This window comes from Enterococcus sp. 3H8_DIV0648, assembly GCF_002140655.1.
Taxonomy (GTDB): Bacteria; Bacillota; Bacilli; order Lactobacillales; family Enterococcaceae; genus Enterococcus_A; species Enterococcus_A hulanensis.
Window position 1 is genome coordinate 2,883,498 of sequence record NZ_NGLG01000001.1, and the last position, 57,190, is coordinate 2,940,687.

Genomic DNA, 57,190 nt, shown 5'->3' on the forward strand with positions numbered 1-57,190 from the left:
AATTAGAACAAATAACTGCCCTTTGAAGATTCGTTATTTAAAGAATGTGCAATTGTGATTCTAATGTTCTTGTAATGATTTCAATATAATAGATGCTATCTCGTGTTTGCTGATATATCACGTTTTTTACGGTACAAAACACTTTTGTAACATATGTTCCAATTGCTGGAAAATGATAGTTTGTGAAAAGAAAGCGTTGACATGGTTGTTTACGGTGTTATACTAAGGGTGTCTCAAGGCATATGTCAAAGGCTTTGTCATATGTCAAAAAAGTATGGAGGGGTAATAATGACACTTTACGGGAAGCTTTTGGAACGAGAAAAAAATGGTGCGCCGATCAAAGTCGGGGTAATTGGTGCAGGTCAAATGGGATTTGGGATGATTGCTCAGATTTCGACGATTCCGGGAATGGCAGTAACAGGTATCAGCGACATCAATAAAGAGGCTGCGCAGCGTGCAGCGGATGCGTACAATGCAAGTGCAGAGAAGAAAGTGGACATTCTAGTCAGCTCAGATTTTAAAGAAATCATTCATTCGGATAAGGTAGAAGTTATTGTGGATGCGACTGGAGTGCCAGAAGTCGGCGCACAAATTTCGTTAGAAACACTGTTAGCGAAAAAACACATCGTATTGTTGAACGTGGAAGTGGATATCACGATCGGACCATTGATGAAGAAAATGTATGATTCAGCAAACTTAGTTTATACCGGTTCTGATGGCGATGAACCCGCTGCGACGACAGAGTTGTTTGAATTCGCGAAAAGTATGGGCATGGAAGTGCTGGTCGCTGGTAAAGGCAAGAACAACAAGTTAAAAGTTGGCGCAAATCCAGATACCGCACAAGCAGAAGCAGATTCTAAGAAAATGTCCAGCCACATGTTAGCAGCTTTCCAAGATGGTACGAAGACCATGGCAGAAATGAACTTATTATCAAATGCAATCGGTTTTGTTCCTGATAAAGTGGGTATGCACGGCATCAGCGGCGACGTCGATTCAGTAGTTAAGGATTTAGACCTGAAAGAAAACGGCGGTGTCTTAGATAAATATGGTGTCGTTGAATATGTGGATGGGTTAGCACCAGGAGTGTTCGTCATCGTTAAAGGACAAAACGATGGTGCACGTCATGAATTAAGCTACTTGATGAAAAAAGGCGACCGCGATCACCATATCTTATATCGTCCATATCACTTAGCAAGCTTAGAAACACCGATCACAATCGCTAAAGCAGTCTTAAATCATGATCATGCGATCGTTCCATTAGGCGCACCGATTTCTGAAACAGTTGCGGTAGCGAAGAAAGATATTAAGGCCGGAGAAAAAATCGACGGTATCGGCGGATATTGTGTTCGCGGTGTGTTAGAAACGCATGCGGATCTCGTTAAGAACAACAATGTGCCAATTGGTTTAGTCGGCGGTTCATCTGTTGCAAAACGTGATATTAAAGACGGCACTTTCTTAACGTATGATGACATTGAAATCGATGAATCAACAACGGTTTATCGTTTACGGAAGCTTCAAGATTCGACATTTGGTGAGTAGGTAAATTTTAGGCAGATGGGGGATATCCTCATCTGCTTTTGGAGAGGATGTAGCTTATGAGCGGCTTAGTTATTGTGTTGATCGTTTTAATGCTTAGTCAAAGTCTTTTAAGTCTTGTTCAGGTGAAATATTATCAAAGCTTCATCAAGAAGATCACCACTGAACAAGCAGGAACAGAGTATGAATTTTATACCGAAGTTGTTAAGGGAAAAGTACTGCGGACAATTGTTGCAGTTGTTGTCGATGCTGAGGGAAAAGTCATTCAGTGCTATATCTGCAAAGGGTTGACGATCTTTGCACGCTTTAAAGAGGAGCAGTCCTACCAAGGAGCACAATTAGTTAACTATCGGACAGCGGCAGAGGCAAAAAAGGCGCCGCAAATAGAAAAGGCACTGGCACAAATTTACACACGCAAATTGGAAGCGGTTACCTAAAAGGAGGATTTTATAATGAAATATATCGAATGGGCAGGAAAAAACTTTATTGGTATGTTTGAAGCCGGTGGCGAACAATTCATGGGCTACATGACCGGGATCGTACCATTATTGATCGTACTATTAACTTTTACTTATTCAGTCATTGCATTTATCGGTGAAGAACGTGTTGACAGAGCCATCCGCTATTGTTCAAAATATATGATTTTACGTTACTCGTTGATGCCGATCTTGGCTGTTTTGATGTTGACGAACCCGATGGCTTATACGTTTGGTAAATTTGTTCGGGAAGAAGAGAAGCCTGCTTTTTATGATGCAGCGGTATCTTTTGTCCATCCAGTAACGGGGCTGTTCCCTTATGCTAACGCAGGCGAGCTGTTTGTTTATCTTGGTATTGCAAATGGTGTGACAAAGGCCGGCTTTAGTCAGTCAAGCTTGGCAGTTCGCTATTTCTTAGTAGGGATTGTCGTGATTTTGATGCGTGGGATCGTCACGGAAAAACTGACGAAATTTATGATGGCTAGAGAAGCGAAGAAAGCGACTGCGTAAAGGAGGAATCGTAATGTACAAAACAGTATTTGTAAAACCTGGAAATAAGGGCTGGGGTGTTGGTTTGACCTTAACACCGAATGAGCAAAAAAATAAAGTTGTTTCTGTTACCGGCGGCGGTATCCATCCAGTGGCGCAGCAAATCGCTGATCTGACTGGCGGGATTGCCTGTGATGGCTTTAAGAATCAAATTCCTGAAGAAGAAACATTATGTGCGGTCATTGACTGCGGCGGAACAGCGCGAATCGGTGTTTACCCAATGAAGCGTATCCCGACAGTCGATGTATTGCCGTCTTCTCCTTCTGGTCCATTATCAAAACATATTACCGAAGATATTTTCGTTTCAGGTGTTCGGCCGGAAGATGTGGCTGTGCTGGAAGATGCGAATCTTGAGGATCGTCAAATGGCGGCTATCAATCATGGACATGCTGAAGATGCCGAATCTGCGGCGACAACGGAAAAAATAGTGACGGAAGGTCGCGAATCGGAAGAAGAATTTAGAGAAAGATATTCGAAGATCAAAGAGGAGCATAAGGAAGAACAAGCCAAAAAAGACAGCTTCCTAGTTCGTTTCTCTCGGGGAATCGGCGGCGTAATGAGTACCTTCTATCAATCAGGCCGTGACGCGTTAGATATGCTGCTGAAAAATATTATTCCATTTATGGCATTTATCAGTATGATCGTGGGAATTATCAATTATACTGGTATTGGTGACTGGTTAGCGAAGGTTCTTTCGCCGTTAGCAGGTTCTTTGCCGGGGATGATCGTATTGGCCTTGATTTGTAGTATTCCGATCTTGTCGCCAATCTTGGGACCTGGTGCCGTAATTTCGCAGGTTATCGGTGTTTTGATCGGTACGCAGATTGCGAACGGTTCGATTCCTGTCCAGTATGCATTGCCAGCGTTGTTTGCGATCAATGCTCACGTAGGTTGTGACTTTATTCCGGTTGGTTTATCACTGGGAGAAGCAAAACCGGAAACTGTGGCCATCGGAGTACCGGCGATTTTATACGGTCGGATGCTGACAGGCTTCACGGCGGTAATTTTGGCTTGGTTAGCTAGTTTCGGTATGTATTAAAAAAAGTTTGAATGGAGCGAATGGATGGATGGTAAAATCTAAAATTATTGAAATCGGCAGCATGGTGCCTGCTTTTGAAGAGGAACGCTTGATTATTTTGTTTGGTCCTTCTGCAACTGCGGAGCTGAGAGATATTTGTGTGATCCATGAATTTGAGGATCGTCCGAAAGATGCCCTGAAAGTCGGCGGAAAAGTTAAATTCGGCGATCAAGAATTCACGATCGAAGAGGTCGGCTCACAGGCAAATGCGAATTTTGAAGAATTGGGACATATTTCGATTTATTTTCGTAACGCGATCGGAGAAATTTTACCGGGAGCCATTATTGTCAGCCCGGGAGTTTTCCCAAGCTTTGAAGTCGGCGGCGTGATCGAGATTATTTAGAGCAAAAGTCGAGGATGTGCCGAATACGGGTGCATCCTTTTCTCCTTGCGCCCTCGCAGAATCAACCGTATAGTGAATGTGACCAAAAGTTGTTCAGAGGATGGGATCGAAATGGCTATAAAACATAATCGCGACATCGTAAAAGTAGCTACGATGTATTACAAAAAGAATTTGAAGCAGTCGGAGATCGCCAAACGTCTGGGCATCTCTCGTTCATTGGTTTCAAAGTATTTGAATGACGCAAAAAATGAAGGCATTGTTGATATTTTTATAAAGAGCGAAAGCGCCTATTCGATTGAATTGGAACTGGCTTTAGAAGAAACATTCGGGTTAAAAAAGGCCGCGGTACTTGATACCAGCAGTTTGCGCAAGGATGAAGTCGAACGCTTGCTGGTTCAAACAGCGATCACAGCTTTCCAAAAAGAAATCGCGAAGGCTGAAACAATCGGGCTTTCATGGGGCAAGATGCTGCGCGGGATCGTCGATGAATATCCCTATGAGAATCATGCGGATGCCACGATCATTCCTTTGATCGGCGGGCTGGGTTCTGAGATGGTGGATGTCCATTCCAATCAGTTGGCCTATGATCTGTCGAAAAAACTGCGGGCGAAATGCAAGTATCTATATGCGCCGGCATTGGTGGATAATGCCTTTATCAAAAAGAGCTTGATTGAAAACGACGGGATTCGGGATGTCTTGGAAGCGGGAAAAAATGTTGATTTTGCGTTAGTTGGAATCGCCAGCCCTTTTTCTAAAAACAATACGATGACTGAGATCGGTTACGTTGATCAGCAGGACATTGATGGATTGGAAAAATTAGGGGTGATCGGTGATGTCAATTCGAAATTCATCGATCAGGCAGGACAAGAGGTTTCCTGTGAGATCAATGAAAATGTAATCGGATTAGGCGTTGAAGAGGTTCGCAAAATCTCAAATGTAGCAGTCGCCTGCTACGAAGAAAGTAAAAAGGATGTACTGTATGTGGGAACGAAGACGAAGATTTTCACTCATATTACCGTAACCGACAGCTTAGCTGAATATTTATTGGAACAAGCAAAAACCGAGGCACACTGAGTGTCTCGGTTTTTATTTAAGTTAAGGTACATATTTTTGGATAAATTCGGTCACTTTTTTCTGATACATACTAGGATCACTGCTCAATGCTTCGGCGTGTTTGGCACCGTGAACGACATATTGTTCTTTGGGTCCTTTTGTGGCGGCGTAAACTTCAGCCAGCATCGAATAAGGGACAAAATCATCCTTATCACCGTGGATAAAAAGCATTGGACGCTTGTTTTTGTTCAACTGTTTGATAGCATCTGCTTCGCCAAAAAAGTAGCCTGCACGAATTTTTGTCACCAAGCTGGTAACAGGGATCAAAGGAAATGACGGCAGATTGAACATTTGCTTCAGCTGATAGTTCAGCTCGCCCTTCACTGAGCTGTAGCCGCAATCTTCAACAAAGGCTTTGACATTGTCTGGCAGTTTTTCACCGCTGGTCATCATGACTGTCGCGCCCCCCATACTGACACCGTGAAGAACGATTTCAGATTGAGGATCTTTTTTGACGACACGGTCGATCCATTGCAGATAGTCTTTCCGCTCATGCCAGCCGAAGCCGATATAGTCGCCTTCGCTTTTTCCATGTCCGCGAGCATCCGGCATCAAAACATTATAACCGAGGTCATGATAGATTTTCGCGTATTGCGGCATATCAGAAGCCTGCCCCATATAGCCATGAGCGATGATCGCCGTTTTATGCTGATCCTTTTCCGCAGGTAAATAATACGCTGATAATTTCAGTCCGTCGGTTGAGGTAAGCTGCCAGTCGCTGCGATTGTTTTTATCATTGAACCAATTTTCGGCGGAAATTAATTCCGTCGATTTCTTTTTGGAGCCGTCCGCCAGAAAATCCTTTTTAGCTGGAACAACGGCATAGGAATAGAAATAATTTCCCGCCGCGATTAATACAATCACTAAGACTAGGATGATCCCTAGAATAATTTTTGTTGGTCTATTCATTTTTTCCTCCTAAAACATATCATTAGCAGTATAGAAAAAAATCAAGTCTATAGCAAGTTTCCAACTGGTGTATTTACAGGACCAGCTATCCATGAGAAAATGTAGCAGAATTTGAAGCAGGATGATATCCGGCGCGAACAATCATTACCTTACTATGAAGCAGGAGAGAGCAGATGAAAAATAAAAAAATCACCATCAAGGATGTCGCGAAACAGTCTGGGGTCTCGATCGCAACAGTCTCCCAAATTTTAAACGGCAATGAGGGGAAATTTAGTCCCAAAACGGTCGAAAAGGTTTTGGCGGCCAAAGCGGATCTGAATTATGAACCCGATTATTTTGCGCGGCGAATGATCATGAAAAAAAGTAAGACGATTGGAGTGTTGATTCCGGATATCACCAATCCGTTTTTTAGTACGCTGGTTCGCGGGATCGAAGGGGTCTTGTATCGCGAGAATTTCGTGACGATGCTATGTAATGCGGATCTTGATACGAAAAAAGAGACCGATTATTTAGAAGAATTGAGTCGGCGCGGAGTTGACGGCTACATCATCGCTAGTTCGGCGATCTCGAATCAGGCCATCAATGAAACACTGCGAAAAAAGAATCTGCCCTATATCGTGTTGGACCAGAAGAAGGCAGAAGGCTTCAGCGATGCAGTCTTGACCGATGATTTTTCTGGCGGAAAAATTGCCGGCGAACATTTGAGACAATTAGGCCATCAAAAGGTCGCGGTTGTTTTACCGGAAGATGCGACGGAAAATATCAAAACACGCTTAACAGGCTTTCAAGAAATTTATCCCGATGCGCTCCTGATCAATGGGGAGCTGTCTAAAGATGGCGGACGCCAAGCAGTACAGAAAATTGTTGAAACGGATGCGACGGCGATTTTTGCGATCAATGATGAAATAGCTTTTGGGTTATATCTAGGTCTGGCTGAGGCGAAGAAAAAAATTCCGCAGGACTACAGTGTGATCGGGTACGATAATATCGATATGTGCGAATACGTTACGCCGCAGCTGACCACGATCGCGCAGCCCATCTATGAATTAGGCCAAACGACCGCACGATTATTACTGGAAAGAATCGAGCAGCCGGAGAAAGATTGGGAAGAAAAGACACTGCCGGTTCAATTAATTCAACGATTTTCAACAGCACACTTGAAATAGCTTTCAAGCTGTGCTATATTTTTGGTGTCGAATTAAAACGTTTTAATAAAACGTTTTAATCAAAAGCAAATGAATCAATTTGAAATGGAGTGGATAAAATGAATACGATTACAGTTATTGGAAGTATCAATCTTGACCGCACGATTCGCGTGAAGCAAATGCCGAAACCTGGAGAAACGATGCATACAAAAGAAATTTTTTCTGCCGGCGGAGGCAAGGGCGCCAATCAAGCCGTCGCAGCGAAACGATCTGAAGCCGCTACCAACTTCATCGGCGCTATCGGCAATGATGAAGCAGGCGAAATGATGCGTGAGCTTTTATCAGAAGAAGGCATTGAATTGTCTGGCGTGCAAACCTTAGAAAAGCAAGCAACCGGCCAAGCCTACATCATCGTGGATGATCAAGGGGAAAACAGCATCATGATCCATTCAGGTGCTAATAACGCATTTACGCCGGAGCAAGTACAAGCACATGCGGATGTGATCAAAGCCAGTGATTTTGTCGTCGCCCAATTTGAAAGCACTTTAGAAAGTACGATCGAAGCTTTTTCAATCGCCCGTGAAGCAGGTGTAAAAACGATTCTAAATCCAGCACCGGCTTTGGAACAGGTTCCTGAAGAATTATTGAAGGTCACAGATATGATTATCCCTAATGAAACCGAAACAGAAATTTTAACAGGGATCAAGGTGACGGATGAAGCAAGCCTAAAAGCAGCGGCGGATCATTTACACCAGTTAGGAATCGAAGCGGTGATCATTACGATCGGCAGCAAGGGTGCTTTTTACGACGTTCATGGACGCAATGGGATCGTTCCAGCTTTCAAGGTCAATGCAGTAGATACTACTGCCGCCGGCGATACCTTTATCGGTGCCATGAGCAGCGTCTTGGAAAAAGACTTCAGTAATTTAGAAGAAGCAATCAAATATGGCAACAAGGCCTCTTCAGTAACGGTTCAACGCTTCGGCGCACAACCATCTATTCCATACAAAAACGAATTGAACTAACGAAAGGATCTTTATCATGAAAAAAAGCAAAGTCATCAACTCAGATATTTCACGCGTGATCGCACAAATGGGTCATTTTGATCAATTAAGTATTGGCGATGCCGGCATGCCGGTCCCAATGACAACGGAAAAAATCGATTTAGCAGTAGATAACGGCATTCCTAGTTTTATGGATGTGTTAAACAATGTGTTGGAGGAACTAGCGGTTCAACGAATTTATTTAGCAGAAGAAATTAAAACCGAAAATCCTGAAATGCTGAAAAAAATTCAAGCACGCTTACCTGAAACCCCTGTGACATTTATTCCTCATAGCGAGATGAAGGCTGCCTTGCATGACAGCAAAGCGTTTATCCGGACGGGTGAAATGACCCCATACGCGAACATTTTATTGGAAAGCGGCGTCGTATTTTAAACACCGCAATGAGGAGGAAATAGCATGAACACAACAGCGATCTTGATCGGCTTAGGTCCGTTACTAGGTTGGGGGCTTTATCCAACCATTGCATCAAAAATTGGCGGACGCCCCGTTAATCAAATATTAGGCTCGACTTTAGGCACATTGATTTTTGCCTTAGTCTTTGCGATCGTCAACGGGATGGGACTTCCGACTGGAATGGATCTGATCTTCTCGATCCTTTCAGGTGTGGGCTGGGCAATTGCTCAAATCATTACCTTCCAATCCTTCACCTTGATCGGCTCATCTCGGGCGATGCCGATCACAACAGCCTTTCAATTACTGGGAGCTTCCTTGTGGGGAGTCTTTGCTTTAGGTGACTGGCCAGGTGTCAGCGCGAAATTATTAGGCGGCTTTGCCTTAGTTTTGATCATCCTAGGTGCTTGGATGACGGTTTGGACAGAAGAAAAGACACAAGAAAAAGCCAGCATTTTGAAAAAAGCCGTACTATTATTAGCAGTCGGTGAAATCGGTTATTGGGCCTACTCAGCTGCACCGCAAGCAACCAGTATCGATGGGATGCACGCCTTCTTGCCGCAAGCGATCGGCATGCTTTTAGTGGCGCTGGTCTACTCTGTGATTTTAAGTGTGAAGGACAAAGAGAAATCTGCGTTGACCGAAGCAGTTTCTTATAAACATATTTTTTCCGGCTTCTTTTTCGCCTTTGCAGCCTTGACCTATTTGATCTCTGCACAACCGAACATGAATGGATTGGCAACCGGCTTCATCCTATCCCAAACTTCCGTGGTTCTCGCAACCCTAACCGGGATCTGGTTCTTAGGACAAAAGAAAACCAAAAAAGAAATGACGATTACGATCATCGGTTTGGTGCTGATTTTAGCAGCCGCTGCGATGACGGTAATGATCTAAAGCTGTCGATTTTCGACAGCTTTTTTTCGCAGAAATGTTTTTAAAGAAATCGAAGCGGATGATTTCTATGAAAGCTATGGGGAATTCAAAAAAAGCGCTTTATAGGACATTTTGAGCTAAAATAGCATAAGAGCTTTTGTTTTAGAAAGAGTAGGAAGAAGGAGAGGTTATGAAGCTAACCATTTCATTAGACATTCTGGAGGAGGCTTTTTATTATGTGTCACCAATGAAGCCTGTGTCCACTGTGCCTTTGATCTATGCGACTTTTCTGATAGAAAAATCCCAAGTGGCATATACGATAGATAATAAGCCCAAGTTCATACGAAAAATTGAACGCTTATTTAAGGCCGCGTTTCACGAGATTATTCAAGAAAATCAAGCGTATAGCGAAATTCTTGATCAAGACCAGCTTTTGCCGCTGGAAGAACACCTAGCCCAACAAAGTCAGTTGATCGAATCTGTAAAAGCAGCGATCCAAAAATATCCAGAATTAAATTTGATTCGCTTAGAGCTTGCGGGCAGCTGGCCTGTCTTCCAAACAGAAGCTGGTCATTTAGATTTAACAGAGTAATATGAAGTATTAAGTTGAAAGGATGAGAGAAATGGACATGACTTATTTTGAAGGACAAGCTGCTTTTTTAGAGGATTATAAAAAGGTCGCAAGAGACGCAGCGATCGATCAGCAACAAGTAATCGATAAGGTGATGGAGCAACTAAACAAACCGACGCCAGATGACAAACTGTATTACATCTTGCCGGGAGAGGACACGATCAAGGGTCATTCGGTCAGATTTCCATTCCGCAAAGAATTGATCGCGCTGGATAATGAAGCGACTGTTTCTACCCAATTCTTCTATGAAGGGTCGCCGTATGAATATGAAATTGCTGAAGATGAGCAGCTGTAATAGGAAAGACTTTCAAGTTTAAGAGCTTGAAGGTCTTTTTTTGAGCTTGCTTTAAAAAAAGAAGCTGGTATGATGGATACAATATGGTTTGTTATTTTTTTAGCAAGAATGGGAGGTGATGGTCTTGCATGATTTATCAGCAGCAGGGCTGTTTCCTGCAGGCGATGAATTAAAAACTGAAAGGGAGTTAATGAATTGTTTATTCTTGAAAAGAAAGCGGAACCAGAACAACAAATCTGGGATCATATCAAACGAAATTATCAGGGGGAAAAAGTAGCAGTTGTTGGCGTGAAAAAGCAAATGCCACAAACCTTCTTACGTAATAAGCAAGTTATTTTTTACGAAAGTCTTACTGGGCGATCGTTAGTGGAGGAAGGCGAACGATTCTTAAATAAATTCGCAAAGGATTACTCGGCTTTTGTCTTTTATTTAGATTGTCCTTCAGAAGTAGGCGATCAGCTGGTTGAAGCCGGTCGTAAATTAGGTGTCAGAGTAACCGTTACAGTGGAAGAAAAGGCTGCTTAAGGAGCGGCTTATGTGGAAAGAAGTCATTCGACAGAAGACCGTTCAAAATACTATTTTACGGAGCGGCTTACGACTGCTGCATCAACAAAATTGGCGTCAAAGCAAGGACAAAAAAGCCTTGCTAGAGATTTCCGGGCAGCTGCAAAATGTCATGCAGCTGCATTTAGGGACAAAGAATCTAGTAGTAGGCATTCCTGGCTTTGGAAAAGAAGTAACGCTATTAGAAGTGGATGAACCCACGTTTGTTCCTCATTATAAAATAGAACAAGTTGTCGAATCTGCCGAAGGGCATTTTATCAAGTTAAAATTAATAAAAACCATTTAGAGAGCTGCACGAGTGTGCGGCTCTTTTTTCGTCATAACTCTCTCGAAAAAAGGAATTTCCACTTTAATGTGGAAAATAAAAAATTTATCTCTTTTAGAAAACGCTTTATAGTTGAGCTATAGAAAAAGAGGAGGGAGTTTACTTGGGAGAAGCAAAAATAGGAACAGAAATGGATTCAATGGCGATTATTTTACATGCCGGAAATGCAAAAAGTGATGCATACGAAGCGTTGCAGGCTGTAAAGCAAGGCGAATTTCAACTATTTGAAGAAAAATATCAATCAGCAAAGGCTGAAATCAAATTAGCCCATAAAGCGCATGCTGAAATGCTTCGTCGGCTTTCTGCTGAAGAACGCATGGATGAAGTTGATTTACTACTGGTTCACGCTGAAGGACATTTAACATCAACAGATATAGCGGTTGATATGATCGGTGAGTTTGGCGAGTTGTATAAATGGAAGGAGACTATGAATGGATAAGAATTTTTTATGGGGCGGAGCGACAGCTTCTTATCAATGTGAAGGTGCTTGGGACGTAGACGACAAGGCAGAATCAATGTGGGATCGTTATTTGCATGAGAATGATTTGGAAAACGGCGATATTGCCAGTGATCATTACCATCATTTTGAGGAAGACATTCGGATGATGAAAGAAGGCGGACAGAATTCGTATCGCTTTTCTCTTTCTTGGCCGCGTATCATCAAGAATAAAGAAGGCGACATCAATGAAAAGGGAATCACCTTTTATCAGCGCTTGTTAGAAACTTGTCAGCGGTACGATATTGAGCCCTTTGTCACGATTTATCACTGGGATCTTCCCCAATATTGGGAGGACGAAGGCGGCTGGCTGAATAACAAAGTGGCTTACGCCTTTGAACATTTGGCAAAGGTCTGCTACGAACATTTTGGAGATAAGGTCCGAAACTGGACGACATTTAATGAACCGAAATGGTTTATTGCCAACGGCTACTTTATTGGAAATTATCCGCCAGGCCTGCAAGATGTACAAAAGACGATGATCGGTGCCTATAATGTGATGCTGGCTAGTGCTTTGGGTGTTCGAGCATTTCGGACAGGGAACTATCAAGGTCAAGTAGGAATCGTTCACAGCTACACACCGGTAAATGGTGTTGATGATTCGATCAAAACGCGGATCGCGATGCGCTATGCGGATAATTATTGTAACAACTGGATTTTAGATACCGCAGCTTTAGGGGAGTTTCCGATCGATCTTGTAGCTAAGCTAGCGCAAGATTATGATATCAGCTTTATGAAAACCGAAGAGTTGAAGATTATCAAAGAAAATACGGTTGATTTTATCGGACTAAACTACTATGCGCGGGCGTTAGTGAAGCCTTATACCGAAGGCGAAACGCAGCTGGTATTCAATCATTCTGGAAAAAAAGGCGAGAGCAAGGTAGTTATCAAGGGCTGGTTTGAACAAGTCAAAGATCCAAACAACGAGTTTACTGCTTGGGATACAGAAATTTATCCAAAAGGTTTGCAGGACGGCTTGATTGAGGCTTGGGATCGTTATCACCTGCCGATTTATGTGACTGAAAATGGTGTCGGTGTACGTGAAGACGTGACAGTGGATCAAGTGAACGACGACTATCGGATTTCATTTATGAATGATCACATCAATGCCCTTATGAATGCAATGGATCAAGGAGCAGACATTCGCGGTTATTATGCTTGGGCTTCATTTGACTTGTATTCATGGAAAAATGGTGTAGAGAAACGCTACGGCTTAGTCGCTGTGGATTTTGAAAATGCTCAGATCAGAAAACCTAAAGCTTCATATTATTGGTTCAAGGATATCATCGAAAGCAACGGCGAAAAAATCCAGAGAAGATCGTTTGAATAATTGCCGAAATATATTTTGAAGAAGGAGAGGAAAAAAATGAAAAAAATCATGTTGGTATGCAACGCGGGAATGTCGACGGGGATGTTAGCCAAAAAAATCGAAGCAGCCTCTGATCATACATTGGAAGTAAGTGCTTATAGTGAATCAGAATATCAAGATTATCTTGAGGGTGTGGATCTAGTATTGATCGGTCCGCAAATCCGCTTCTTAAAACCTCAGATCGAAGCGGCAGTTGAGGTTCCGGTCGAGGCGATCTCGCCAATGAAATATGGCATTATGGATGGCAAAGGCGTTTATGAGGATATCAAAAAATTGATTGGAGGATAAGTAGTCATGGGATTTAGTACATTTAGCGATACGATGGATAAATACATCTCACCTTTAGCAAATAAATTAAGTCAGCAGCGTCATTTGAAAGCGACGCGCGATGCCTTTATGTCCATGCTGCCAATTACTTTGTTTGGTTCGATTCCGATCATTTTGAATGCACCGCCCGTGACGGAAGATACGAAAAATGGTTTTTTGTTAGCTTGGGCCAGCTTTGCAGAAAAAAACAGCTTGGTTTTAAATTGGATCAGCGGCGTGACCTTGAGTGCGATGGCCTTATTTATCTGTGTAGGTGTGACCTACTTCTTATGCCGTCATTATAAAGAAGACGTTTTGCGTCCGATCATGTTTGCCCTTGTCGGCTTTCTGATGCTTGTATTGACGCCATTGAAAATGGGTTGGGACGGTAAAGAAGTCGAGATCAGCTTTTTAGATGGGCGAGGGATTCTGCTGTCACTTTTTGTCGCGATCGTTACGGTGGAGGGATACCATTGGATGCGCAAGAGAAATATCGGCCGGATCAAGATGCCGGACAGTGTTCCGGCTTCGCTATCAGAAACGTTTGCTTCTTTGGTTCCAGGTTTGATTTTGATGGCCTTCTTTTCAGTGATCTTTATTATTTTCCACGCATTTGATACGACGGCGGTTCAGTTCTTATACAATATTATGGCTCCAAGCTTCAAGGCGGCCGATAGCCTGCCGTTTACGATCATCAGTGTCTTTTTGATCCATTTATTCTGGTTCTTTGGGATTCATGATGCGGCTTTGGCAGGGATTCTTGGTCCGATTCGTGATGGAAACTTATCGATCAATGCGGCTGAGAAAATGGCGGGCAATGATCTCAGTAATATTTTTACAACACCGTTTTGGACGTACTTCGTTATCATTGGCGGGTCAGGTTCAGTATTAGCATTGGCCTTTTTAATGATGCGTTCGAAATCAAAACAGTTAAACACGGTTGGTAAAATCGGATTGATTCCTTCTTTATTCGGGATTTCTGAGCCGTTGATCTTTGGAACGCCGTTGATGCTGAATCCGATTTTCTTCTTCCCATTCATTTTTACTTCGGTATTGAATGGTATTGTCACTTACTTGTGCATGTCATGGGGGATCGTTGGGAAGACTTTCGCAGTCTTTTCATGGCAGATGCCGGCACCGATCGGAGCGTTTCTTTCTACGATGGATTGGCGAGCTATCGTGTTAGTCGTGATCTTGATCGTTTTAGATGGGCTTTTGTATTATCCTTTCTTGAAGGTGTATGAGAAGAACCTTGTTCAACTGGAAAAAGAGAGCGATACAGAATCAGCCTAATGTTATAATAAGAGCGTAGAAGTTTCGCGGCTTCTATGCTTTTATTGGGATAACGATCAGTTAAAAGTCATTTATTTAGAGGAGGGATCATAGTGAATATTTCTCAAAGACAAGAAAAGATCCTAGAGAAATTGTCCCTAAATCAACAGCCTTCCACTGCCAGTCAGCTGTCAAGAGAGCTGGGAGTTTCTTCGAAGACGATTCGAAATGATATTCAGCAGCTGAATCAGCTTTCTGAACAGCCGATGATCCTTTCAAAAGCGGGGACAGGGTTCTCTCTAAACCCTGAAATAAGCCGATTTCAACAGGCCAAGATCGAAAAGCAGTCTCCTAATCTTTCATTTGAATTACTGGCAAGACTGTTAGACCAAAAAGATTGTGACTTTTACGAGCTGGCCGATGATTTCTTCATCAGTGAATCTACTTTGGATCGGATGGTCAAGGAGCTAAATGCGCTGATTAGCCAAAATGATCAGCGGCTCATGATCAAAAGAAAGCATAACCGGCTTTTTATTGAAGGTGACGAAGCAGCTAAACGCCGCGTCTTTACGTTATTTTTAAATCAAGAGATTGAAACGAACAAGCTGAGTTTAGATAATTATTCCGATTATTTTGATCAGCTTGATTTAGCAAAATTATCGAAAGTGATAGTAAACGTCCATCAAGAAGAAGGATTTATTATCAATGATTTCTCAACGATCTCGTTTATTTTGCATATCGCGGTTTTATTAGAAAGAGTGAGTAAGAAAAGCTATTTGAATCCATCGCAGGCTGTGTTAAAGAAAGGTAAAAGTAAACAGCTGACTTTAGCGATGGTTGATCGACTGGAACAGGTTTTTGGCGTTGAGATACCAGAAGAGGAGTATGCGTATATCTATCGACTTTATTCTGGTTCGGTCGTCTCTGATGAGGATTTGGCGGATAAAAAGCTGAAACGAATCATTGAAGGGGTATTGAAGAATATCGATTCGATTTTTTTCATTGATTTTACTCAGGATGAAAAAATTACTGATTATCTGATGACCCATGTTTCTGCTTTGTATAAGCGCTCCGCTCACAAGCAATATCTGGTCAATCCATTATTAGACGAAATCAAAAGTAAATTTCCTTTTGTCTATAATGTGAGCGTCTATGCTTCAGGTTTTCTCCAAGAGCAGCTGAGCATCCAATTTCCTGAAGACGAAGTCGCGTACCTTTCATTGCATTTTCTTTCTGCCTTAGAAAATATTCGAATGCATAAGAAAAAACGCATCTTGCTGGTATCTCCTTACGGTGTTGGCAATCAGCGGGTCGTTAGGAATCAATTGAATAAGATTCAGGAATTTGAAGTCGAATTGTCAGTGGCAGAATCCATCTTTGCGGTGACTGACGAAATTACAAAAGATCAGTCATTGATCTTAACAACGGAAGCCTTAGATGTGAAAACTACTGTTCCGATCTATCACTACGACTCCTTTTTGACAGACTCTGATTTAGCCAAGATTCAAAAAATCTTGATCGAAGAAAATCAGCAGCCTTCTGTGTTACCAACATTTTTAAAAGAAGAACTGTTTTTCCCTCAGCAAGAATTTACGACTAGAGAAGAAGCGATTCGCTTCCTTTGTCAGGAACTATGGGAAAAAGACTATTGCGAAAAGGATTATGTAGAAAAAGTATTGCAGCGGGAGACGTTATCCAGTACCGCCTTCGGAGATTTTTATGCGCTGCCTCATGCGATCAAACGTGAAGCGAAGAAGAACGCGGTGGCGATTTGTTCATTGTCAAAACCGCTGCAATGGAAAGAAAAGAAAGTCAAATTGGTTTTGTTGCTGGCGTTAAAGGAAGAACGGGATAATTCCTTTGAGCAGCTCTTTGAAGAACTGGTAGTGATGCTAAACGACGCTGCTCGAGTAAAAAAACTCGCAAAGCAAACAAATTTTCAAGATTTCATGCAGATCTGTCAGGCTGCTGATTAATCAAACAATCAGTCGAGCATTCAAATTTGAAACACGAAAAATAAATGATAAAAAGCGAATGAAATAAACCAACCCCTCTAACTTACTTAGAGGGGCCTTTTTTGTGAGCGTTGAGGTAATAAGAAAAGTTAAGGCTCCAGTGATAGATCGAAATCTTCCGATAAAATCAGACTTTCAATTTTTTTCCTCTTATGATTCCGATAGCTCGTTGGGGTTTCTCCTTTGTGTTCTTTAAAATATTTAGAAAAGTAATTTAAAGAAAGGCCTACAGAGTTAGAGATATATTCTACAGAATAATTTGAAGAATCTAGTAGCTGAATCCCTTTTTCTAATCGTATTTTTTGAAGAACTTGGTTTGGCGTCATGTGAATAGCATCTCTGAAAATACGGGTGATATAACTTGGACTGTAATGGAATGTACTTGATAGAACTTCTAAACTGATATTTTCAGAGTAATGATTGTTCAAGTAATTTATGATGGGCTGAATCTTTGAGGACTCATTTAGTTGATACAAAGAATCTTCAATAAAAGATAAAGATTCATACTGCACTTTTTCTTGATAGACTTCTAACAAAAAAAGTTTTAGTAGGGTATCTAGCGTAATAGCCCAAGATTCTTCCTTATTTTGAATCGAAGTAGTGGCACTTGTTTGTAATTGTTGAAGCAACAATAAAGACGAAGGCGAATTTAAATAGTAATCCTTTTTATTTTGGATGGGACTGATGATCTCATAAAACGAAGGACTGATGTTGAACTTAATATCAAGTACCGTCGAATTTTGTAAGAAGTTGTAACTGTGAAACGTATTCGGTGGAATCACAATTAAATGGTTGGTTTTTAAGATTAAACTCTGTTCGTCCAAGTGCAGCTGTTCAGATCCCGAAAGAAAAAATTGTAATTGAAAAAACTTGTGCTTATGAGTTTCTATTTTGTTGCCGAACTTGTATGATTTGCCACTAATCCACAAGATTTGAATATCTCTATCTCTCATATGAACCTCCCTTTGTTCCAGATACAGCGATTATAGTGATCATAATAGACGAATGTAATCGCTGTCAAAAATATAGACTGTAGTCAGAACAAAAGATTAATTGTTCTACGTTATAACGATACTAATTAACCAGGCCGGTTTTTTGTGGAGGAATGTAGTATGGAAGGAAGTACCGTGGCTACTATAGCACAAAAGAAAGTAAGGTGGCATATTTTACCTTATCTATTCTTAATTTATTTTGTTGCCTTTTTAGATCGTTCGAGCATCACATACGCTTCATTAGGTGGAATGGACACTGATTTAGGTTTAACAGCTACCACGTATGGCTTCATTGCTGGCATTTTCTTTATTGGCTATTTTATTTTTGGTATTCCAGGAAATATGATTCTGGAAAAGGTAGGCGCAAAAAAATGGATTTCCTTGATCCTGATATTATGGGGAACCGTTACGCTGCTTACCGGTTTTGTACAAACAGTAACAGGGTTAGTTGTTTTGCGGTTCTTGTTGGGAATATTTGAGGCAGCCTTATTTCCAGGCATGACCTTGATTGTGACCTACTGGTTTTTAAGTAAGACACGAGCAGCCGCGATCGCCTTATTTATGATCGCACCGCCGTTGGCTAATGCCTTTGGGGCGCCGGTTGCTACTACGATCATTACTCAGATCCATCAATTTCTAAATTTAGACGGGTGGCGCTGGCTATTTATCATTGTCGGATTGCCAGCAATATTGTTAGGCTTTTTTACCTATTGGTATCTAAGCGATGATCCATCTAAAGCGAAGTGGTTAACAGCAGAAGAGAAGCAATGGCTTGTTAAAGAATTAGATAAAGATCGCTTAAAGAGCTCTAAGCATGGAGAAATTTCTGCCCCGTTTAGAGAAGCATTAAAGGATAAAAAGATTTGGATTCTGACTCTTATGAATACTTTTTATGTTATGGGATTATACGGAATTACCTTTTGGCTGCCACAAATGATTAAGGGGATTTCAACAGGCAGTTCTACTATGACTATCGGCTGGTTAACTGCCGTTCCTTATTTGTTTGGTGCTGTGACGTTAATGTTAAACGCAAAATCCTCTGACAAAACGGGTGAACGGATTTATCACACTGCGGCTGGAGCTATTATCGGCGGGATCAGTCTTCTCATTTCTGCCTCAGTTTCAAATGTATATCTTTCGCTGATCTTCATTTGTATCGCGGCAATGGGACTTTATGCTTGGTCTGGTCCATATTGGGCAATTACAACAGATATTGATCCGAGAATAGCAGCCGTAGGATTAGGGATTGTTAATGCATTAGGTAATTTAGGAGGATTTATCAGTCCTTACGTTGTTGGCTGGCTTAAAGATATTACGCACTCAACAGTGTCGGGAATGTATTTCTTATCTGCTTCATTAATTGTCGCAGGATGTTTGGTCATGTTGTTAAAAACTGGAAAACAAAGTAGTAAAAAAAATGAAATATTGGAGGAAGTACAAAATGGTTAGAAAAATGGTTGTGCCGGAAATGGAATGGATCAATGAAAGAACTGAGGGCACGCAGCAAGTTGCGGTTATGGAAGAAATTGGGAAAATTGATATTAAATATGCCAAAATCCCTCATGCGAAAGAAAATGAAATTCGCGTAGATGTTAAATGGGTCGGAATTTGCGGCTCTGATTTAGAAGTATACCGAGGCGCGCGTACGCCAGAATTTTTAACCTATCCAATGCGATTAGGACATGAGGTCGCTGGGATTGTTGACGAGGTAGGAGAACATGTTGTGGGTATTCAAGTGGGCGATCACGTTTCATTGCGTTATGTCTGGGGCGCTTTTGCTGAATACATTACGTGTGATCCATTTTCAGCAGTTGTCTTGCCAAAGGAATTTCCATTGATGCATGGTTCTTTGATTGAGATCACGCCGACTATTTTAACGGGTATGGAGCAGGCTGAAATCAGCCAAGCAAAAAATGTTTTGATCATGGGGCAAGGAGTAAGCGGCTTGCAATTGACTCAATTTGCACATTTGTATAGTCCTAAAAATCTTGTAGTAACTGATTTGTATGATGAGAAATTAGAAATAGCCAAGGACTTTGGCGCCACTCATACTTATAAGATCCCAACTGCGGATACACCGACAATGGATGTTGTAGGAAATGATTTCCCAGATGGTTTTGATGTAGTAATTCCTGCGTTATTAGAAGGAGATTCAGTTATTGATGCCTTAGAATGTTGCGCTCAAAATGCAAAATTAATTATGTATGGCGGAATTGGCAAAACATCAAAAACAATGGACTTCTTCAAAATGCATCGTAAACGTGTCGATCTTTTAACCACTGAGCCTAAACGTGATGTTGATAATCATCGATTGTTCAGAGAAGGACGAGATATGGTCGTAAACGGTCTAATTAATACCGAGCGCACGGTAACCAATATTTTCCCGCTCTCTCAGATTGAAAAAGCCTTTGAACTGCGCAATCATACTCAAGCGAATGTTATCCATGTCATGATTGATTGCGATGCTAGTCATGATGATGGCAGATACGACAACTAAGAGAGGCTGAAGCTATGCATAATTTTAAAAAAGGCTGTTTTTATTGTGAGCATAATCAGGTTCAGAAAGAACGCATGATCGAGATCACGAAATTATCTGCCTCTACAGTTTATCTCAATCGCGATCAAACTCATTTTGGCAGAATTATCGTTGCTTTGAATTGGCATGTGGATGAACTTTTTGAATTGCATGGTTCTGATTTACAAGAATTTATTCAAGAAGTGTCTGACGTTGCTGAAATAATTCAATCGCTTACGCATTGCGACAAAATAAATTATGCCATTTACGGGGACACTGTGTCGCACCTTCATTTCCACTTAGTACCAAAACAAACTGCTGATAACGACTGGAATGAAGCCTTTGTAAACACACCTCAAAATGTACAATTAATTGAAGATGAGAAGGAATATAGTCTGCTCATTCAGCAAATTAGAGAGAGGTTGGCGCAAAAAAGATGAAACGCTCTATGATTAATCGCATTATTGATGAAACAATTGACTTTACAAAAGAAAGAGGTCTATCCTATCCAAATTTTGCGTACTTCACACAAGCAGATTGGAAAAATCTTACTACGCAATCAGAAGAAATAATCGATAATATGCTGGGGTGGGATGTCACCGATTTTGGAGAAGGAAAGTATTTAGAGAAGGGTCTAACGAGTTTTACCTTTCGTAATGGTAATTACAATCATCCTGACAAATATCCCAAACCCTATTGTGAAAAATTATTAATCGTGGAGGATGGTCAGGAGCTGCCTTTTCATTTTCATTGGAAAAAAATGGAAGACATCATTAACCGAGGCGGCGGAACACTGGAGATCACTTTATACAATGCTGATGAAATTGATCAGTTAGATGAAGCTTCTGCGGTTTCGTATGTTTCAGACGGTCAGCGCTTTACAGTGCCGCCGGGTACCGTAGTTCAATTGCTTCCCGGAAGCAGTATTACTTTGACACCGCGTGTATATCATCAGTGGAGAGGTATCAAAGGGACAGGGAAAATTATGCTATTTGAAGTGTCGTCCACAAATGATGATAAAACAGATAATCGTTTTCTGGAGGATATTCCTCGATTAATTTCGATTGAAGAAGATGAAGCAGCTAAATATTTTCTCTTTAGCGACTATGACACGATCAGTATAAAGGAATGATGACCGATGAGTTATGTACTTGGCCTTGATTTAGGGACCAGTTCTCTAAAGGCTTTACTAGTGAACAAAGAAGGTACGGTTATTAGCAGTGAATCAAGTCAATATGAGGTTTTTTCAGAAACAGTAGGCTTTAGTGAACAAAATCCTAGTGATTGGCTAGCAGCATGTACGACTATTTTTTCAAAACTGGCTCAAAAGGTAGATGATTTCCAGTCTGAATTGGAAGGAATTAGTTTTTCGGGTCAAATGCACAGTCTCGTATTACTAGATGAGCACTACAATGTTTTACGTCCGGCTATTTTATGGAATGATGTTCGAACGACAGAACAATGTAAAGAAATTATGGAAAGAGCTGGTTCGGAAATCCTGGACATAACCAAGAACCGAGCGCTTGAAGGTTTTACATTGCCGAAGATACTTTGGGTGATGGAGAATGAACCAGAAATATGGGCGCAAGTCGCACATATATTGTTGCCTAAGGATTATCTGCGGTGGTACTTAAATGGTCGGTTGGCTATGGATTATTCTGATGCGGCGGGAACATTGTTATTAGATGTGGGAGAACAAAAATGGTCCGAAAAGCTGCTGGATTGCTTTGAGATTTCTTTGGATAGATTACCGCCTTTAGTGAATGCCTTTGATTTTACTGGGTATTTAAGGGGAGATATCAGACAGAAATTTCATTTTGAAAAAAATGTGGCAGTATTTGCTGGGGCAGCAGATAACGCAAGCGCGGCAGTTGGTTCGGGGTTAATTTCGTCAGACACAGCTTTAGTCAGTATTGGTACGTCTGGAGTTTTCCTCACTGCGGAAACCAATTCAGCAGTTGATTATAAAGGCAAACTACATTTTTTCAATCATGCCTTCACCAATGAATTCTATTCGATGGGTGTGACACTTTCTGCAGGAGCGAGTCTAAACTGGTTCAAAAAGACATTTGCGCCGATGCAGACTTTTGAGGAGCTGCTCTATTTAGTTAAGGATGTTCCACCCGGTTCAGATGGGTTGCTATTCACACCATATATTGCTGGAGAAAGAACCCCGTATTTTGACAGCAAAGTAAGGGGCAGTTTTATGGGGATCGATAATCACCATTCATTTTCAACGTTTACGCGGGCGGTGATTGAAGGCATTACTTTTTCGCTCAAAGACTCTCAAGTATTAATGGAAACAATTGGAGATAAAAATTTTCAAAAGATTATTTCTGTCGGAGGAGGAGCACGCAGCAAGGAGTGGCTGCAAATTCAAGCGGATATATTTAATACGCCTATTGTCACTCTTGCATCAGAGGAAGGACCTTCCTTAGGCGCTGCGATGATCGCTGCTAGTGGACTTTCATGGTTTGATTCTTTAGAGCAGTGCATCAATAAATTTGTTCACTATTCTGAGACTGTGTATCCGAACGAAGGCGATGTCCAAGCTTATGAGAAAGCATACGAAAACTATAAAAAAATCTATTCGAACAATGTTGATTTGTTCACTGAATAGAATGACCTTTCTAGCATACGCATAATAATCAAACAACCGTCAAAATCCAGCATATATGGATATTGACGGTTGTTTTGAGTGGTTAAAAGATCAGGCCTGTGATAATCGCGCTCAAGAAGCTGACAAGGCTAGCACTTAATAAGATTTTCAAGCCATGCTTGGCAACTAGATTGCCCTTTTCTTCATTAAGACCTTTCATGGCACCAGAGATGATGCCAATAGAAGAGAAATTTGCAAAGGAAACTAAAAAGACAGAGATGATGGCGGTTGTCCGCGCTGAGAAGTCCCAGCTGCCTTTGGCTAATTCAGTCATCGCCACAAATTCATTCGTCACTAGCTTGGTTGCCATCAAGCTTCCGGCGTCCACGGCTTCCTTCCAAGGAATCCCCGTGATGAATGCCAGCGGCGCAAATACATAACCTAATATTTCTTGGAAGGTCAGTCCGGTGCTTTTAGCAAAAATGAAATTGATCATCGCGATCAATGCCACAAAACCGATCAGCATCGCTGCGACAGTGACGGCGACATGGAAGCCGTCTAAGATATATTCCCCCAGCATTTGGAAGAAGGTTTGCTCTTTGTCCTCTTCGATCACTAATTCGTCGTTTTCCAATTGGTAAGGATTGACGATCGATGCGATGATGAAGCCGCCGAACAAATTCAATACCAATGCAGTAATCACATACCGCGGTTGGATCAGTGCCATGTAAGAACCCACGATCGACATGGAAACAGTCGACATCGCTGAGATACTCATGGAGGTCAAGCGCTGTTCAGATAATGTCGGTAATTCCTTTTTAATAGAGATGAAGACTTCTGATTGACCTAAGATCGCTGACGCAATCCCGTTATAAGATTCCAATTTGCCCATGCCGTTGATTTTGCTGAGGGCAAGACCGACACCCTTCATGAAGAGCGGCAAAATTTTAATGTAACGCAAGATCCCGATGATCGCAGAGATGAAGACGATCGGCATCAAGACATTTAGGAAAAAGGGAAAGCTGCCTTTATTCGCAATTCCGCCAAATACAAAATCTACGCCGGAGCCGGCGAAACTCAGCAAAGCATCAAAAACACCGGCCAAGCCGCCAACGATCGTTGTTCCCACCGTAGTTCGCAGTAAAATAAAACCTAATAAAAATTGCAGCACCAGCATGATCAAAATCGGCGAATACCGAATCTTTTTACGATCACTGCTGATCAAAAAACTTAAGGCCAGAACAATCCCTAACCCAATAATACCTATCATAAAATGCAAAGAATCACTCCTAGTTAGAAAAAATAATCTGAACTAGCGTAGCTTTTTTTGCAAAAAATTGCGAAGGATAGCTATGAAAACCATGCCTCTATGAATAAATTCTAAACACGAAAACACTAACAACTTCATTTTTAGTCTCTTGCAATGATTAAAGCTTTTCCAAAAAAAATATGCTATGCTTGAAAAGAATTCAGCAGAAAAAGAGGGATCGGAATGGAAGGGGAAAACAAAAAGCGGGTCTTGCTGCCGCGCTATCAGCAAGTAGCGGTAGAGATCGCTGAGCGGATCGCCGACAAACGTTATCAAGTAGGAGAAAAAATTCATGCACGTTCGACTTTAGCCAGCAACTTCAATGTTTCTCCCGAAACGGCCCGCAAAGCGATCAATGTGTTGGTCGACCTTGGCATCATGGAGGTCCGTCATGGCAGCGGCGCATATGTCCTATCGCGAGAAAAGGCGCAGGTTTATTTTGAAAAATATCAAGATGTGCAATCCATCCAAGAAATTAAAAATGAGATTCAAGCCAGCGTGGAAAAACAGAAGCAGGAATTGGATAATGTCAGCGAGCTGTTGAATCAGCTTTTATCTCAAACCAAGCGGGTCCATAATGTTGCGCCCTTTGTTCCTTACGAATTGACGCTGACCGAAGAGGCGGAGCACTTAGAAAGCACAGTCAATGACTTAAATATTTGGCATGAGACTGGTGCGACCATCATTGCCATTCAGCAAAACAATGAGCTATTGCTGTCGCCCGGACCCTACGCCAAGATCTGTGCCGGCGATACCTTGTTTTTTGTCGGCAATGAGCTGGTCTTACAGCGGATGCAGCATTTGTTTTACCCAGATAAATAATCCCGAAAAAGGAAAGCCGCGGCTTTCCTTTTTTTTACATTAAAGTCATAAACCGAGTTCAGGTGTGAAAAAGAAGATACCATTCTTTTTTTACTGAAATAGGTTTATGACTTTATTTTTTTGAGCGGCTGCGGCAATTTTCATCAAAACCGGTTAAAGAATTGTTTTGGTCTAGTTTAACAACAGTTTAACAATTCGTAGCTGTCTATTGTTTTTTGATGGCTAGACTGTGTTTAAGAAGTAAAAGATGAGGTGTAAAAATGAGAATTCGTGGAAAACTTCTTTTTTCTAAAAAAAATGAAGATGCTAAACGAAAAAAGGAGACCTTTAGCAAAGGAGAAAAAGTTGTCTTTGTCGCCCTCTGCATTTTTATTGCCGCTCTTTTTATACTGACTGTTTACGCTGTGGCATTCACAGTGTCTAGATTAAAGTTTTTGATCTAAATCAATGGAGTGGAGGAAAAAAAGATGAAACATTTAACATTTGTAGTACCAAGTTATAACTCTCAGGACTATTTGGCCCGCTGTGTGGACACATTATTGGCAGGGGGAGAGGATGTAGAGATTATTATCGTAAATGACGGGTCCACCGATGATACTGCAGCGATTGCTGATGGCTATGCTGCGGCTCATCCGACGATCGTAAAAGTAGTGCATCAAGAAAATAAAGGACACGGAGGAGCCGTCAATGCCGGCTTGGCTCATGCCACAGGTCGGTATCTTAAGGTGGTGGATTCCGATGATTGGCTAGACATTACAGGCCTTGCTTCCGTCCTTTCCCAGATGAAGAACTGGGAAGAAAATCAACTCACAGTCGATATGATCGTCTGCAACTATGTCTATGACCATTTATATGATGAGAAGCAGCATACGGTGGATTATCGCAATGTTTTTGAGGCAAACGAGATTTGCGGATGGGAAAATATCGGACGCTTTACGCCTTCTCAATACCTGATTATGCATGCGCTGATTTTCAATACTGAAATTCTGCGAAAGAGCGGTGTAGAGCTGCCGTTGAATACTTTTTATGTGGATAATCTATTCGCTTATCAACCGCTGCCTTATGTGAAAAAAATCTGCTATTTAGACGTTGATTTGTACCATTATTTCATTGGTCGTGATGATCAGTCTATCAACGAAAGCGTCATGATGGAGCGGATCGATCAGCAAATCAAAGTGACGAAAATCGTCTCCGAATGTACCGATCTTGCCGCTGTGGAGGTTTCGAAGCTATCTACGTATATGATGAGGAATATCTCGATTATGTTGGCTATCTCTTCGATCCATTTGTTGCTGATCGGGACAGATGAAGCTTTGGCTAAACGCAAGGAATTATGGAACCACATCAAGAATATCAACCGGAAGCTATATTGGAAATTACGGCTGCAAACTGTCGGCGGACTGACTTATCTTCCTGGGAAAATCGGGGGGCTTGCGACGGTTACGGGCTACCGAGCAGCCAAAACGGTCATTAAATTTCAATAGTTGAAAAGGAGGGCTGTAAATGGCTGAAGTTTATATTGCGTTAGTGGATACACCGGGACTTTTCGCAAGCATTATTAAAAAAGTCATTGGCATTGACTATTGCCACGTTGTCCTCGCATTGGATGAAGCATTTGAACAAGCGTATAGTGTCAACCGAAGAAATCCGGCAATTCCCTATTTTGCCGGATTTGTTAGAGAAGATTCAGAAAAGATTCTACGCAAATTTCCTACAGCGTCTTACAGGATCATTCGTTTGCCTTGTTCAATTGAACAAAAGGAAAGGATTCAAAAAGAACTGGAAGCATGCTATGAAATACGCTGGAGGATTCACTACTGCCTTGTTGGGCTGCCTTTTTTAATGTTGAACCGTCCTTTTCATCAAAAGAATCATTATACGTGTTCTTCATTTTTAGCAAAGCTGCTTGATGAACAAGCAATTTCTTTATTTGATAAACATTTTTCGCTTGTAACACCGAGAGATTTCTATGAATTGACTCAGTTTGAGCAGATTTATGAGGGATCATTTTCCAAATATCTCAGTTATCAAGTTCAGCAGAAGGAGGCGAAGGGGCATGCTTGGTAAGTATAAACTCAGCATCGTTCTGCTGTTGCTACTAATCATACTGACGGTGAGTACTTTTCTTCAATCGAATGATCTTCCTGCAGTGGTTTCGGCTTTATCAGAGATGAGTCTTTTGTGGCTGACGCTTGGTATTTTGTCGGTTCTCTTGTTTGTCATTTTAGAAGGTGTGATGATTTGGCATTTATTGCGCTCTTTTCAAAAGGGGATCGGATTGTATCAATGTATCAGTTGGTCGTTCATTGGTTTTTTTGTATCAGGAATTACTCCTTCAGCGACAGGCGGACAACCGATGCAGATTTATTACATGAAGCGCGCAGGTATCAAGGTCTCTGCGAGTATGCCTGTGCTGATGATACTCGCTGTTTTGTATAAGCTGGTGATGGTAAGCATTGGAGCGGGGCTCAGTCTTTTCTGGGCAACAGGACTCGCGGCTTACTTCGGTGATTTTCTGTGGTTGTTTTACCTTGGGTTGGGACTAAATAGTTTTGTGGTTGTCTTGCTGATATTTATTATGCTCCGTCCGCTTTATGCGGAAAAGCTGATCTTAAAAATCGAGAGACTTTTGACCGCTATGCGTATTTTGAAAGAATCGCCGGAGCGGCAAACGAGATGGCTTTCTGCAATTGCAGAATATCAACAGGTTATCGGTTTTTTTCGTGAACATAAAACCACATTGCTTTCGGTTGCATTAATGACCTTTATTCAACGGTGTCTGCCTTTTCTATTGATTTGGATTATTTATCGGGGATTGGGGCTTTCAAGTGTGGGAATACTGTCCTTGATGGCTTTGCAGGCGGCCGTCACTTTGGCAATCGATCTGCTGCCGCTGCCAGGCTCTATGGGGGTAGCTGAATTTGTTTTTACAACGGTTTTTGCGGCTGTTTTTAGCGATAAGCTGCTGCCTGCTGCATTGTGCATCTCAAGAGGACTCAGTTTTTATCTGCTCATGATCGTGAGTGCGGCTATTTTCGCTGGGGTTCACTTTTCAAAAGGTAAAACCGTAAAAAAGGAATATCGTGATTTTTTAATTTAAAGAAATGACTAGAGGAGCTGATTTTAGATGATAAAAAGAAATAGACCAGATGTACTAGTAGTAGGGGCGGGTTTTGCGGGCTCTGTTTGTGCCAGAGAATTCGCCGAAAAAGGATTCAAGGTTTTAGTTTTAGAGCAGCGACAGCATATTGGCGGAAATATGTTCGATGGACCGGACAAGAATGACTTGATGATTCACTGGTATGGACCGCATATTTTTCATACGAATAATCAGACTGTTTTTAACTGGTTGGACCGCTTTACTGATTGGCGGCCTTATGAACACCGTGTTTTAGGAAGAATCAAAGGGAAAGAAGTACCGATCCCCTTCAACTTTACTTCGATAGATACGCTGTTTCCCAGTAAGACGGCTCAACGGTTGAAGAAAAGGCTTATTCAGGCCTTCCCAAACAAGGAACGGATCACTGTTTCAGAACTGACGGGTCATCAAGATGAAGAGCTGGCAGAATTAGGCGAATTTATTTTTGAAAATGTTTTTGTCCACTATACAGCAAAGCAGTGGGGAATTCCTGTCGAGCAAGTGGACTCCGCAGTAATCAATCGAGTCCCCGTTTTATTGAGTTATGATGATCGCTATTTTCAAGACGAGCTGCAGTTTATGCCTAAGAATGGTTATACGGAGCTGTTCAAGCAGATACTGAATCACGAGAATATTGTCTGTCGATTAGGAGTTTCCGCTGATGCGGCTCTTCGACTAGAAGCTGAAGGGCGTATTCTATTTGAAGGAGAAGTATTTAAAGGTCCGGTGATCTATACGGGGGCACCAGACCAGCTGTTGAATTATCACTTTGGCCGGTTAGAGTATCGTTCACTGGACCTGTCTTTTGAAACCATCAAAAAAACGCAATTTCAAAAGGCAGCAGTCGTTAATTATCCGAATGAGGAGAAATTTACACGAATCACAGAATTTAAACAATTGACCGGTCAAGTCAAGGAAGGGGTTACTGCAATTTTAAAAGAATATCCTAGTGCCTATACTGGCAAGGATAAACTTGAGCCATACTATCCGATCGAAACGGCGGCGAATCGAAAACAATACGAAGCCTATCGGAACAAGCTGATCACGTGGGAAAATCTTTATCTCTGCGGCCGATTAGCGCAATATAGATATTTTAATATGGATGAAGTGATTGAATATGCTTTGCAGCTTTCAGCAGCTATCATGAAATTAGATAGCGGATCATTCATCGCGAGTAATAGGTAAAAATCAAAAAGTACTGCAAGACTTCGTCTGAACAGTACTTTTTTGCTTGAACAAACGATAATCATTGTTCGAGCGTCCGATAAAAATTAGATGTAAAAAATGATAAAAAACTCGTGACCGAAATCAAGCAGTTTTTATGCTTTTGCAAAGGAATAGGTCTGGAAAAAAGCAAAGATCCAAGCTGAAGAGCATTTCGCTGCAGCAGGGATCTATAAAGTAATTATGGTCGAAAGCGATAACCCGCTCCCCAGACAGTTTGGATATGCTGCGGGTTGGCGGGATCTTTTTCGATTTTTTCTCGCAGTCTGCTGAGATGGACCGCCACGGTTCGGCTATCGCCGATTGCATCCAGTCCCCAAATTTTTTCGTAAAGAGCTTCTCGAGTAAAAACAATCTCAGGATTAGACATTAGAAAAAGGAGTAGCTCATATTCTCTGTTTTTAAACTCCACTTCGATGTTATCGACAAAAACGCGTCTTGTTTTGGTATTTAGTTTAAACTTCCCATAATCTAAAACTTCAGAAACGGCTGAGGTATTTTGCTGAGAGGCACGTGCATACTGAGCTAAGTTTGCTTTCACCCGAGCCACAAGCTCCATTGCTGAGAAGGGCTTTGTAATGTAATCGTCAGCACCGACACCGAGTCCCATGATCTTATCCGCATCTTCTACCTTGGCAGTTACCATTAAAATAGGAATGGAGAGTTTTTCCCGCAGCTGCTTGCATATCTCCACCCCATCCATATCAGGCAGCATTAGATCCAGTAAAATCAGATCGTAAGAATTGGAAAGGGCCTCTTCCAAGCCTAAATGACCGTTCATGACCACTTTTGTTTCATACCCATTAATTGTGAGAAAATCCTGTTCTATTTTTGCTATTGCCTTGTCATCTTCAATGATCAATACTTTATCCATTCTCGATCCCCTCCAATACTGGTAATGTGATGATGATTTTTAGTCCATTTTCTGGTCCGTTCTCCGCCTGAATCGTTCCTGAAAAGCGGTGGATAATCTTAGCTGAAATGGCTAACCCCAGACCATTTCCATTCCGTTTTCCAGTACTAGTGCGCGCCTTATTCCCGCGATAGAATATTTGAAACAACTTGTTTAAGGAATCCTCGGATACTCCGGGTCCGTTGTCCTGAAAGATAATCGTGATATGATCATTCTCCTGATAGGATTTTATCAGTAATTGGTTATCCTTTTCTGCTCCATACTTTAATGCATTTTCTGATAGGTTTGTAAAAACAGTCCGCAATTGAACAGGATCGGCTTCGACATATTTTTGGTGGGTCGTATTCTCCAATGTGACGGTCATGTTCTCTCCATAGTCTTCTGCGGCTCCTTTTGCAAAACTATCCAGAGCTAAACCGATATCGAAGATCTCTTCAGAAAAGGGAAACTCGCCAATATCCAGCTTTGAAAAGAGAAAGAGCTGTTGAACGATGTGTTCTAAGTCATCTGTTTTGGAAATGATTGTTTCCAGGTATTCTTTTTGCAGTCGTGGCGTAGCGGCAACACCCTCAACCAGTCCTTCTGCATACGTTTTTATCGATGTCAGGGGGGTGCGAAGATCATGAGAAATTCCAGCCACAAGTTCTCGCCGGTTCTCGTCGTCTTTTTTTCTGGCTTCGATTAACTCCTGCAGCTGCCTTGCCATCTCATTAAAATCATTGCAGACTTCGGCAAATTCATCCTTTCCTTCGTAGGTGATCCGATAATCTAAGTTTCCGTCCCTGATCTTATGGACACCATTGACGAGGATGTTCAAAGGATTGATGATGCTGCGAAAAACGAACCTTGTCAAGATTCCATTTGTTAATACGATCGCAAAGAGAATGAATATAGCAAATAATACGCCAGGATTGATTGTTTGGTTGATTAGATCAAAACGATTGTCTTTATCATAATCATGATCTTTGTTATAAAGATAAACGCGATACTGTCCGGCTTGAACAGTAAAAAGAGCAGTATTATCGATAGTATAATGGCCGCGGCTCTTATCTTTCTCCTGAGCCAAAGTAGTGAGAGGCGATGTGGTGAAATTGCCGTCTTGATAAAGCTCCTTATTTCCTTCATACAGAGCGATCGAAACAGCCTTGCTTTTTTGAGGAAGATCGAAGGAAGCAAGCTCACTTTTGATTTTTTCCTCGTCAGCATATTTCCATTCTGTTGATAGGCTTTTCATTTCCGCGACTGTTTGGTAGAACACATCATTGCTCCTTGAATGAAGATTGCCCTCTATGCCTGCATAGTTAAGAATGATATTGATAAAGATTGTTGATAACAACAAGCATAACAATATCGGTATGATGATCATTAAGATGTTGGAAAAAATCAGTCGTCGTCGAATGGTCACGCCCTTCACCCCCCTTTTTTAACAGTATACGAAATATGCACTGCCTATTTCACCTTTTTAACGAGATAAGCGTAAAAAGTTTTCGTCATTTTTCACGGCTTGGTCAGAATAGGGTTTAATGCTTTTGCCAGCAAGCAGCAAAACCGGACTTAAAGGACCTATTATCAGATTGCCGATTGCAATTCAGTGTGTGAAAGGATTGATCAGAAAACTTCTTTTGCCTTCCTTATTAGAGGGTAAACAAAAAGGTATAAATATGTCGCACGAAATAGTTAACAGTTGTTAAACTAGCGAAGGGAAAAGCTGGGGGACTAGCGTATGTAGCCTGTTAAAATATATCGAATGATCGATATATTTAAATTGGTGAATGAGCTTCGTGATTTACTGAAAATTTTCAGCATCTTCTTTGACAAAAGTGACCACATGGTGTTAAGGTGGTATGGTCACTTTTTTAGAGGAGGATATTTTTTTGAGTAAAGTTAAGGTAGAACATCTGACTAAAATTTTCGGCAAGAAGCACCAGCAAGCCCTTGCGATGATTCAAGAGAATCGCGACAAGAACGAAATTTTAGCACAAACAGGTGCAACTGTCGGTGTATATGATGCAAGTTTTGAAGTCAATGAAGGAGAAATTTTTGTCATTATGGGGCTTTCCGGCAGCGGAAAATCCACAATGATTCGTTTATTAAATCGCTTGATCGATCCAACTTCTGGTGAGATTTACATAGATGGAGAAGACATTGCCAAAATGGACAAAGAAGCACTGCGAGAAGTGCGTCGTCATAAGATCAATATGGTTTTTCAAAATTTTGGTTTGTTTCCTCATCGGACGATTTTAGAAAATACAGAATACGGTCTTGAAGTTCGAGGCGTGTCTAAGGCGGAACGTCAAGCTAAGGCAGAGAAGGCCTTAGAAAACTCGGGCTTATTAACATTTAAGGATCAATATCCTAGTCAATTATCCGGTGGGATGCAGCAACGGGTCGGTTTAGCGCGGGCTTTAGCCAATGATCCAGAGATTTTATTAATGGATGAAGCTTTCTCGGCCTTGGACCCATTGATTCGTCGTGAGATGCAGGATGAATTATTGGATCTGCAATCAAACGTGCAAAAAACGATCATCTTTATTACCCATGATTTGAATGAAGCCTTGCGTATCGGTGATCGAATCGCTTTGATGAAGGACGGACAGATCATGCAGATCGGTACAGGAGAAGAAATCCTAACCCATCCAGCAAACCAATATGTCAGAGACTTTGTTGAGGACGTGGATCGTTCGAAGGTCTTGACTGCCCAAAACATCATGGTACCTGCTTTGACGACGAATATCGAAGTTGATGGACCGAATGTTGCGTTGAATCGGATGCGCAAAGAAGAAGTCAGCATGCTTTTAGCTGTGGACCGCAAGCGTAAGCTGAAGGGGAGTCTTACAGCCGATAAGGCATTAGAGGCTCGCAAAAACAATTTAACACTGAAAGAAGTCATCGATAAAAATGTCCGCCGCATCCCTAAGGATATGCTGGTTACTGACATTTTCAATCTGATTTTTGATTCGCCGGCACCGCTGGCCGTAGTCGAAGGCGACCGTTTAGTCGGCGTCGTTATTCGCGGCAGTGTCTTAGAAGCGTTGGCAGATACAGAAACAGAAGAGGTGAAATTGAATGTTTAATTTTTTACAGCAAGCTTTGCCCGTCGCAGATTGGGTTGAAAGTTTTACAGAATGGTTAACAGGAACATTTGCAGGACTGTTCTCAGCGTTGCAGCATGCAGGACAATTTTTGATGGATGGGATGACGAATCTGTTAACGATGATTCCGCCCTTATTATTGATACTTATCTTAACGGTCGCCGCCTTTTTTATCTCCAATAAAAAATGGGGACTGACGAGTTTTACTCTGATCGGCTTATTATTTATTTACAATCAAGGTCTATGGATCGACTTGATGAGCACAGTTACTTTGGTGCTTTTATCTAGTCTACTGTCAATCATCATCGGGGTACCATTAGGTATCTTGATGGCGAAAAATGAGACAGCGAAAAAGATCATCACGCCGATCTTGGACTTCATGCAGACGATGCCGGGATTCGTGTACTTGATCCCAGCCGTTGCCTTCTTCGGAATCGGAATGGTTCCCGGGGTTTTCGCATCAGTGATTTTTGCTTTGCCGCCAACTGTACGTTTTACTAACCTAGGGATTCGCCAAATTCCGAAAGAATTGGTGGAGGCTTCTGATTCATTTGGTGGAACAGGGCGTCAAAAATTATTTAAATTAGAATTGCCGTTAGCAAAAAGCACGATCTTAGCAGGGATCAACCAAACAACGATGCTTGCTCTATCAATGGTCGTGATCGCGTCAATGATCGGAGCTCCCGGTTTGGGTCGCGGTGTACTGTCAGCGTTGCAGCGTGCGCAGGTTGGGAATGGCTTTGTCAATGGTTTGGCATTAGTCATTTTAGCCATCATTATTGACCGCTTCACGCAAAACATCAATAAACCAAAACAACAAGCGGCTGAAAAAATGCCGAAAACGAAAAAGAAAAAAATCGGGATTGCAGCAGGTGTCGTAGCGGCAATTGTGTTACTGGCTTCCTTTGGCTTCGGCGGATCATCTAACGAAAACAAAGGAACGATCAACCTAACTTACGTGGAATGGGATACAGAAGTTGCATCCACCCATGTAGTCGGCGAAGTCTTAAAAGAAATGGGCTACAACGTCAACATGACACCATTAGACAATGCGATCATGTGGGAATCTGTCGCAAAAGGCGAATCGGATGCAATGGTAGCTGCTTGGCTGCCAAACACTCACAAATCACAATTTGCTCAATACAAAGATCAAGTCGATGATTTGGGTGTCAATCTGAAAGGTGCTAAGGTCGGCATCGTCGTTCCAGATTATATGGACGTAAACTCGATCGCAGATTTAAGTGATCAAGCCAATAAAACGATCACGGGAATCGAGCCTGGGGCAGGAGTTGTGAACGCAGCTGAAAATACCTTGAAGGCTTATCCAAACTTAGCAGATTGGAAAGTCTCAACCTCATCATCAGGTGCTATGACCGTCGCACTTGGTCAAGCAATCAAAAAGAAACAGCCGATCGTCATTACCGGCTGGTCGCCGCATTGGATGTTTGCTAAATATGGATTGAAATATTTGGAAGATCCAAAAGGGGCAATGGGATCAGAAGAAGCGATCCATACGATGGCACGTAAAGGACTGAAGGAAGACCAACCTGAAGCCTATAAAGTATTGGATAATTTCCATTGGAACCAAAAGGATATGGAAAATGTCATGCTCGCCATCAATGAAGGAACAGATCCATCTCAAGCAGCCAAAGACTGGATCAAAGACCATCAAAAAGAAGTCGATGAGTGGAAGAAATAGTCGAAGCAGAAAATTGCTGGTCCATGGGGATCAGCAATTTTTTTGTCTAAAATTCTTGAACGCTCAACTTTCATAAATCTTTTCAAAAAAGAGTGATTCCCATTAATTACCGTTTTCATGATTAATGATGAAAAAGGGATGCCTTTTAACAAAGAAGGAAATTGACTATGATGAATATAAGAGATAGTGAGAGTGTCTAGTTAAATGATTTATGGCAACCCATTTTTCTCTTGGAAAATGATTATTTCAAAACGAGGAGGTGTGAAAATGGAAAAAAGCATGCGGCGTCGGAATCAGTTATTATCATTACTTCTTTCTGAAAGCGATTACAAAGCGACGGATTATTTTAGTGAGAAGCTGGAGGTTTCGGCAAGAACGATTTTGAATGATGTGAATTTTTTGAACAAGGAACTGGTAAAAAAAGAGATTGAGATCGTCAAGGTTCCGCGGCACGGGATTAAATTAGTTGGCATTGACGGGAAAATCAGTCAGATTGCCGATATTTCAGTGGAAAATGGCGTGGATGTTTATGACGTATTGGGCAGAAGAGAAGCGATCTTTCGTCAATTATTTCTGAACCCAGAAGGCCGATTGTTAGAAGGCTTGGAAATCGATTTTTTTATCTCTGATTCAACACTTAAAAAGGATTTGGATTATTTGCAGCGTTATCTGCGTCGTTTTGAAGTTAAGATTTGTCAAAGCAAACGCAAAGTTGCACTCAAAGGAGCAGAGGCGGATATTCAACAATCCTATCAAAATTTTCTGATGACGAAGTTTCCTGATACTTTGCTGGTCAATAATGATGAGCTGCTGATCCAATTGAGTAATTATTTTCCGGAGACACGGATTCAGCTAGTCAAAGACACGCTGGAGAAGTTTTCGGATATGTTTTATAGCGATATTTCAGATAAGTATTTTTCAGCAATTTTTCTTACATTTTTATGTTTGCTTACTCGAGCAGATAAGGGCTGTCATATGACAATCGAAGAAAAGAAGAAAAACGAATTAGAAGATTTGGCGCTTTACACTCAAACCTATGAAATCTGCGCCTTCATTTCTGCTAACAGTTCGATCGAGCTTTGGTACCCCGATATTTATCATTTATCTGAAACACTCTATGCCATGAATGTAAAACCCTATTACAAATCAGCGAAGCAGTATAGCGATTGTTATCAAGAAGCGGTAGAAGAATTGATGGCCGATTTAGGCAATTTGCTGAATATTGATTTTTCCGGTGATCAGGAATTACATGATTCGCTGATGACTCATATCGTACCGATGATCTATCGTCTGCGTCGCAATATTTTGATCAAGAATCCTTTTATGGAGGAAATCAAAAACCGCTATTTATTGTTGTATTCCATGATGTGTTACGCCACCAGCAGTATCGCACAACGTTTTTCAATCGAAATTACTGGTGATGAGATTTCTTTTCTGGTGATTTATTTTCAAGTTTCTTTGGAACGAAAGTATGGTGTGAGCTTCCGCAATATTTATGTGGTTCTTTCGCGCGGGCTGATTACTGGTGATTTGATTTATACGAAAATTCGGCGAATCATTCCTCATACGGACAAGGTGATTCAAATGACGACAAAAGATTTCGCGCAGGTGACATTAAATTCGCGGGATGTCGTTGTGACTACTGATACCAGCTTAAAGGCCAAAAATGTCGTATACATTTCTCCGATGATCAAAGACGAAGAGATCAGCCGCATTGTCCATACCTATTACAAACGCTACAACGCGACTGCAAAAGAAAAGGCGCAGGTTCAAAATCAATGGATCAATCCCGAACTTATTTTTCTGCAGCAGCATGTGGAGAATAAGGAAGAGTGCTTGAATTTCATGATCCAACAATACCAGAAGCTGGGGATTGCGAAAAAGAATTTCGGTGAATCTGTTTGGGTCCGGGAGAAGTTGGGCGATACTAGTTTTTCTGTCAGTGTTGCGATTCCCCATGCGGACCCGAGTGAAGTCAATCAAACCTCGATCGGGATCATGACATTGGATAAGAAAATAAATTGGGGCATCAACAATGTCAATGTGATTCTATTTTTCGCCATTTCGGATACGGATATCGATGCGGCCAAGAGCAAAATTACCGGCTTACTTGAGTTTATCGAGAAGGAGGAGAATGTTGAAAAGCTGATACAAGTAACAGACAAACAGACACTTTTGGATTTAGTGATGGGGGAAGGGAGTGCAATTTAGGTGGCTGATTTTTGGGATGAAATGTACTTAGACGAGCATTTGGTAGATTTGGAAATGGACGAGCCGGATAATTTTTCAGCATTGGCAGCATTAGCCGATCGTCTTGAGGAAAATCAGTGTGTTAATGGAGCATTCAGCTTGGCGATTCAAGAGCGGGAAAAAGAATTCGCGACCGGCTTGCCCCTGGAGCATATCGGGGTTGCGATTCCTCACACCGATTCAGAATATGTCTTCAAGCAATCGATGGCGATCGGTATTTTAAAGCAGCCGGTGATGTTTGAAATGATGGGTTCCCCGGAGGTCCTAGTTCCGGTAAAAATCATGTTTATGCTGGCGATCAAGGAACCGAAAAAGCAATTGGAATTTTTACAGGCATTGATCGATATGTTTCAAACAGACGAAAAGGTCTTAGCAATTATTCAAGCAAAATCGGCAGCGGAAGCCGTGAAAAAAATGAAACAGAATTTAAATTAAGGACGTGGAAAAAATGAAAAATATTTTACTAGCATGTGGTTCAGGGATCGCGACTTCAACAGCGGTCAATGGAAAAATTTCTAAATTATTGGATGAAAATGGTTATAAAGGCAAATACAAAATTACGCAATGCAAGATCTCCGAAGCGCCTAACAAAGCATCTAATTATGATTTTTTGATCTCCACAACGGTGATCCCTAAAGATTTGGACTGTGAATCTGTTTCGGGCGTATGCTTTTTGACTGGTGTGAATACCAAACCGACGATCGATCGCATTTTAGAGTTGATGGAACAGTAAGCTGCACAAAATAATACGAGTAAAGAGAGGGAATAATCATGGATACTATTATTAAAGTGTTTCAATTTATTCAGGGGTTGGGTGTATCCGTTGTAATGCCAATTGTCATTTTTATCATTGGTTGTGCCTTCCAAACTGGCGTTGGGAAAAGCCTTCGGGCAGGTCTGACGGTTGGGGTCGGCTTTATTGGGTTGAACTTGGTCATCAACTCGTTGTTAGGAACCAGTCTTTCGCCAGCTGTGCAGGCGATGGTTGATCGCTACGGTCTCAGTTTGTCGACGATCGATGTAGGATGGCCGGCTTCTGCGGCGATCGCGATGGGTTCGACAGTTGGACTGATCATCATCCCGTTAGGATTATTGGTCAATATTTTGATGCTGCTGACCAACACGACTCAAACAGTTGACGTAGATATTTGGGATTATTGGCACTTTGCCTTTACCGGGGCATTAGTAGCGATCATTACCGATACTTTGTGGTTAGGGATTGTTGCGGCAGTCGTAAATATGATTATTATTATGGTTTTGGGAGATGTTACCGCTCCGGAGGTGGAAAAATCACTGGATCTGCCGGGTGTTTCGCTTCCCCATGGGTTCACGACCGCGTATGCACCGATCGCGATGGTGATCAATAAATTGATCGATCTGATTCCTGGAGTAAGAAACATCAACATTAATATGGATACTGTTCAAAAGCGCTTTGGTGTTTTCGGCGAACCGATTTTAGTTGGAACCTTCCTAGGAATTATTATTGGGATTATCGCAGGATACAACGTGACCGACGTATTGACACTAGGTGTTTCGCTGGGAGCTGTTTTGGTCTTGATTCCGAAAATGGCGGCTTTATTGATGGAGGGTCTGATCCCAATCAGCGATGCGGCCAGCGAGTTTATTCAAAAGAGATTCCAAAATCGCGGAAAAATCTATATTGGACTTGATTCTGCGGTAGGTGTGGGTCACCCAGTTACTTTAGCGATCTCATTTATCTTAGTTCCATTATTGATTTTCTTGGCAGTTGTATTGCCGGGAAATACAGTGATGCCATTTGCCGATTTGGCAGTTATCCCGTGGATGTTCGTATTGATCACACCGATCGTAAAAGAAAATGGCTTCAGAGGGTTGATCGTCGGATTAATCGTCTTAGTTTTTGGTCTATGGATCGCCACGGATTTAGCACCGATGATCACGACTGCTGCCAACAATGTAAACTTCCAAATGCCGGAAGGGGCATCGCAGATTTCATCGATTTGTGATGGTGCGAATCCACTCACTTGGGCGATCGTTCGCTTAAATGGACTGGGCTATATCGGTACCGGAATTGGGGCTGCTGTTGCGGTGGTCATGGCGATTTGGAATCGCAATCGAATCAAAAAAGAAGCGGCGCAACTGCATGATGGCGGAGAAGCAGCTTAATTCTTTAATAAAGGGGGAGAGACGAATGAAACGGTTCGAATACGATAAAACATTGTATTTCATGGATGTCCTAGTTACAGGCGTAGTCTCATTGATCGTTTTCCTCATTGCGGTCAGCTCGATCATAATCAATTGGATGCCGGCATTGATGGGGTTAGTCGGAATCGTTGCTTTCTATAGTTTTTGGAATGCCCTCGTTGCCAAAGTCACACCAAAAGAAGTGGATGTAACAGGTGATACTCTGATCTTGCGTTCCTTTAAACGAATTGACGATTACAGTCTGACCCAGCTGAAAAGCTTTAAGATCCGAGAGTTTCCGTCAGCGGGAAAAATGTATTTGCGGATGGACGGCGGCGGGATTTTAAGAGGGCGCTATTGGTTGAATACAAAAAATTATAATGATGGTCAAGAGCTGTTTCGCTTATTACTGGATTTGGAATATGAAAAGCATCCAGAATCATTGAAGGCTCGTGCAAGAAGAGTCAATACTGAATATAACGCGCGGATTAAGAAGAAAAAAGAGGCCAGCTGATGTTAGAAAAAGAAAAAGCAGAAATTATCGCAGCAGGAATAAAATTGGACCGCTATGGATTGATTTCCTTGTCTGGCGGGAATGTGAGTATGCGGGTGGATCAGGAAACATTATTGGTTACCCCCAGCGGAATGATGTATGAAGAGATGGTTCCCGCTGATGTTCTAGTGATGAACCTTGAGGGGGAAGTCATTGAAGGTGCGCGGCGTCCGAGTGTCGATACGATCGCTATTCGTTATATCTTTCAGCAGATGCCGACTGTTAATGCGGTCATCCATACGCATCAGCCGTATGCCACAGGGATTGGTTTAGTAGTCGATCGAATCGATTGTGATGTGACGACACTTGCCAATACCGCAAAAGGTCCTGTCAATGTAGCTCCGTATAGTTCAGCCGCCAGTATCGACATGGGTTACGCGGTCGTTGACCATATCGGCGATCAATTAGCGGTCGTACTAAAAAACCATGGTGTCGTAACCATAGGGAAAAGTTTGAAGGAGGCGCTGTATGCAGCTGTCTACTTAGAAGAAGCGGCCAAAACATTGTATGTGGCTCATTCTTATGGCGGCGACATTGCCAAACTTGATGAGGAGCAGATTCAAACGGCGGTTGAAGTATTTAAGGATTATGGACAGAGTAAGAGTTGATTTTTTACTAGATAGATAGGTAATGAGAACTGTCTGCCGATTTTGGCAGACAGTTTTTGTTTTCCTTATTAGGGTTTTAACAGCACCTTCAACTCTTTCCCATTCATCGCTAACCTGAAGGCTTCTTCCCACTGATCCATTGGCAGGATTTTCGTGATTACTGGTGACAAATCGATAGTAGAGGTTTGCAGCCATTCAATCGTTTTATGCCAAGAGCTGGTCTTTTGGGTGCGGGAGCCGATGAGTTGGATTTCTTTGTTCAGCAGCAGGCTCATATCGACAGGTACGGGATTTTTTGCGAACAACCCCTCTTGAATAACGATCCCTTTCTTTTTAACGATCTCCAGAGCTTGCTGTAAAGCTTGGGGGCTGCCGGAGCATTCAAAAACTTGATCGAAGCCTAGCTGATTTGTTCTTTCTTCAAGCAAAGCGGTCCATTCGATTGTTTGGCTGTCGATGACTTGAGCGATACCCAGCTCCTTGGCTTTGGCTAAACGATAAGCGTCTTTTGAGATACCGATAAGCGTCACCTCTGCTCCCAAGGACTTCACGACTAATGCCATTAAGACACCAATCGGACCTGGGCCGAATACGGCGATTTTCTCATTAGGATGAATGTGTGTTTTTTCCATGGCGGCGTGAATACAGCAAGCAAGCGGTTCGATCAAGGCAGCGACCTCATTTGAAATGGTATCTGGCAGTTTATGACAGCGTTCAGCTTTTGCCAAAACAAACGTGGCGAAGCTGCCGTCTACTTGCGTACCGAGTCCTTTTCGCTGGCTGCACAGATTGTATTCTTGAGCCAAACAGTGGACGTATTTTTCACAAACTTGATAGGTGGTCTCACTAACGACCCGGTCTCCAATGGTTAGATCTGTTACTTTATCCCCTTTTTCATGAACTATACCAATGAACTCATGACCCAATGTAAGTGGTATTTGTTTGTTATATTCTCCTTTGAAGGCATGAATATCCGAACCGCAAATACCGCTGAACATTACTTTAATTAAGACCTCGTCATCTTTTGGCAGTGGCTTGTCTAAATCACATAATTCCATATTACCCAACCCGTCAGCTACTTTTCTTAATGCTTTCAATGCAATGCCCCCTTAATTAATTCTTTTATTTAATATATGTTATTAAAAATAAATCTTTTTTAGTATGCCAAGCGTAGCACAGAAGCTGATCGGCTATCTATCACAATTCTTTTGAGAAGTGAACAAAAAGGATTGGTCTTGTGAAATAATAGGGGGGAGATACAATTAAATGTGTAGAGGTGATAGTGATGAACAGAAGAATCAATAAAATTTTATTGGATATTTTGCATGAAAAAGAAGATTCATTGGCCAATTATGCAAAATTATTTAAGGTCTCCGAACAAACGATTCGCAATGACGTCAAAGAAATTAACTTTCAATTGGAAAGCAGTGGTGGAAATAAAGGTATCTATTTAGAAGATGGCTACCTGCAAATACCGAAGGAGGTCGATCTAAAGGAGCTGTTCAAAACCTATGCATCGTTTCAACACTATCATTTAACCCTCGACGAACGCCGCACCATCCTAGCTTTACTTCTGATTACTAGTCACGATTACGTGACAACTTACTATCTCTCTGAATACCTCTTAGTGAGCCGCAATACGTTAGTGAGTGATATCGAGGCATTAAAAAAGTGGTTTGCTAAGAATGATCTGATTTTACTTTCTCATATTGGCAAAGGCTACAAGGTCGCCGGTGATGAAATAAAGATTCGCAAGGCAATGACGAAGCTGATTATCTTCAATGGATTGTTTGATTACGGCTATGATTACGCCTTAGGCTGGGAAAACAATATTTTTCAAAACCTATTGCTGGATATCATTGATTCAGATAATCGTTACCAAACGGTCAGCCAGCTGTTGATGGAGGCTGAAAAGGAAGAACAACTGCAATTATCCGATTTTTCTTATCAGGAGATGATCTGCTATTTGATTATTATGATCGAGCGGATCAAATTTAGTCATTATATTGAGACTTCTGAAACGTTGGAGGGAATGCTGGAGAGTTCAAAATCCAGTTTTGCCAAAGCAATCATCAAAAAAATCGAGGAAGCGTATGCCATCGAAGCGACTAAGGGGGAACTAGGGTATCTGATCTCGATTTTACGCAGAAAAAGCTACATTAAAAATAATGGCCGTAAGATTGATTCGATTGAGATCCAGATTTTGATCAATGAGTTTATCTTCAATCTGGCGAAGGAGATGGATATCAAGTATTACTTGAACGGCGATTTATTCGACCTGCTGGAAAATCATTTAAAGCTGTTGATCTACCGACTTTCCTTAAATGACAGCGTGGTAAATGTTTTGTTTGACGAAATCTATCAGTCTTATCCAGAAATGTTTGAGATCGTAAAACGAAATTTGCGCGAGATTGAAAGTTACTTAGAGGTCGATATTCAGCAGAATGAGTTATCGTTTATTGTCATGTATGCGATGGCGATCTTAGAAAACAGCAGCAACACGCATTCCAAGGGCCAGATACGACTGCGGATCGTTTGTAATTCCGGCAGCGGGACGGCCCAATTGATCAAAGTGAAATTATTATCGGCATTTCCGCAGATTTCGGTGATTTCTGTTGATTCCTCTCATGCGTTGCAAAAGGTTCAGCCGGATGATCAGGATTTGATCGTCAGCACGGTTCCTTTGAAGTTTGACCAATCACCGGTTGTGCTGGTGAATCCGATTTTGACCGAGCAGGATATCGTTCGAATCCAAAAAGCATTGTATAAGATCAAGCCGCGTCATTTCATCGATCAAGATTACTTGATTACTAAAGAAGAAGCGATGATCGAAAATTTCTTGCCAATCATTCAAAAATACATTGATGCGGGAGAATATCAAAACTTTTTAAGTGATATCGAATCCTTCAATCGCTTGAATGAACGCTTAACAGCAGAGCCGCAAGAGGTTAGTCGTTTGACGTCGATCTTGAGTGTGGAGCGTATCGAACTGGATCGGCGGTGTGAAGATTGGCAGGCAGCGATTAAAGAAGCCGGCCGATTATTACTGGCAGATGAGTTGATTACGGAAGAGTACATTCAAGGGATGATCCAGATGGTCGTCGAAAATGATTCGTATATCGTTATTTCTCCGGGCGTTGCTATTCCCCATGCGGAATTTTCTCACGGAGCGAAAAAGATCGGCGCGAGCTTTGTCCGTTTAAAAGAGCCGATAAACTTTAATCATCAGAAAAATGATCCAGTAAAATATGTAATCGCTTTCTCTTTGCCGGAAGGTGTTTCGATCGGAACCTGTCTATATTATTTTACTGAAATCTTAGCAACGGAAAATTTTTTAGAAATAATGGATCAGTGTCGTTCCGAACAAGAGGTAATGGTTCAGTTAAGAAAATTAGAAGATAAAGTGATGGGGTTTCCTTATGAATAAACTACTGAGTAATGAAAATCAAAAATTTCTGTATTATGCCTTTGACGAAAAGGAGCAAACAGCGCTATTGACGAAAATGAGCAAGGTTTTAATTGATGCAGGCTTTGTCCACGAAAGCTACAAAGATGCGGTGATCGAGCGTGAACGTGTCTTTCCAACGGGATTGCCGACACAAGGTATCAACGTGGCGATCCCTCATACGGATTCGATCCATGTAAAAAAGGAAGGTTTTTTAGTAGGTGTGTTAGAGCAGCCGGTCACGTTTGAAATGATGGCAAGCAAGGATGTTTTTTTAGAGGTAGAACTTATTTTTATGCTGGCGATCAAACAGCCGGAGGACCAATTGGTGATGCTGCAGAAATTGATGTTGTTGTGTCAGGATGAAAAAAATCTACAGTTACTAAAATCAAAAGAGAAGGTTGTTGAGGTGGAGGAATTATTGAAGACGATCCAGTGAGGACTGGGTGCTCTGTTTGAATCTCAGGGCTTAGTCGTTTTCAAAAAATCATTTATAAAAAAGGAGAAAAAACTATGTTAGATATGCTTAAAGCGGGAGTTAATTATATCTTAGATCTTGGCGCAGCGGCGATGCTGCCGATCATTTTGACCATTTTCGGTCTGGTTTTAGGCCAGAAGCTAAGTAAGTCATTTCGTGCTGGTTTGACTGTTGGGATTGGTTTTACTGGTTTGAATCTGGTGATTGGCTTGCTTTCTGATTCGATCGGCAAGTCCTCGCAGGCGATGATCGAGCGATTGGGATTGCAATTGGATATTTTAGATGTTGGTTGGCCCATCGGTGCGGCAATAACGTTTGCGACACCGATCGCAGTTATTTTGATTCCAGTCATCTTTATTTTTAATATCATCCTGCTGCGGTTTAATCAGACTAAAACGATGGACGTGGATTTGTGGAATTATTGGCATTTGATTTTTCCGGGAGCGATGATTTATTACGCGACAAACTCGATTTGGATCGCAATTGTTTGTTCGTTGATTAATACGTTCGTCATCTTCAAGCTGGCGGATTGGACTGCACCAGCAGTGGAGCATTTCTTCGGCTTGCCGGGAATCTCGCTGCCCCATGGAGAGACGGTCAACTTTGCTCCGCTGACATATGCGCTGAATCGTTTGTGGGATAAGATTCCTGGGATCAACAAAATCGATATCAATGCTAAAAATCTAAAGGACCGTTTAGGAATCTTTGGTGAACCAATGATGATCGGTTTGGTTCTAGGTGTCGGAATGGGGCTGCTGGCAGGCTATGACTCTCAAGCTATTATTCAGTTAGGTGTTCAAACATCAGCAGTTATGATCTTGATGCCAAGAATGGTGGCCCTATTGATGGAAGGTCTGTCACCAATCGCTGAAGGAGCAAAAACATTTATCCAAAAACGTTTCCCGGGAAAAGAAGTTTATATCGGTTTGGATGCGGCAGTTGTGACCGCTCATCCGGCGATTATCACTGTGGCTTTGTTGATGGTACCAATTACGATTTTACTGGCGGCTGTCTTACCGTTCAACCGGCTCTTGCCGTTTGCTGATTTAGCTGTACTGCCGTTTACAGTGATTTGGTCAGTGGCAGCTTCAAAGGGCAATATTTTTAGAGGCTTGCTGAATTCCGTTGCATCCATTTGTATCGTATTATTCATCGCGACGAATCTAGGGGCTCTGACGACAACCATGGCACATGCGGTAGGCTTTGCTTTTCCGGAAGGCGCAACCATGATTTCCGGGATCGATATGAGCTGTCATATTACCTTGTGGATCATGCTGAAATTGATCGATCCATCGAATTTACCGGCCTTTATGGCAGGGATGATCGCCTTAGTTATGTACGGAGCTTTATGGTTCTGGACACGCAATGACATCAAAAAACAATATGGTCTGCCAACTGGAAAAGATGATCCAGATAATACAATCAAGGGAGCTGAGATGAATGAATAAAAAACATATTTTAATTGCTTGCGGAACAGGAGTGGCGACATCGACGGTTGTTTGCATGCGCGTGAAGGAAGAGTTGGAAAAAAATAATATTCCAGCGACAGTTGAACAATGCAAAGTTGCCGAGCTGCCTTCAAAAATCCATGGAGCCGATCTAGTTGTGACTACTACCGCTTATGAAAGCGATGATATTCCGGTAATTCGGGCATTGTCGTTTTTGACAGGAGTCGGGATCGAGGAAGATGTACAGAAAATTATTGATATTTTGAGTTAAAGGAGCCGCAGGCGATTTTGTCTCAACAAAACACTTAATTAGGAATGGGAGCGAGCTCATGGAAGGAAAAGTTGCCGTAATTACTGGTGCGGCTAAAGGAATCGGTCGAGCGATCGCGAAAAAATTTGCAGAAGCTGGCGCGTATACGGTAATTTTGGATTTTGACCAAAAAAGCGGCGAACAAACAGCCGCTGAGTTTTCTAACAACTATGCAGAATCATTGTTCATTAAGACGGATGTTTCTGATCCGGAATCGTTAAAGCGGGCCAGCGATCAGGTTTTGGCGCATTTTCAACGAGTCGATATTTTAGTAATCAACGCGGGAATCAGTTACTTGCATTCCATTGATGAAATTTCGATCAAAGAATGGCAGCGTGTCCTGCATATCAATTTGGACGGGTCTTTCTATACCTTAAAGGCCTTTTGCGATCACTTTGTAGACGATGTTGGAAAAGTAATTTTTATTACTTCCGGCTCGGCGATCACGGGAACTGGCGGCGGCATGCATTATGCCTCTTCAAAGGCGGGACAGCACGGGTTGATGCGGGCTGCTTCAAAAGAGTTCGGGCCTAGGGGAATCAATGTCAATGCGATTGCACCAAGAGTCATTCAGACAGATATATTAGATACCCTTTACCCTGATGATGCGAGTCGGGAGGAGCTGCTGAAAAAGATCCCGCTGCGGCGCATCGGTCAGCCAGAGGATATCGCGAATCTGGCATTGTTTTTAGCAAGTCCGGAAAGTTCTTATATTCATGGACAAATCATATTAGCAGATGGTGGAAGAACCTATTAAAGGAGAGCCTATGAAAAAAATTTTAGTCGTTGCCGGAACTTCAGATAACAAGCGGAATTTCGCAGTGAACTACATTAGCGAGTTTATGCGGGATAAAGGAATGGAAGTTGAGGTAACAGGAGAAAGTATCTATGACGTAACAGAAGTTGCAGAAGACATTTCAGCGATCGTAGCGATTGGACAGCCCCAATTTGATACGGCGATTCCGATTGTAGATGGGACACCTTTTATTACGAAGTTCAATATGGACAGCTGCTGCCAGCAATTAATCGAAAAAATGTAAAACGAAGAATGGAAGGCGCTGGCTGCAAGGAAGTTGTACTTTCATGATTAATGATGAAAAAAGGTTGTCTTTAAACGAATATCGGAATTTATTATGATGGGGATGAGAGGTAAGGGTTTAGCGCTTGATTAACCCTACCGAACATTATTCTGATCTCCAGTCTGACAAACTATTTGAAATGCGGCTGCTTCACTGTGTGATAGATCAAGGGTTCAACGAACGGAAATTTAGATATACTCCGACTTTTATCGTGCATTAGAAAGAATTTGGAAAAAGTCATAGTGAAAATCCTCCTTATTGGTCTATTCGTGAGATCCCAATAATAAATGATTTTTACTATGACGTTTTTTTGCTTGGATCAGCGGTAAATAGACGTATGTGAATTCACGTGACATTTGTTCCGAGAATCGCGTCGTTGGAACATCCGATAAAGATGAGCTTGTGAAAAAAATCATTTAGCGAAAGCGTTGACACTTGCAGCGTGGGCTCTTATGATGGCAGTGTAACATATGTTAAATATAAGAACATATGATAATAGACAGACTCACTTAAGAAAGTTTCGCTCGAACGAGGAGGAAGTAAAATGAGTTATTCCGACGACGCACGATTACTGACGGAGATCGCTTCAATGTATTACGAAGAAGGCGCCAAGCAATCCGAGGTAGCAAAGAAATTCAACATCAGCCGTTCGCTGGTTTCCAAGTATTTAGCAAAAGCACGTTCCTTAGGCTTAGTAGAAATTATTATTCATGATGATCTGGTTCATCCTTACCGTCTATTAGAGGAAAAATTAGTTGAAAAATATGGACTGACTGAGGTGATCTGTATTGCACCGGCAGCCGCTGAGATGCTGAATAAACGCATCGGGATCGCAGCGGGGAAATATTTGTCCCGCATTTTAAAAGGTGATGAAACAGTTGGTGTCTCCGCCGGGATGGTGGTTCATGAGGCAGCGCAGAATTTTTTGCCAAAGAATCAAATGGAGAATGTTCGTTTTATTCCGCTGGTTGGCGGTTTGGGACAAGAGCATACGGCGCTGCAAGCCAACGTGGTCTGTGAGATTTTCGCCCGCAAGAGCGGCGGTTCAGTATTGGAATTACATGCACCGATCACGGTAGATTCCGCAGAGGCCAAAAAAGTGTTCATGGCGCAGTCGTTTATCAAGAATGTTTTTGATAAAGGAAAAAAAGCAGATATCGCATTAGTCGGGATCGGCGGTTTGCCGGCATATTCCACGATGACCAAAGCGTATTTGCCAAATGAAGAGGTACCACTGAGGAAGGAATTATCTGCTGGCAATGTGTCGGGAGATATTTGTTACAACTTTATTGACGAGGAGGGCGAACTAACAGAGTGCACTTGGAATGACCGCGTTTTAGCGATCAGTCTGGCGGAGTTAAAGCAGATTCCAAAGCGTATTGGGATTTCTGGCGGCAAAGAAAAGGTCAGCGGGATTCGAGCAGCGTTAAAAGGAAAATTAGTCAATGTTTTGATTACCGATGAAGAGACAGCTAAGACGTTACTAGATGAAGATAAATAAAAATGGAGGCGCATAAATGATGACAGCAACGAAAAACATCTCGATTCCTAATCGAGCAGGTTTGACGGATGAAAACTTGGTAGAGCTTTATCGCAGAATGTGGGAAATTCGCTTCTTCGATGAGAAGGTGGATCAGTTATTTGCGAAAGGCTTGATCCATGGCACAACCCACTTAGCAGTGGGGCAGGAAGCGACCGCGGCAGGCAGCGGAGCTGTTTTACGCAAAACAGATTGGATCACCGCGACTCACCGAGGACATGGACAAACGATCGCAAAGGGTACGAATATCAATGAAATGATGGCGGAATTATTTGGCCGCACGACTGGTACGAACAACGGGAAAGGCGGTTCGATGCACATTGCCGATCTTGATACGGGAAATCTTGGCGCTAATGGTATCGTAGGCGGCGGCTTCCCGATCGCAACTGGTGCCGCACTAACCTCAAAATTGAAAAAGAATGATACGGTCGCGTTAGCATATGCCGGTGACGGCTCAACCAATGAAGGCAGCTTCCATGAATCATTGAATCTGGCATCTATTTGGGCTCTGCCGGTTGTCTTCTTCATTGAAAATAACCAATACGGAATGAGCGGACCGTTTAAAACGATGATGAATGTCGAACGTTTATCGGAACGAGCAAAAGCTTACGGTATCGAAGGCATTACAATAGAAGGAAATGATGTCATCGAAGTCATCAATACAACCTATGACGCAGTGGAAAAAGCGCGTCGCGGCGAAGGACCAACCTTGATCGAGGCGATGACTTACCGTTGGAAGGGACATTCCAAATCGGACGCGAAAAAATACCGCACGAAGGAAGAAGAAGAAGATTGGCGCAAGAATCACGACCCAATCAAACTGGCGCGGGAAAAATTTGTCGCGGCAGGACTCTTTACAGAAGAAGAGGCGGAAGAAATTCGCTTAGCAGCTAAACAAGCAATTGAAGATGCAGTGACCTTTGCGGAAGAAAGCCCAATGCCGGAGATCGAAAGTATGTACGAAGACGTTTATTCAGATTAAGAAGTGAACTATTTTTCGATTTGTAAAAAATAATACCTTAAAACGAAGTAGGATGTCAGTTCTGCTTTGCCAGTTCTACTTCTTGCTTCAGCAAGATTAGTAGAATGGTATGCGCAACGAAAATCAAATCATTTTTTACGGGTTTGAAAAAATGATTTCCCAAATAGGAGTTAGCTTCTATCGGAATTTTAGCGGAATGATATACGTGCAGAGAATCAAATTTATTTTTCGGTTTATGAAAAATAATTACCTTAATACGAAGTAGGATGTCAGTTCCGCTTTTCCCAGAGTTAAAAGCTAAAAAAGAAAAATGAAGTTGAAGCTAAAAAAAAGAACAAACACTTTAGCGGAATGATATACGTGCAGAGAATCGAACTTATTTTTCGGTTTATGAAAAATAAATACCTTAATACGAAGTAGGAGGAAGCAGATAATGAGAGAAATCACTTACGCGGAAGCGGTCAGAGAAGCGATGTCTGAAGCAATGCGAGAAGATGAAGATATTTTCATGTTAGGTGAAGACATCGGGGTATATGGTGGCGCTTTCGGTGTCAGCCGCGGCATGGTGGAGGAATTTGGTGAGGAGCGGATTCGTTCGACGCCGATCTCTGAATCAGTGATCGCCGGTGCTGCTGTTGGATCAGCAATGACTGGGATGCGTCCGATTTTTGAAATTCAATTTTCGGATTTCATTACAATCGCATTGGATCAAATCGTCAACCAAGCGGCGAAAATTCGTTATATGTATGGCGGCAAGGCGAAGATTCCCTTGGTGATGCGAACACCCGGCGGCTCAGGAACTGGTGCGGCGGCGCAGCACTCGCAAAGCTTGGAAAACTGGACCGCTCATGTTCCCGGGTTGAAGGTTATCCAGCCAGCGACGGCATATGATGCAAAAGGTTTGCTGCATGCGGCGATCGAAGATAATAACCCCGTGATGTTTTATGAACACAAGCTTTGCTATCGAACGAGCTCGGATGTGCCGGAAGGAAAATACACGATCCCAATCGGTGTGGCCGATGTAAAACGCGAAGGAACCGACATTTCTGTTGTGGCAACAGGGATTATGGTGCATAAAGCGCTAGAGGCGGCGGATATTTTAGCAGAAGAAGGTATCCAAATCGAAGTGGTCGATCCGCGGACCTTGGTACCATTAGATAAACAAACGATTATTGATTCTGTTGTGAAGACAGGTAAAGCGGTCGTGGTGACTGAGGCAGTAAAACGCAGCGGGTTCAGTGCTGAGTTAGCAAGTGTTATCGCGGAAGAAGAATGCTTTGATTTCTTAGACGCACCGATCATTCGTTTAGCCGGCCAAGAGATCCCGATGCCTTACCATCCAGAGCTTGAGAAGAAAGCGGTTCCTCAAGTGGAGGACATTGTTGACGCTTGTCGTGGATTGATGGCATAGGATGTCAGTCCAACTTTTTGCAGGACATTATGTGAGGAAAGATAAAAAATTCTAACAACGAATTAAAAATCATTGATGTTTAGTTGGATGATATACGTGGCGAGAATCAGACTTATTTTTTCGATCTTTGAAAAAATAAATACTGAAAAACGAGATAGGAGTGAAAAGATGGCAAATGAAGTATTGATGCCGAAGTTAAGTTCTACGATGGATGTCGGAACGATCACGACTTGGCTGAAAAATGAAGGTGATTCCGTTGAGATCGGCGAAGCGATTTTTGAGGTAATGACGGATAAAATTGCGATCGAAGTGGAAGCCTATGATGAAGGTATTTTACTCAAAAAATATATTGGCGACGGTGATAGCGCACCCGTGAATTCAGTGATCGCCTACATTGGCGAGGCTGGGGAAGACGTTCCTGCGGATATGCCGAAAGCTGAAACAGAAGCTGCCGAAGAAACGAAAACAGAGGAAGCAGCAGAAACGGTTGAACCATGTGAAGCGACTAAAGAAACTACGATCGCGACTACAAAAGTTCGAGCAACACCAGCAGCTCGGCGAATCGCCCGCGAAAAAGGCATTGATCTACAAACGGTTCAAGGCTCTGGACCGAAAGGACGAATCCAAGCACTGGATGTAAAAGAATATCAAGCGCCCGTAGCGGCACCCGCACAAAAAGCGGCTGAAGGCGAACTGATTCCGTGGAGCGGCATGCGTAAAGCAATCGCGGACAAGATGTCAGAAAGCAAGCATACGATCCCGCATGTCACGATGAACGCAGAAGTTGATCTGACGAAGGTCATCGAGTTGCGAAAACAATTATTGCCGATGGTGGAAGAGCGTACAGATGAACGATTGTCTTTCTTGGAGATTATCGCAAAAGCGGCGATGGTCGCATTGAAAGCGTATCCTGAATTTAATGCTCATGCGTATGAGGATGGAATCCAGCAATTTAATCAAGTCAACCTTGGTGTAGCGGTGGCCGTTGCTGACGGCTTAGTCGTACCAGTCGTAGAGCAGGCGGATCAAAAGGGTCTGAGTGATTTGACCGCAGCAGTAAAAGCGGTGACGAAGAAGGCTCGGAATGGTCAATTGTTGCCAGCAGAAATGAGCGGCGGCACCTTTACCATCAGTTCGTTAGGCCGCAGTAAAGTTCAAACCTTTAATCCAATCATCAATTTACCGGAAGTGGCGATTTTAGGAGTCGGCGGAAGCTATGAAAAATTAGTTGTCGAAGAGACACCGGAAGGACCGCAAGTAGCAACGATCACCGCATTGAATTTATGTCTATCCTTTGATCATCGGGTCGCTGATGGCGCACCGGCTGCAGCCTTCTTAAGTATGATCGTTGAACTGCTGGAAAATCCAATGAGCTTGTTGCTGTAGAAGGAGACTGAATATGACGAAAAAAACAGATACAGTCGTAATTGGCGCGGGACCTGGCGGTTATGTGGCGGCCATTCGTGCGGCGCAATTAGGGCAAAAAGTGACTGTGGTAGAAGCGGAGCATATCGGCGGTGTATGTCTAAATGTCGGATGTATTCCATCCAAGGCCTTGATCACAGCGGGGCATCGCTATCAAGAAGCACAACATTCTGATTTTCTAGGGTTGAGTGTGAAAGAGGCGAAGTTGGATTTTGCCAAAACACAACAGTGGAAGGACCAGCAAGTTGTTAAAACACTGACTTCGGGTGTTGGCATGCTGTTGAAGAAAAATGGTGCGGACGTTATTATGGGACGGGCCAAATTTACTGGACCGCAAAGTTTATCTATCACAACAAAAAACGGTGAAGAAAAACTGGAATTCAAACATGCGATCGTGGCAACAGGCAGCCGACCAATCGAGATTCCTGGTTTTGCTTTCGGCGGCCGTATACTAGATTCTACCGGCGGACTGAACCTAAAAGAGATTCCGAAAAAGCTGATCATTATCGGCGGCGGAATCGTCGGCTCAGAGCTGGGCGGTGCGTATCGCAATCTTGGTTCAGAGGTCACGATTATTGAAGGCAGTCCAAATATCGTTCCGAATTTTGAAGCGGATATTCAAAAGATCGTGGCACAACGCTTTAAACAAAATGGCGTGGAGATTTTTACCGATGCGAAAGCTAAAAAAGCGGTGGAATCTGCAGATGGTGTCGCGGTAGAATTTGAGGTCAAGGGCAAAACTCAAACCATCGAAGCAGATTATGTGATGGTGACAGTCGGACGCAGACCCAATACAGAAAACTTAGGCTTGGAAAAAGCTGGCGTCAAACTCACGGAAAGAAACTTGATCAAGGTCGATGAGCAATACCGCACCTCGCAAAAAACAATTTTCGCGATCGGCGATATCGTAGAAGGCTTGGCACTTGCTCATAAGGCAAGCTACGAAGCAAAGGTCGCAGCAGAAGTGATCGGCGGGAAAAATGTCGCGAAGGATTATCGCGCGATCCCAGCGATCTGCTTCACTGATCCGGAAGTGGCGACAGTCGGCTATACTTTAGCAGAAGCAAAGGCAGAAGGTATCAAAGCCAAGACCGCGAATTTCCCGATGCAGGCAAATGGCCGCGCCTTGTCGCTGAATGCGACGGAAGGATTCGTCCGTTTGGTCTTTGAAGCAGAGACCGAATTAGTCTTAGGTGCTCAAATCGTTGGAGTCAATGCGAGTGATCTAGTGGCTGAGATTACTTTAGCAATCGAATCCTATCTGACATTGGAGGACATTTCTCTGACGATCCATGGACATCCAACACTGTCTGAAATGGTGATGGATGCGTGCGAAGTTGGGCTGGGAATGCCGATTCATATGTAAAATAAAGAAGATGTGCCGAATTGAGCGGCATATCTTCTTTTTGTTGCTTATTTCTTCCCTAATTCCTCATCTTTACGGATCGTGGCATCGATGCCCTTGATCACAGTCGAGATAAAGGCGTTGTCCTCTAATTCAACGATTCCAGCGACGGTTGTTCCTCCCGGCGAACTTACGCGATCGATTAGTGTCCATGGATTTTCCTTGCTGTGAGCCAATGTTTCGGCACTGCCTAGAACCGCTTGTGTCGTCATTTCTAAGGCGATGTCTTTTGGCAACCCATTTTTTACTGCGGCCCGAGCAATCGAATCGATGAACAAGAAGGTATACGCAGGCGAGCTGCCGGCGATGGCTGTGAAGATCGAGAAATATTTTTCTTCCAATGGCCATGCTTTGCCGACGGCGTTAAACAGGTCGATGATCGTTGCGACATCTTCTTTTGTGGCGCTGGTATTTCCGCAAACGGCTGCGGCACCTTCACCCACCATGGCATTCATATTAGGCATCACTCGAACGATTCGGATCGGCTGATCTGTTTCAAATACGTCATAAATGGCTTCGGTACTTGTTCCGGCTGCGATGGAGACGATCAATGGATCATTTTGCAGGATCGCGTCTTTTGCTTCCAGTAAGACGCCTTTAATGACATTGGGCTTCACCGCCAAAATCAAGGTATCGACAGTTTTGATGACTTCCTGCGGATCATTCAACGCGTGAGCGCCGACCTTTTCTGCAAATGCTTGGACCTTTTCTGCTGAGATATCGTATAAATAAATGTCTTCTGGTTGGCTGAAACCCTTTTGGACAATTCCTTCAACAATTGCGGATGCCATATTGCCGGCACCAATAAAACCGATTTTCATGCTAATTCCTCCTGCTGTGTGTGATTTTCTTTCTTTGATAAAGTGTTGCAATCAAATGTTTATTCTTTAAAAAGGTGGTACAATCAATAAAGAAATTATATGCTGATCGTTGCTTATTTAAAATAGTGTAGATAAAGAAGAAAGTGTTTGATTCTAAGGTGGTGAGTAAATGGATGTGACGACTGCACAGTATGCTGATTTTTATCAATTCTTGAACACCTTGGATTGTTACTTAGGTGATGATGGCCAAATGGTCGGCGAAGTTCAGCGTTTCGCTGAGAATCCGCGGCGGGAAATCGCTGCTTTTGTGACTAGAGAGACGAGTGCGCAAATTGCGGTGCCGGCTGATTTTATTCGGCTGCTGTATGTAATGAAGGGCAATGTGAGTGTCCAGCTTGATGGTTCGGAAACGCCATTGAGTGCGGGCGGGCTGATCATAGCTAATCGAGCAACGCCGCTTTCTTATCGAGGTGCCTTTGATGCTGAAGTGATCGTCTTTTATTTTAAGCCGAGTTATTTTTCAGAGTCATTGCTGGGACAGTTTTTTGAAGAGCCGCAGCTTTATCGTTTTTTTGTGGAGGCCTTGAGTGACGAATTTAGCGGGATCGCGCGTTTTCTGGTTTATGATTTTGCCAAGGTCACGGATGTTCATTTTTACGCGCTGCTGTTGTTAAAGCAAGTGGTCAAAATGGCTTACTTCAATAATAAAGTCACCAAATCGGCCTTCATACTTTTGATTGTGGAGATCAGTCAAGCAGAACCGGAGCGGTTGATCGCCAAAGACCGGTTTGTCTCTAATGGACAGTTGACTGAAGAGATACTGGCTTATATCGATGTTCGGTTGGATCAGGTGACCTTAGAGGAGGTTGCGCAAAAATTTCATTTTCATCCGAATTATTTATCGAGTTTATTGAAGGAGAAGACGGGGCATTCATTTACGGAGATCGTCTTGTTAAGAAGAATTGAGCGTTGTAAAAGCTATTTAGAACAAACCGATCTGACCGTCCAAACGATCGTGGAGCGTCTGGGCTATAAGGATAAGGCCTTTTTCTATAAGCGCTTTAAACAGATCGAAGGAGTCACGCCGCGTCAGTATCGAAAAATGCGAGAGGAAGAAAACTAATGTATGAAGATATTTTTGCCGAGGTTCAGTTAACGGTTGTCGAGCAGCCGATCGAATGGGTGGAGGAGCTGCCGCTGTATCGCGGTCATCTTAAAGAATTGCCGTTTATCACGGGAGAGGGTTCCTCGAAAAAAGCCATGTACCGCCAACTAGCGGAGCAATATCAGGAATATGCCGCGTTGAACCAAGTCGAGGACAAAGAAGAAGAAATGACTTCTTCCTTATTAACAGCGGATCAATTGTTGAAGTATTATGATGGAGAGACCTTTGACGGCTTTTCTTTGGGTGATTTATTGAATGATGAGTAGAGCAAGTTTATATACCTTTTCAAGCTTTTTCGCTAAACTAGATGAAAAGGAGCTGAAGCTATGTCACCGATCGAAAAATATATCAATGATGCCGAACAAGAGCAGCAGCCGATGCTGAAAGAAATCTACCAGCTTATCAAAGAAATGGTTCCGGCAGAAACAACAGAAAAAATTTCCTATGGGATGCCGACCTTTTATTTAACGGAGAATTTGGTTCACTTTGGCGCCATGAAAAAACATTTAGGCTTCTATCCGACACCTAGTGCGATGGCGGCTTTTGAAGACCAGCTGAAAGACTATAAAACCTCAAAAGGCGCATTGCAGATTCCCTATAAGCAAGAATTGCCGACGGACTTGATCACGGAAATGATCCGCTTTCGTCTGAAAGAAGTGGTGGAGAAAAATGCTTAAAGAACTTGAGATCATGCTGTATGTCAAGGATGTCGCAGGCTCGGCCGCCTTTTGGCAGGAAGGCCTAGGCGGAAAGATCATTTCCCAGCAAACGATGCCGGACGACTCTCTGCAAGTTACGGTCGAATTATTCGAGGCGGTGCATCTGGTCCTCTTCGATCGTAATTTCATTGAGAAATATTCGCCTGAGGTCGTCGATAACGTACCTTCGTTACTATTGAAGGTGACAGACTTGGACAGCTATCATAAACGTCTGCAAAAGCTTAGCCCAACCGTGAACCCAATTACGGATCAGGGCGGAAGACGGCTGTTTAACTTCGCCGATCCAGAAAATAATTATTTTGTTTTGAGTGAATGACCTTCAAGCAATTGAAGG

Annotated in this window: 60 protein-coding genes; 53 read left to right on the forward strand and 7 right to left on the reverse strand. The window is 42.4% G+C overall.

Annotated features, from left to right (window positions below):
- The first annotated feature begins 288 nt into the window (after positions 1-288).
- The 6 genes from A5875_RS13290 to A5875_RS13315 all read left to right on the forward strand — a co-directional run bounded on the left by A5875_RS13290 (position 289) and on the right by A5875_RS13315 (position 5,056).
- Positions 289-1,539: an NAD(P)H-dependent oxidoreductase gene (locus A5875_RS13290; protein WP_088934037.1), complete on the forward strand. Its 1,251-nt coding sequence runs from the start codon at positions 289-291 to the stop codon at positions 1,537-1,539.
- A 56-nt stretch (positions 1,540-1,595) separates the two neighbouring features.
- A complete protein-coding gene (locus A5875_RS13295) occupies positions 1,596-1,973 on the forward strand; it encodes a transcriptional regulator GutM (RefSeq protein ID WP_088934038.1) in 378 nt (125 codons plus the stop codon).
- 15 nt (positions 1,974-1,988) lie between these two features.
- Positions 1,989-2,522 (forward strand): PTS glucitol/sorbitol transporter subunit IIC, encoded by a 534-nt coding sequence (gene srlA, locus A5875_RS13300; protein WP_088934039.1) that lies wholly within the window; start codon positions 1,989-1,991, stop codon positions 2,520-2,522.
- Between the two features lie 13 nt (positions 2,523-2,535).
- Positions 2,536-3,600, forward strand: coding sequence for a PTS glucitol/sorbitol transporter subunit IIB (srlE, locus tag A5875_RS13305; protein ID WP_088934040.1), 1,065 nt, complete (start codon positions 2,536-2,538; stop codon positions 3,598-3,600).
- A gap of 28 nt (positions 3,601-3,628) precedes the next feature.
- Positions 3,629-3,982, forward strand: a complete 354-nt coding sequence (locus A5875_RS13310; protein WP_088934041.1) for a PTS glucitol/sorbitol transporter subunit IIA — start codon at positions 3,629-3,631, stop codon at positions 3,980-3,982.
- Positions 3,983-4,093: 111 nt separating this feature from the next.
- A complete protein-coding gene (locus A5875_RS13315; RefSeq protein ID WP_088934042.1) occupies positions 4,094-5,056 on the forward strand; it encodes a sugar-binding transcriptional regulator in 963 nt (320 codons plus the stop codon).
- Positions 5,057-5,077: 21 nt separating this feature from the next.
- Here A5875_RS13315 and A5875_RS13320 read toward each other — a convergent pair whose 3' ends face one another.
- On the reverse strand, positions 5,078-6,004 hold the full coding sequence (locus A5875_RS13320; protein ID WP_088934043.1) for an alpha/beta hydrolase: 927 nt from the start codon (positions 6,002-6,004) through the stop codon (positions 5,078-5,080).
- Between the two features lie 173 nt (positions 6,005-6,177).
- Between A5875_RS13320 and rbsR the strand changes: the two genes are divergently transcribed.
- From rbsR to A5875_RS13385, 13 genes are all read left to right on the forward strand, one after another.
- Positions 6,178-7,170, forward strand: a complete 993-nt coding sequence (gene rbsR, locus A5875_RS13325; protein ID WP_088934044.1) for a ribose utilization transcriptional repressor RbsR — start codon at positions 6,178-6,180, stop codon at positions 7,168-7,170.
- Between the two features lie 98 nt (positions 7,171-7,268).
- The gene (gene rbsK / locus A5875_RS13330; RefSeq protein WP_088934045.1) at positions 7,269-8,174 is read left to right on the forward strand and encodes a ribokinase; all 906 of its coding nucleotides are present in this window, start codon (positions 7,269-7,271) and stop codon (positions 8,172-8,174) included.
- Positions 8,175-8,190: 16 nt separating this feature from the next.
- On the forward strand, positions 8,191-8,586 hold the full coding sequence (gene rbsD / locus A5875_RS13335; protein ID WP_088934046.1) for a D-ribose pyranase: 396 nt from the start codon (positions 8,191-8,193) through the stop codon (positions 8,584-8,586).
- 24 nt (positions 8,587-8,610) lie between these two features.
- Complete coding sequence (gene rbsU / locus A5875_RS13340; protein ID WP_088934047.1) at positions 8,611-9,498, forward strand: ribose/proton symporter RbsU; 888 nt, start codon at positions 8,611-8,613, stop codon at positions 9,496-9,498.
- Between the two features lie 169 nt (positions 9,499-9,667).
- On the forward strand, positions 9,668-10,069 hold the full coding sequence (locus tag A5875_RS13345; RefSeq protein ID WP_088934048.1) for a hypothetical protein: 402 nt from the start codon (positions 9,668-9,670) through the stop codon (positions 10,067-10,069).
- Positions 10,070-10,100: 31 nt separating this feature from the next.
- A complete protein-coding gene (locus A5875_RS13350) occupies positions 10,101-10,403 on the forward strand; it encodes a DUF5960 family protein (RefSeq protein ID WP_088934049.1) in 303 nt (100 codons plus the stop codon).
- Positions 10,404-10,598: 195 nt separating this feature from the next.
- Positions 10,599-10,928, forward strand: a complete 330-nt coding sequence (locus A5875_RS13355) for a hypothetical protein (RefSeq protein ID WP_088934050.1) — start codon at positions 10,599-10,601, stop codon at positions 10,926-10,928.
- Between the two features lie 10 nt (positions 10,929-10,938).
- On the forward strand, positions 10,939-11,253 hold the full coding sequence (locus A5875_RS13360; protein WP_088934051.1) for a hypothetical protein: 315 nt from the start codon (positions 10,939-10,941) through the stop codon (positions 11,251-11,253).
- 142 nt (positions 11,254-11,395) lie between these two features.
- Complete coding sequence (locus A5875_RS13365; protein WP_088934052.1) at positions 11,396-11,731, forward strand: PTS lactose/cellobiose transporter subunit IIA; 336 nt, start codon at positions 11,396-11,398, stop codon at positions 11,729-11,731.
- Entirely contained in the window at positions 11,724-13,118 is a 1,395-nt protein-coding gene (locus A5875_RS13370) for a glycoside hydrolase family 1 protein (protein ID WP_088934053.1), read from the forward strand. The genes A5875_RS13365 and A5875_RS13370 overlap by 8 nt, the downstream gene beginning before the upstream one ends.
- Positions 13,119-13,154: 36 nt before the next feature.
- Complete coding sequence (locus A5875_RS13375; RefSeq protein WP_088934054.1) at positions 13,155-13,445, forward strand: PTS sugar transporter subunit IIB; 291 nt, start codon at positions 13,155-13,157, stop codon at positions 13,443-13,445.
- 6 nt (positions 13,446-13,451) lie between these two features.
- Complete coding sequence (locus tag A5875_RS13380) at positions 13,452-14,756, forward strand: PTS sugar transporter subunit IIC (protein WP_088934055.1); 1,305 nt, start codon at positions 13,452-13,454, stop codon at positions 14,754-14,756.
- Between the two features lie 92 nt (positions 14,757-14,848).
- Positions 14,849-16,711 carry a BglG family transcription antiterminator gene (locus A5875_RS13385; protein ID WP_088934056.1) on the forward strand — a complete coding sequence of 621 codons (1,863 nt, stop codon included), beginning with the start codon at positions 14,849-14,851 and terminating at the stop codon, positions 16,709-16,711.
- Positions 16,712-16,839: 128 nt separating this feature from the next.
- Here the strand turns inward: A5875_RS13385 and A5875_RS13390 are convergent, their stop codons facing one another.
- Positions 16,840-17,703, reverse strand: coding sequence for an AraC family transcriptional regulator (locus A5875_RS13390; protein WP_088934057.1), 864 nt, complete (start codon positions 17,701-17,703; stop codon positions 16,840-16,842).
- Positions 17,704-17,862: 159 nt separating this feature from the next.
- On the opposite strand from A5875_RS13390, the gene A5875_RS13395 reads away from it, so the two are divergent.
- The 5 genes from A5875_RS13395 to xylB are packed head-to-tail and all read left to right on the forward strand — an operon-like array spanning position 17,863 to position 22,877.
- Positions 17,863-19,191 carry an MFS transporter gene (locus A5875_RS13395; RefSeq protein WP_088934058.1) on the forward strand — a complete coding sequence of 443 codons (1,329 nt, stop codon included), beginning with the start codon at positions 17,863-17,865 and terminating at the stop codon, positions 19,189-19,191.
- Positions 19,184-20,239, forward strand: coding sequence for a zinc-dependent alcohol dehydrogenase (locus A5875_RS13400; RefSeq protein WP_088934059.1), 1,056 nt, complete (start codon positions 19,184-19,186; stop codon positions 20,237-20,239). The genes A5875_RS13395 and A5875_RS13400 overlap by 8 nt, the downstream gene beginning before the upstream one ends.
- A 14-nt stretch (positions 20,240-20,253) precedes the next feature.
- Positions 20,254-20,697, forward strand: coding sequence for an HIT family protein (locus A5875_RS13405; protein ID WP_088934060.1), 444 nt, complete (start codon positions 20,254-20,256; stop codon positions 20,695-20,697).
- Positions 20,694-21,389, forward strand: a complete 696-nt coding sequence (locus A5875_RS13410) for a D-lyxose/D-mannose family sugar isomerase (protein WP_088934061.1) — start codon at positions 20,694-20,696, stop codon at positions 21,387-21,389. The genes A5875_RS13405 and A5875_RS13410 overlap by 4 nt, the downstream gene beginning before the upstream one ends.
- 6 nt (positions 21,390-21,395) lie before the next feature.
- Positions 21,396-22,877, forward strand: coding sequence for a xylulokinase (gene xylB / locus A5875_RS13415; protein ID WP_088934062.1), 1,482 nt, complete (start codon positions 21,396-21,398; stop codon positions 22,875-22,877).
- Positions 22,878-22,959: 82 nt separating this feature from the next.
- Here xylB and A5875_RS13420 read toward each other — a convergent pair whose 3' ends face one another.
- Positions 22,960-24,126: a NupC/NupG family nucleoside CNT transporter gene (locus tag A5875_RS13420; RefSeq protein WP_422851541.1), complete on the reverse strand. Its 1,167-nt coding sequence runs from the start codon at positions 24,124-24,126 to the stop codon at positions 22,960-22,962.
- 222 nt (positions 24,127-24,348) lie between these two features.
- Here A5875_RS13420 and A5875_RS13425 point away from each other — a divergent pair, with 222 nt between their 5' ends.
- The 6 genes from A5875_RS13425 (at position 24,349) to glf (ending at position 29,311) form a co-directional block, all read left to right on the forward strand.
- Positions 24,349-24,987, forward strand: coding sequence for a GntR family transcriptional regulator (locus A5875_RS13425; protein WP_088934064.1), 639 nt, complete (start codon positions 24,349-24,351; stop codon positions 24,985-24,987).
- A 260-nt stretch (positions 24,988-25,247) separates the two neighbouring features.
- Positions 25,248-25,430, forward strand: coding sequence for a hypothetical protein (locus A5875_RS13430; RefSeq protein ID WP_088934065.1), 183 nt, complete (start codon positions 25,248-25,250; stop codon positions 25,428-25,430).
- Positions 25,431-25,454: 24 nt separating this feature from the next.
- Positions 25,455-26,471, forward strand: coding sequence for a glycosyltransferase family 2 protein (locus A5875_RS13435; protein WP_088934066.1), 1,017 nt, complete (start codon positions 25,455-25,457; stop codon positions 26,469-26,471).
- 19 nt (positions 26,472-26,490) lie between these two features.
- The gene (locus A5875_RS13440; RefSeq protein ID WP_088934067.1) at positions 26,491-27,054 is read left to right on the forward strand and encodes a hypothetical protein; all 564 of its coding nucleotides are present in this window, start codon (positions 26,491-26,493) and stop codon (positions 27,052-27,054) included.
- Positions 27,044-28,087, forward strand: coding sequence for a lysylphosphatidylglycerol synthase transmembrane domain-containing protein (locus A5875_RS13445; protein WP_176244677.1), 1,044 nt, complete (start codon positions 27,044-27,046; stop codon positions 28,085-28,087). The genes A5875_RS13440 and A5875_RS13445 overlap by 11 nt, the downstream gene beginning before the upstream one ends.
- A gap of 27 nt (positions 28,088-28,114) precedes the next feature.
- Positions 28,115-29,311: a UDP-galactopyranose mutase gene (gene glf, locus A5875_RS13450; protein WP_088934069.1), complete on the forward strand. Its 1,197-nt coding sequence runs from the start codon at positions 28,115-28,117 to the stop codon at positions 29,309-29,311.
- A 220-nt stretch (positions 29,312-29,531) separates the two neighbouring features.
- Here glf and A5875_RS13455 read toward each other — a convergent pair whose 3' ends face one another.
- Positions 29,532-30,224, reverse strand: coding sequence for a response regulator transcription factor (locus tag A5875_RS13455; protein ID WP_088934070.1), 693 nt, complete (start codon positions 30,222-30,224; stop codon positions 29,532-29,534).
- On the reverse strand, positions 30,217-31,668 hold the full coding sequence (locus A5875_RS13460) for a sensor histidine kinase (protein ID WP_088934071.1): 1,452 nt from the start codon (positions 31,666-31,668) through the stop codon (positions 30,217-30,219). Before A5875_RS13460 ends, A5875_RS13455 begins: the two co-directional genes overlap by 8 nt.
- Before the next feature lie 469 nt (positions 31,669-32,137).
- Between A5875_RS13460 and A5875_RS13465 the strand changes: the two genes are divergently transcribed.
- The 8 genes from A5875_RS13465 (at position 32,138) to A5875_RS13500 (ending at position 40,628) form a co-directional block, all read left to right on the forward strand.
- Positions 32,138-33,337 carry a quaternary amine ABC transporter ATP-binding protein gene (locus A5875_RS13465; RefSeq protein WP_088934072.1) on the forward strand — a complete coding sequence of 400 codons (1,200 nt, stop codon included), beginning with the start codon at positions 32,138-32,140 and terminating at the stop codon, positions 33,335-33,337.
- Entirely contained in the window at positions 33,330-35,054 is a 1,725-nt protein-coding gene (locus A5875_RS13470) for an ABC transporter permease/substrate binding protein (protein ID WP_088934073.1), read from the forward strand. Before A5875_RS13465 ends, A5875_RS13470 begins: the two co-directional genes overlap by 8 nt.
- A 267-nt stretch (positions 35,055-35,321) precedes the next feature.
- The gene (locus tag A5875_RS13475; protein WP_088934074.1) at positions 35,322-37,265 is read left to right on the forward strand and encodes a BglG family transcription antiterminator; all 1,944 of its coding nucleotides are present in this window, start codon (positions 35,322-35,324) and stop codon (positions 37,263-37,265) included.
- Entirely contained in the window at positions 37,266-37,739 is a 474-nt protein-coding gene (locus A5875_RS13480) for a PTS sugar transporter subunit IIA (protein ID WP_088934075.1), read from the forward strand.
- Positions 37,740-37,752: 13 nt separating this feature from the next.
- Positions 37,753-38,037 carry a PTS sugar transporter subunit IIB gene (locus tag A5875_RS13485; protein ID WP_088934076.1) on the forward strand — a complete coding sequence of 95 codons (285 nt, stop codon included), beginning with the start codon at positions 37,753-37,755 and terminating at the stop codon, positions 38,035-38,037.
- Positions 38,038-38,075: 38 nt separating this feature from the next.
- A complete protein-coding gene (locus A5875_RS13490; protein WP_088934077.1) occupies positions 38,076-39,449 on the forward strand; it encodes a PTS galactitol transporter subunit IIC in 1,374 nt (457 codons plus the stop codon).
- A gap of 25 nt (positions 39,450-39,474) precedes the next feature.
- The gene (locus A5875_RS13495) at positions 39,475-39,981 is read left to right on the forward strand and encodes a hypothetical protein (RefSeq protein WP_088934078.1); all 507 of its coding nucleotides are present in this window, start codon (positions 39,475-39,477) and stop codon (positions 39,979-39,981) included.
- Positions 39,981-40,628 carry a class II aldolase/adducin family protein gene (locus tag A5875_RS13500; protein ID WP_088934079.1) on the forward strand — a complete coding sequence of 216 codons (648 nt, stop codon included), beginning with the start codon at positions 39,981-39,983 and terminating at the stop codon, positions 40,626-40,628. The genes A5875_RS13495 and A5875_RS13500 overlap by 1 nt, the downstream gene beginning before the upstream one ends.
- A gap of 68 nt (positions 40,629-40,696) precedes the next feature.
- Here A5875_RS13500 and A5875_RS13505 read toward each other — a convergent pair whose 3' ends face one another.
- Complete coding sequence (locus A5875_RS13505; RefSeq protein ID WP_088934080.1) at positions 40,697-41,725, reverse strand: zinc-binding dehydrogenase; 1,029 nt, start codon at positions 41,723-41,725, stop codon at positions 40,697-40,699.
- 188 nt (positions 41,726-41,913) lie between these two features.
- On the opposite strand from A5875_RS13505, the gene A5875_RS13510 reads away from it, so the two are divergent.
- The 11 genes from A5875_RS13510 to lpdA all read left to right on the forward strand — a co-directional run bounded on the left by A5875_RS13510 (position 41,914) and on the right by lpdA (position 54,112).
- Positions 41,914-44,055: a BglG family transcription antiterminator gene (locus A5875_RS13510; protein ID WP_088934081.1), complete on the forward strand. Its 2,142-nt coding sequence runs from the start codon at positions 41,914-41,916 to the stop codon at positions 44,053-44,055.
- Positions 44,048-44,512, forward strand: coding sequence for a PTS sugar transporter subunit IIA (locus A5875_RS13515; RefSeq protein WP_088934082.1), 465 nt, complete (start codon positions 44,048-44,050; stop codon positions 44,510-44,512). The genes A5875_RS13510 and A5875_RS13515 overlap by 8 nt, the downstream gene beginning before the upstream one ends.
- A 74-nt stretch (positions 44,513-44,586) precedes the next feature.
- Entirely contained in the window at positions 44,587-45,999 is a 1,413-nt protein-coding gene (locus A5875_RS13520; protein ID WP_088934083.1) for a PTS galactitol transporter subunit IIC, read from the forward strand.
- Positions 45,992-46,270, forward strand: coding sequence for a PTS sugar transporter subunit IIB (locus tag A5875_RS13525; RefSeq protein ID WP_088934084.1), 279 nt, complete (start codon positions 45,992-45,994; stop codon positions 46,268-46,270). The genes A5875_RS13520 and A5875_RS13525 overlap by 8 nt, the downstream gene beginning before the upstream one ends.
- Before the next feature lie 58 nt (positions 46,271-46,328).
- A complete protein-coding gene (locus A5875_RS13530) occupies positions 46,329-47,066 on the forward strand; it encodes an SDR family NAD(P)-dependent oxidoreductase (protein ID WP_088934085.1) in 738 nt (245 codons plus the stop codon).
- 10 nt (positions 47,067-47,076) lie between these two features.
- Positions 47,077-47,349: a hypothetical protein gene (locus A5875_RS13535; RefSeq protein ID WP_088934086.1), complete on the forward strand. Its 273-nt coding sequence runs from the start codon at positions 47,077-47,079 to the stop codon at positions 47,347-47,349.
- A gap of 583 nt (positions 47,350-47,932) precedes the next feature.
- Positions 47,933-48,889 carry a sugar-binding transcriptional regulator gene (locus A5875_RS13540; protein WP_088934087.1) on the forward strand — a complete coding sequence of 319 codons (957 nt, stop codon included), beginning with the start codon at positions 47,933-47,935 and terminating at the stop codon, positions 48,887-48,889.
- 16 nt (positions 48,890-48,905) lie between these two features.
- Complete coding sequence (locus A5875_RS13545) at positions 48,906-49,910, forward strand: thiamine pyrophosphate-dependent dehydrogenase E1 component subunit alpha (RefSeq protein ID WP_088934088.1); 1,005 nt, start codon at positions 48,906-48,908, stop codon at positions 49,908-49,910.
- 433 nt (positions 49,911-50,343) lie between these two features.
- Positions 50,344-51,321 carry an alpha-ketoacid dehydrogenase subunit beta gene (locus tag A5875_RS13550; RefSeq protein ID WP_088934089.1) on the forward strand — a complete coding sequence of 326 codons (978 nt, stop codon included), beginning with the start codon at positions 50,344-50,346 and terminating at the stop codon, positions 51,319-51,321.
- Positions 51,322-51,489: 168 nt separating this feature from the next.
- Positions 51,490-52,707, forward strand: coding sequence for a dihydrolipoamide acetyltransferase family protein (locus tag A5875_RS13555; RefSeq protein WP_088934090.1), 1,218 nt, complete (start codon positions 51,490-51,492; stop codon positions 52,705-52,707).
- Between the two features lie 13 nt (positions 52,708-52,720).
- Entirely contained in the window at positions 52,721-54,112 is a 1,392-nt protein-coding gene (lpdA, locus tag A5875_RS13560; protein WP_088934091.1) for a dihydrolipoyl dehydrogenase, read from the forward strand.
- 47 nt (positions 54,113-54,159) lie between these two features.
- Here the strand turns inward: lpdA and proC are convergent, their stop codons facing one another.
- On the reverse strand, positions 54,160-54,972 hold the full coding sequence (proC, locus tag A5875_RS13565; RefSeq protein WP_088934092.1) for a pyrroline-5-carboxylate reductase: 813 nt from the start codon (positions 54,970-54,972) through the stop codon (positions 54,160-54,162).
- 169 nt (positions 54,973-55,141) lie between these two features.
- On the opposite strand from proC, the gene A5875_RS13570 reads away from it, so the two are divergent.
- From A5875_RS13570 to A5875_RS13585, 4 genes are read left to right on the forward strand one after another with little or no spacing between them, the layout of a single operon-like run.
- On the forward strand, positions 55,142-56,095 hold the full coding sequence (locus tag A5875_RS13570) for a helix-turn-helix transcriptional regulator (protein WP_088934093.1): 954 nt from the start codon (positions 55,142-55,144) through the stop codon (positions 56,093-56,095).
- Complete coding sequence (locus tag A5875_RS13575) at positions 56,095-56,403, forward strand: hypothetical protein (protein WP_088934094.1); 309 nt, start codon at positions 56,095-56,097, stop codon at positions 56,401-56,403. Before A5875_RS13570 ends, A5875_RS13575 begins: the two co-directional genes overlap by 1 nt.
- Positions 56,404-56,463: 60 nt before the next feature.
- Positions 56,464-56,814 (forward strand): iron chaperone, encoded by a 351-nt coding sequence (locus A5875_RS13580; RefSeq protein ID WP_088934095.1) that lies wholly within the window; start codon positions 56,464-56,466, stop codon positions 56,812-56,814.
- Complete coding sequence (locus tag A5875_RS13585) at positions 56,807-57,172, forward strand: VOC family protein (protein ID WP_088934096.1); 366 nt, start codon at positions 56,807-56,809, stop codon at positions 57,170-57,172. Before A5875_RS13580 ends, A5875_RS13585 begins: the two co-directional genes overlap by 8 nt.
- Positions 57,173-57,190 lie beyond the last annotated feature (18 nt).

Coding starts and splice junctions, on each gene's coding strand:
- A5875_RS13525 (WP_088934084.1), top strand. CDS start 45,992: ATGAATAAAAAACATATTTTAATTGCTTGCGGAACAGGAGTGGCGACA.
- A5875_RS13425 (WP_088934064.1), top strand. CDS start 24,349: ATGGAAGGGGAAAACAAAAAGCGGGTCTTGCTGCCGCGCTATCAGCAA.
- proC (WP_088934092.1), bottom strand. CDS start 54,972: ATGAAAATCGGTTTTATTGGTGCCGGCAATATGGCATCCGCAATTGTT.
- A5875_RS13390 (WP_088934057.1), bottom strand. CDS start 17,703: ATGAGAGATAGAGATATTCAAATCTTGTGGATTAGTGGCAAATCATAC.
- A5875_RS13500 (WP_088934079.1), top strand. CDS start 39,981: ATGTTAGAAAAAGAAAAAGCAGAAATTATCGCAGCAGGAATAAAATTG.
- A5875_RS13540 (WP_088934087.1), top strand. CDS start 47,933: ATGAGTTATTCCGACGACGCACGATTACTGACGGAGATCGCTTCAATG.
- A5875_RS13360 (WP_088934051.1), top strand. CDS start 10,939: ATGTGGAAAGAAGTCATTCGACAGAAGACCGTTCAAAATACTATTTTA.
- A5875_RS13545 (WP_088934088.1), top strand. CDS start 48,906: ATGATGACAGCAACGAAAAACATCTCGATTCCTAATCGAGCAGGTTTG.
- A5875_RS13400 (WP_088934059.1), top strand. CDS start 19,184: ATGGTTAGAAAAATGGTTGTGCCGGAAATGGAATGGATCAATGAAAGA.
- A5875_RS13445 (WP_176244677.1), top strand. CDS start 27,044: ATGCTTGGTAAGTATAAACTCAGCATCGTTCTGCTGTTGCTACTAATC.
- A5875_RS13295 (WP_088934038.1), top strand. CDS start 1,596: ATGAGCGGCTTAGTTATTGTGTTGATCGTTTTAATGCTTAGTCAAAGT.
- A5875_RS13345 (WP_088934048.1), top strand. CDS start 9,668: ATGAAGCTAACCATTTCATTAGACATTCTGGAGGAGGCTTTTTATTAT.
- A5875_RS13320 (WP_088934043.1), bottom strand. CDS start 6,004: ATGAATAGACCAACAAAAATTATTCTAGGGATCATCCTAGTCTTAGTG.
- glf (WP_088934069.1), top strand. CDS start 28,115: ATGATAAAAAGAAATAGACCAGATGTACTAGTAGTAGGGGCGGGTTTT.
- A5875_RS13535 (WP_088934086.1), top strand. CDS start 47,077: ATGAAAAAAATTTTAGTCGTTGCCGGAACTTCAGATAACAAGCGGAAT.
- A5875_RS13495 (WP_088934078.1), top strand. CDS start 39,475: ATGAAACGGTTCGAATACGATAAAACATTGTATTTCATGGATGTCCTA.
- A5875_RS13435 (WP_088934066.1), top strand. CDS start 25,455: ATGAAACATTTAACATTTGTAGTACCAAGTTATAACTCTCAGGACTAT.
- A5875_RS13455 (WP_088934070.1), bottom strand. CDS start 30,224: ATGGATAAAGTATTGATCATTGAAGATGACAAGGCAATAGCAAAAATA.
- A5875_RS13575 (WP_088934094.1), top strand. CDS start 56,095: ATGTATGAAGATATTTTTGCCGAGGTTCAGTTAACGGTTGTCGAGCAG.
- A5875_RS13430 (WP_088934065.1), top strand. CDS start 25,248: ATGAGAATTCGTGGAAAACTTCTTTTTTCTAAAAAAAATGAAGATGCT.
- A5875_RS13440 (WP_088934067.1), top strand. CDS start 26,491: ATGGCTGAAGTTTATATTGCGTTAGTGGATACACCGGGACTTTTCGCA.
- A5875_RS13420 (WP_422851541.1), bottom strand. CDS start 24,126: ATGATAGGTATTATTGGGTTAGGGATTGTTCTGGCCTTAAGTTTTTTG.
- A5875_RS13520 (WP_088934083.1), top strand. CDS start 44,587: ATGTTAGATATGCTTAAAGCGGGAGTTAATTATATCTTAGATCTTGGC.
- A5875_RS13310 (WP_088934041.1), top strand. CDS start 3,629: ATGGTAAAATCTAAAATTATTGAAATCGGCAGCATGGTGCCTGCTTTT.
- rbsK (WP_088934045.1), top strand. CDS start 7,269: ATGAATACGATTACAGTTATTGGAAGTATCAATCTTGACCGCACGATT.
- lpdA (WP_088934091.1), top strand. CDS start 52,721: ATGACGAAAAAAACAGATACAGTCGTAATTGGCGCGGGACCTGGCGGT.
- A5875_RS13490 (WP_088934077.1), top strand. CDS start 38,076: ATGGATACTATTATTAAAGTGTTTCAATTTATTCAGGGGTTGGGTGTA.
- A5875_RS13530 (WP_088934085.1), top strand. CDS start 46,329: ATGGAAGGAAAAGTTGCCGTAATTACTGGTGCGGCTAAAGGAATCGGT.
- A5875_RS13510 (WP_088934081.1), top strand. CDS start 41,914: ATGAACAGAAGAATCAATAAAATTTTATTGGATATTTTGCATGAAAAA.
- rbsR (WP_088934044.1), top strand. CDS start 6,178: ATGAAAAATAAAAAAATCACCATCAAGGATGTCGCGAAACAGTCTGGG.
- A5875_RS13375 (WP_088934054.1), top strand. CDS start 13,155: ATGAAAAAAATCATGTTGGTATGCAACGCGGGAATGTCGACGGGGATG.
- A5875_RS13350 (WP_088934049.1), top strand. CDS start 10,101: ATGGACATGACTTATTTTGAAGGACAAGCTGCTTTTTTAGAGGATTAT.
- A5875_RS13570 (WP_088934093.1), top strand. CDS start 55,142: ATGGATGTGACGACTGCACAGTATGCTGATTTTTATCAATTCTTGAAC.
- A5875_RS13405 (WP_088934060.1), top strand. CDS start 20,254: ATGCATAATTTTAAAAAAGGCTGTTTTTATTGTGAGCATAATCAGGTT.
- A5875_RS13550 (WP_088934089.1), top strand. CDS start 50,344: ATGAGAGAAATCACTTACGCGGAAGCGGTCAGAGAAGCGATGTCTGAA.
- A5875_RS13470 (WP_088934073.1), top strand. CDS start 33,330: ATGTTTAATTTTTTACAGCAAGCTTTGCCCGTCGCAGATTGGGTTGAA.
- A5875_RS13585 (WP_088934096.1), top strand. CDS start 56,807: ATGCTTAAAGAACTTGAGATCATGCTGTATGTCAAGGATGTCGCAGGC.
- srlE (WP_088934040.1), top strand. CDS start 2,536: ATGTACAAAACAGTATTTGTAAAACCTGGAAATAAGGGCTGGGGTGTT.
- rbsU (WP_088934047.1), top strand. CDS start 8,611: ATGAACACAACAGCGATCTTGATCGGCTTAGGTCCGTTACTAGGTTGG.
- xylB (WP_088934062.1), top strand. CDS start 21,396: ATGAGTTATGTACTTGGCCTTGATTTAGGGACCAGTTCTCTAAAGGCT.
- A5875_RS13380 (WP_088934055.1), top strand. CDS start 13,452: ATGGGATTTAGTACATTTAGCGATACGATGGATAAATACATCTCACCT.
- A5875_RS13370 (WP_088934053.1), top strand. CDS start 11,724: ATGGATAAGAATTTTTTATGGGGCGGAGCGACAGCTTCTTATCAATGT.
- A5875_RS13395 (WP_088934058.1), top strand. CDS start 17,863: ATGGAAGGAAGTACCGTGGCTACTATAGCACAAAAGAAAGTAAGGTGG.
- A5875_RS13315 (WP_088934042.1), top strand. CDS start 4,094: ATGGCTATAAAACATAATCGCGACATCGTAAAAGTAGCTACGATGTAT.
- A5875_RS13290 (WP_088934037.1), top strand. CDS start 289: ATGACACTTTACGGGAAGCTTTTGGAACGAGAAAAAAATGGTGCGCCG.
- A5875_RS13410 (WP_088934061.1), top strand. CDS start 20,694: ATGAAACGCTCTATGATTAATCGCATTATTGATGAAACAATTGACTTT.
- A5875_RS13485 (WP_088934076.1), top strand. CDS start 37,753: ATGAAAAATATTTTACTAGCATGTGGTTCAGGGATCGCGACTTCAACA.
- A5875_RS13515 (WP_088934082.1), top strand. CDS start 44,048: ATGAATAAACTACTGAGTAATGAAAATCAAAAATTTCTGTATTATGCC.
- A5875_RS13555 (WP_088934090.1), top strand. CDS start 51,490: ATGGCAAATGAAGTATTGATGCCGAAGTTAAGTTCTACGATGGATGTC.
- A5875_RS13580 (WP_088934095.1), top strand. CDS start 56,464: ATGTCACCGATCGAAAAATATATCAATGATGCCGAACAAGAGCAGCAG.
- srlA (WP_088934039.1), top strand. CDS start 1,989: ATGAAATATATCGAATGGGCAGGAAAAAACTTTATTGGTATGTTTGAA.
- rbsD (WP_088934046.1), top strand. CDS start 8,191: ATGAAAAAAAGCAAAGTCATCAACTCAGATATTTCACGCGTGATCGCA.
- A5875_RS13475 (WP_088934074.1), top strand. CDS start 35,322: ATGGAAAAAAGCATGCGGCGTCGGAATCAGTTATTATCATTACTTCTT.